At 67.8% G+C, this 57,671-nt stretch carries 30 protein-coding genes (1 of these 30 running past the window's edge); 19 read left to right on the forward strand and 11 right to left on the reverse strand.

Going from position 1 to position 57,671, the window contains the following annotated elements:
- Window positions 1-234: 234 nt before the first annotated feature.
- From ACTJI4_RS00005 to hemH, 3 genes are all read right to left on the reverse strand, one after another.
- Window positions 235-1,944 (reverse strand): methyl-accepting chemotaxis protein, encoded by a 1,710-nt coding sequence (locus tag ACTJI4_RS00005; protein ID WP_440868159.1) that lies wholly within the window; start codon window positions 1,942-1,944, stop codon window positions 235-237.
- Window positions 1,945-2,228: 284 nt separating this feature from the next.
- Window positions 2,229-3,074: an alpha/beta fold hydrolase gene (locus ACTJI4_RS00010; protein WP_440868160.1), complete on the reverse strand. Its 846-nt coding sequence runs from the start codon at window positions 3,072-3,074 to the stop codon at window positions 2,229-2,231.
- Entirely contained in the window at window positions 3,071-4,033 is a 963-nt protein-coding gene (gene hemH / locus ACTJI4_RS00015; protein ID WP_392922065.1) for a ferrochelatase, read from the reverse strand. Before hemH ends, ACTJI4_RS00010 begins: the two co-directional genes overlap by 4 nt.
- Before the next feature lie 109 nt (window positions 4,034-4,142).
- On the opposite strand from hemH, the gene ACTJI4_RS00020 reads away from it, so the two are divergent.
- The 4 genes from ACTJI4_RS00020 to tatC all read left to right on the forward strand — a co-directional run bounded on the left by ACTJI4_RS00020 (window position 4,143) and on the right by tatC (window position 6,588).
- A complete protein-coding gene (locus ACTJI4_RS00020) occupies window positions 4,143-5,030 on the forward strand; it encodes a lipid-binding SYLF domain-containing protein (RefSeq protein ID WP_440868161.1) in 888 nt (295 codons plus the stop codon).
- 77 nt (window positions 5,031-5,107) lie between these two features.
- A complete protein-coding gene (tatA, locus tag ACTJI4_RS00025; RefSeq protein WP_068847929.1) occupies window positions 5,108-5,335 on the forward strand; it encodes a Sec-independent protein translocase subunit TatA in 228 nt (75 codons plus the stop codon).
- Window positions 5,336-5,350: 15 nt separating this feature from the next.
- The gene (tatB, locus tag ACTJI4_RS00030) at window positions 5,351-5,842 is read left to right on the forward strand and encodes a Sec-independent protein translocase protein TatB (protein ID WP_440868162.1); all 492 of its coding nucleotides are present in this window, start codon (window positions 5,351-5,353) and stop codon (window positions 5,840-5,842) included.
- Window positions 5,839-6,588, forward strand: a complete 750-nt coding sequence (gene tatC, locus ACTJI4_RS00035; protein ID WP_440868163.1) for a twin-arginine translocase subunit TatC — start codon at window positions 5,839-5,841, stop codon at window positions 6,586-6,588. The genes tatB and tatC overlap by 4 nt, the downstream gene beginning before the upstream one ends.
- Window positions 6,589-6,685: 97 nt before the next feature.
- Here the strand turns inward: tatC and ACTJI4_RS00040 are convergent, their stop codons facing one another.
- The 3 genes from ACTJI4_RS00040 to ACTJI4_RS00050 all read right to left on the reverse strand — a co-directional run bounded on the left by ACTJI4_RS00040 (window position 6,686) and on the right by ACTJI4_RS00050 (window position 10,227).
- A complete protein-coding gene (locus tag ACTJI4_RS00040) occupies window positions 6,686-7,597 on the reverse strand; it encodes a BPSS1780 family membrane protein (protein ID WP_392922076.1) in 912 nt (303 codons plus the stop codon).
- Between the two features lie 103 nt (window positions 7,598-7,700).
- On the reverse strand, window positions 7,701-8,420 hold the full coding sequence (locus ACTJI4_RS00045; RefSeq protein WP_440868164.1) for a glutamine amidotransferase: 720 nt from the start codon (window positions 8,418-8,420) through the stop codon (window positions 7,701-7,703).
- Window positions 8,392-10,227: a GspE/PulE family protein gene (locus ACTJI4_RS00050; RefSeq protein WP_440868165.1), complete on the reverse strand. Its 1,836-nt coding sequence runs from the start codon at window positions 10,225-10,227 to the stop codon at window positions 8,392-8,394. Before ACTJI4_RS00050 ends, ACTJI4_RS00045 begins: the two co-directional genes overlap by 29 nt.
- A gap of 115 nt (window positions 10,228-10,342) precedes the next feature.
- On the opposite strand from ACTJI4_RS00050, the gene glyQ reads away from it, so the two are divergent.
- The 7 genes from glyQ to ACTJI4_RS00085 all read left to right on the forward strand — a co-directional run bounded on the left by glyQ (window position 10,343) and on the right by ACTJI4_RS00085 (window position 29,289).
- Window positions 10,343-11,254: a glycine--tRNA ligase subunit alpha gene (glyQ, locus tag ACTJI4_RS00055; protein ID WP_068847918.1), complete on the forward strand. Its 912-nt coding sequence runs from the start codon at window positions 10,343-10,345 to the stop codon at window positions 11,252-11,254.
- The gene (gene glyS, locus ACTJI4_RS00060; RefSeq protein ID WP_440868166.1) at window positions 11,251-13,347 is read left to right on the forward strand and encodes a glycine--tRNA ligase subunit beta; all 2,097 of its coding nucleotides are present in this window, start codon (window positions 11,251-11,253) and stop codon (window positions 13,345-13,347) included. The genes glyQ and glyS overlap by 4 nt, the downstream gene beginning before the upstream one ends.
- A 270-nt stretch (window positions 13,348-13,617) precedes the next feature.
- Window positions 13,618-20,427, forward strand: coding sequence for a hypothetical protein (locus tag ACTJI4_RS00065; RefSeq protein ID WP_440868167.1), 6,810 nt, complete (start codon window positions 13,618-13,620; stop codon window positions 20,425-20,427).
- Between the two features lie 147 nt (window positions 20,428-20,574).
- On the forward strand, window positions 20,575-21,093 hold the full coding sequence (locus ACTJI4_RS00070) for a hypothetical protein (RefSeq protein WP_392922091.1): 519 nt from the start codon (window positions 20,575-20,577) through the stop codon (window positions 21,091-21,093).
- A 55-nt stretch (window positions 21,094-21,148) separates the two neighbouring features.
- Window positions 21,149-22,933 (forward strand): autotransporter assembly complex protein TamA, encoded by a 1,785-nt coding sequence (locus tag ACTJI4_RS00075; RefSeq protein ID WP_440868168.1) that lies wholly within the window; start codon window positions 21,149-21,151, stop codon window positions 22,931-22,933.
- On the forward strand, window positions 22,930-26,772 hold the full coding sequence (locus ACTJI4_RS00080; RefSeq protein ID WP_440868169.1) for a translocation/assembly module TamB domain-containing protein: 3,843 nt from the start codon (window positions 22,930-22,932) through the stop codon (window positions 26,770-26,772). The genes ACTJI4_RS00075 and ACTJI4_RS00080 overlap by 4 nt, the downstream gene beginning before the upstream one ends.
- A gap of 369 nt (window positions 26,773-27,141) precedes the next feature.
- Complete coding sequence (locus ACTJI4_RS00085) at window positions 27,142-29,289, forward strand: S46 family peptidase (RefSeq protein ID WP_440868170.1); 2,148 nt, start codon at window positions 27,142-27,144, stop codon at window positions 29,287-29,289.
- Here ACTJI4_RS00085 and ACTJI4_RS00090 read toward each other — a convergent pair.
- Window positions 29,241-30,008 (reverse strand): hypothetical protein, encoded by a 768-nt coding sequence (locus tag ACTJI4_RS00090; protein WP_440868171.1) that lies wholly within the window; start codon window positions 30,006-30,008, stop codon window positions 29,241-29,243. The genes ACTJI4_RS00085 and ACTJI4_RS00090 overlap by 49 nt on opposite strands.
- Before the next feature lie 147 nt (window positions 30,009-30,155).
- Here ACTJI4_RS00090 and ACTJI4_RS00095 point away from each other — a divergent pair, with 147 nt between their 5' ends.
- From ACTJI4_RS00095 to ACTJI4_RS00110, 4 genes are all read left to right on the forward strand, one after another.
- Window positions 30,156-30,869, forward strand: a complete 714-nt coding sequence (locus ACTJI4_RS00095; RefSeq protein ID WP_392922106.1) for a response regulator transcription factor — start codon at window positions 30,156-30,158, stop codon at window positions 30,867-30,869.
- A gap of 206 nt (window positions 30,870-31,075) precedes the next feature.
- Window positions 31,076-40,621: an SdrD B-like domain-containing protein gene (locus ACTJI4_RS00100; RefSeq protein WP_440868172.1), complete on the forward strand. Its 9,546-nt coding sequence runs from the start codon at window positions 31,076-31,078 to the stop codon at window positions 40,619-40,621.
- Entirely contained in the window at window positions 40,618-43,971 is a 3,354-nt protein-coding gene (locus ACTJI4_RS00105; protein ID WP_440868173.1) for a hypothetical protein, read from the forward strand. The genes ACTJI4_RS00100 and ACTJI4_RS00105 overlap by 4 nt, the downstream gene beginning before the upstream one ends.
- A 10-nt stretch (window positions 43,972-43,981) precedes the next feature.
- Complete coding sequence (locus tag ACTJI4_RS00110; protein WP_440868174.1) at window positions 43,982-45,001, forward strand: OmpA family protein; 1,020 nt, start codon at window positions 43,982-43,984, stop codon at window positions 44,999-45,001.
- Here ACTJI4_RS00110 and ACTJI4_RS00115 read toward each other — a convergent pair.
- On the reverse strand, window positions 44,982-46,853 hold the full coding sequence (locus ACTJI4_RS00115; RefSeq protein WP_440868175.1) for a tetratricopeptide repeat-containing diguanylate cyclase: 1,872 nt from the start codon (window positions 46,851-46,853) through the stop codon (window positions 44,982-44,984). The genes ACTJI4_RS00110 and ACTJI4_RS00115 overlap by 20 nt on opposite strands.
- Before the next feature lie 124 nt (window positions 46,854-46,977).
- Here ACTJI4_RS00115 and ACTJI4_RS00120 point away from each other — a divergent pair, with 124 nt between their 5' ends.
- The 3 genes from ACTJI4_RS00120 (at window position 46,978) to ACTJI4_RS00130 (ending at window position 53,010) form a co-directional block, all read left to right on the forward strand.
- Complete coding sequence (locus ACTJI4_RS00120) at window positions 46,978-48,324, forward strand: sensor histidine kinase (RefSeq protein ID WP_392922122.1); 1,347 nt, start codon at window positions 46,978-46,980, stop codon at window positions 48,322-48,324.
- Between the two features lie 63 nt (window positions 48,325-48,387).
- On the forward strand, window positions 48,388-51,834 hold the full coding sequence (locus ACTJI4_RS00125) for a hybrid sensor histidine kinase/response regulator (protein ID WP_440868615.1): 3,447 nt from the start codon (window positions 48,388-48,390) through the stop codon (window positions 51,832-51,834).
- 39 nt (window positions 51,835-51,873) lie between these two features.
- Window positions 51,874-53,010 carry a hypothetical protein gene (locus tag ACTJI4_RS00130; RefSeq protein ID WP_440868176.1) on the forward strand — a complete coding sequence of 379 codons (1,137 nt, stop codon included), beginning with the start codon at window positions 51,874-51,876 and terminating at the stop codon, window positions 53,008-53,010.
- Between the two features lie 30 nt (window positions 53,011-53,040).
- Here the strand turns inward: ACTJI4_RS00130 and mntP are convergent, their stop codons facing one another.
- From mntP to acs, 3 genes are all read right to left on the reverse strand, one after another.
- Window positions 53,041-53,619 (reverse strand): manganese efflux pump MntP, encoded by a 579-nt coding sequence (gene mntP / locus ACTJI4_RS00135; protein WP_392922128.1) that lies wholly within the window; start codon window positions 53,617-53,619, stop codon window positions 53,041-53,043.
- Window positions 53,620-53,952: 333 nt separating this feature from the next.
- A complete protein-coding gene (locus ACTJI4_RS00140; protein ID WP_392922131.1) occupies window positions 53,953-54,618 on the reverse strand; it encodes a response regulator transcription factor in 666 nt (221 codons plus the stop codon).
- An 18-nt stretch (window positions 54,619-54,636) separates the two neighbouring features.
- Window positions 54,637-56,580, reverse strand: a complete 1,944-nt coding sequence (gene acs / locus ACTJI4_RS00145; protein ID WP_440868177.1) for an acetate--CoA ligase — start codon at window positions 56,578-56,580, stop codon at window positions 54,637-54,639.
- 270 nt (window positions 56,581-56,850) lie between these two features.
- On the opposite strand from acs, the gene ACTJI4_RS00150 reads away from it, so the two are divergent.
- On the forward strand, window positions 56,851-57,671 hold the 5' portion of the coding sequence (locus ACTJI4_RS00150) for a DcaP family trimeric outer membrane transporter (RefSeq protein ID WP_392922137.1). Its footprint extends 607 nt past the window's final position; only the first 821 of its 1,428 coding nucleotides appear in the window; it begins with the start codon at window positions 56,851-56,853; its stop codon lies off the right edge, out of view.

A 57,671-nucleotide genomic window follows, 5' to 3' on the forward strand; every position in this document is an offset into this window, starting at 1 on the left:
GATGGTAGTGTGGCTCAAGCCATGCGAGAGTAGGTCATCGCCAGGGTTTACACCCAAAAACCCCGCTGCTCACGCAGCGGGGTTTTTTCTTTGCATCACCGGGTGACGACCAACGGTCGGTACCCCAACGGATGCATGGAGAAGGCGCCCCGCAGGGCGCCTCTCGGGATCACGACCAATGGTCGTGATCTACCAGCCGGTAGCTATCGGCTGTCAGTCGATACGCACACCACCTCAGCGGAAGGCTGCAACCGCCTCGGTCAGGCCGGCTGCCTGCTGCTCCAACTCGCGGGCGGCGGCGCTGGCTTCTTCGACCAGTGCGGCGTTCTGCTGGGTAGCGTAGTCCATCTGGACCACCGTTTGGCTGATCTGGTCGATGCCTGCGGCCTGCTCCTGCGACGCGGCAGCAATGCTGGCCATGATCGCGCTGACGCCGGCCACGCTGCTGACGATCTCCTGCATGGTGCCGCCGGCGCTCTGCGCCAACCGGGCGCCATCGGCGACCTCGCTGGCAGATGCATCGATGAGCTGCCGGATTTCACGCGCGGCCTCCGCCGAACGTTGCGCCAGGCTGCGCACTTCGCTGGCCACCACCGCGAAACCACGCCCCTGGTCGCCGGCGCGCGCCGCTTCCACCGCCGCGTTGAGGGCCAGGATGTTGGTCTGGAAGGCAATGCCGTCAATGACGCCTGTGATCTCGCCAATCCGCTTGGACGCGGCATGGATGCTGTCCATGGTGCTGACCACGCGCCCGACCACCGCGCTGCCGCGCTCGGCCACCTCCTGCGCCCCAAGCGCAAGCGTGCTCGCGTTGCGTGCATGGTCCGCGTTCTGCCGGACAGTGGAGGTAAGCTCTTCCATCGAGGACGCCGTCTCTTCCAGATGTGCCGCCTGTCTTTCGGTGCGGGTGGATAGGTCATGGTTGCCACTGGCAATCTCCTCGGCCCCAAGCGCGATTGCGCCGGCACTGCGCCGGATGCGTTCGACCATGTTGCCCAGCTGGATCGCCGTCGCATTGGCATCGCGCTGCATGGCGGCGAACGACCCTTGGTAGTCGCCCTGCATGCGCTGGCCCAGGTCACCCTTGGCCAGGGCCGACAGCACGCGGCGAAGATCACCCACGGTGCTGCCGACCCGCTCCAGCAGTTGATTGATGCCGATGGTGAGGCCATCCATGAACGCGCTGCCGCCGGCGGCAGGTGACAGTCGGCGGTCCAGGTCGCCACGGGCGGCGGCGCCCACGATCTCGGCCACGGCCGTCTCGAGCGCCAGCTCCTGAGTCCGGTCGTGCCATTCAACGGCAAAACCGACGCGTGTTCCGACTGCGTCGAACATCGGGCTCACCACCTGGGCAAAGTGCACCGGTCCGATCTGCACGCGCCCGTGATGGGTGGCCTGCAGTGTATCCAGGATGGCCCGGATGCGATCCGGGTTGGCGTGGAAGCGATGGATGCTGGTCCCCACCAGGGCATCGGCCTCGAAATCCGGAAACGCCTCGCGCAGATTGGCCTGCTGGTTGCGCAGTAGACGTACTACCGCGGGGTTTACATAGCGGATCACGTGGGACGCGTCGGCCATCATCACCGCGGTGGGCGAGACCTCCAGGGCCAGGCGCAGCGCAGCGTCGGCCGCAGCGCCGGCATGCTCGTGGGCGCAGCGTGCCTGCAACTGACCATGGCCGTTCGTTATCCGCGCCAGCTCAGCGTGCAGCTCGGCCCTGCTGCGCCGCACCCGCGGAGCCAGCACAACCAGCGCGCCGGTCGCGATCGCGATGCCAAGCGCAGTGACGGCCGGTTGCTGCCACAGGGCGCCGGCAAGGCCGCCCACGAGCCCAGCGCAGAGCACCCCTGCAGCGGCGCGCTCCCCGCGCGGATACGGGGGCAGCGCACAGGACGGCAGCGTTGGGTCGGGTGGACGGGACGAAGGGTGGCGGATGGCAGACATGACAACTCCAGTGAGAATGCGGAACGGAACGCCCTCCGCTGAAACGCGGACAGACGGATGCGAGATCCTGCGGCCCATCGGCGAAAGACCTTGCGGAAATATGGATGCGTGGGAACGTGCTCCTTCCTGGAAGCCGGATGACACGCGGCTTCGCGACGGCGGAGCAGGTGACGGCACAGGCGATCCTTGCGGGCCTGCGTCATCGGTATCGGACATCACCGATGGAAATTGAGTGCGACCCTGTGTCGCAGGGCTCCGACCGCGTATCGACCAGCGGTCGACGCCTACCTCAGAAAGCGGGCGATGACGTCGGCCACCAGCGCCGGGTGCTCCATGTGCAGATGATGGGTGCCAGGGAACACATCGAGTCGGCCATCGCGCAGCAGCTTGATTCGCTCGCTGCGCAGCGGTTCGGGATAGTACGACTGTGCCGGCGTGGCGTAGATCACCTGGGTGGGGCATTCGATTGCCGCCAGCAGGTCGTCGATCTGCCCTTCGCTCAACCGCATCGCGGTGGGCAGCATCAGGCGCTGGTCGCTGCACCAGCTGTAGCCGCCGTCCACCGGCATCACGCCGCGCTCGACCAGCAGGCGCGCACATGGCTCGCTGAGCTGGTTGGCCATCATCCGCGCACGCACCGGTGCGGCGAGGTCGGCGAACACGCGCAGCTTCTTCGACGGCAATGCGCGCACCGCGTGTACATGCTCGCGAAGGCGCTGCGCGGTTTCATTTTCGGGTCCGCGCAGGCCACCGAGTGCCTCCATGGCGATCAGCCGCTCCACGCGCTCCGGTGCGGCAGCAGCGGTGAGGCTGGCAATGCCGGCGCCCATCGAATGGCCCAGCAGCGTAAAGCGCTCCCAGCCCAACGCATCGGCTACCTCGAGCACATGGCAGATCGCGCCCGGCGTGTTGTACTGCGTGCCCGGCGGCAGATGTGCGCTGTGGCCGTGACCGGGCAGGTCGATGGCCACCAGATCCAATCCGGGCAGCGCGGCAGCCAACGGGATGAAGCTGGCCGCGTTGTCGAGCCACCCGTGCAGGGCCAGCACACGCGTGCCCTGCGCGGCCGCCGAACGAAGCCCGGCCACGGTCGTGCCGGCCACCGGCAGTACAAACGGCTCGAGCGTCATGCCAGCGCGGCGATGCTCAGCCGCGCCAACGCCAAGGCGTGCGCGGGATCGGCGTTGAGGCAGGGGATGTAGCGCATCTGTGCGCCGCGTTCGGCAACGGTTTCTGTGAATCCCATCGCCACTTCCTCCAGCGTTTCCAGGCAGTCGGTGGCAAAGCCGGGGCAGACCACGTCAATGCGCTTCACCCCGCGCTCGGCCATCGCCCACAGCGTCGGTTCGGCGTAGGGCTGCAGCCACTTCTCGCGGCCAAAGCGCGACTGGTAGGTCAGTTTCCACTCGCTGTCGGCCAGGCCGAGTGCCTGCGCGATCGCCTGCGCACTGGCTTCGCAGCGCTGCGGATAAGGGTCGCCGGCGTCGGCCAGGCGCTGCGGAATGCCGTGGAAGGAAAACACCAGCTGCTCGCCGCGCCCATGGCGCTCCCACCACTGTCGGATGCTGCCGGCCACTGCCGCAACCCAATCCGGGTCGATGGCGTAATCGCGGATCAGGGTGACGGTAATGCCCGGGTGCCGGGGTTGCCAGTCGCGCACCTGGTCCTCGATGGAGGCGGTAGTGGTGGTCGAATACTGCGGATACAACGGCAGCACCACGATCCGTCGCATGCCCTCGGCCGCCAGCCGGTCCAGCTCGGCAGTGAGCGCAGGGGCGCCGTAACGCATGGCATGGCGCACACGCAGGTTGGGCATCAGCTGCTGCATGGCCTCGGCCAGGCGGCGGGTGTACACCATCAACGGGGAACCGTCGGCCAGCCAGACCTGCGCATACTTGGCCGCCGAGCGGCCACTGCGCAGCGGCAGGATCACTCCGTACAGCAGCGGTTTCCACAGCAGCGGCGGGATCGCCACCACGCGTGGATCGGTGAGGAACTCGGCCAGGTAGCGCCTTACCGCCGGAGCGGTGGGCGTCTCGGGTGTGCCTAGATTGACCGCCAGCACGGCGGTGTCGGGTGCGTCGAGCATGGTGGCCATTCTCGCAGGTATGCGCGATGGAGAGCACATACTCATTGCGGATTCATTGAAACCCCTCTAATTTCGGGTACTTACGTATTGCCCCCACTCTGGAGCACCCATGCGCCGCTTGAGCCTTGTACTGCTGATCTCCGCCAGCCTGCTGTCGACCCAGGCGATGGCCGGGCCGGAGGAGGACCAGCGCGCCCGCAATGCGGTACGCGTGCTGAATGACATCCAGGATATTCCCGAGCAGGGAATTCCTGACAAGTTGTTGGACGAAGGGCGTGCGATCGTGGTCATTCCAGACACGATCAAAGCAGGCCTGGTTATTGGCGGTCGCCGTGGACATGGCCTGATGTCGGTCAAGAACCCCGATGGCAGCTGGTCCAACCCGGTGTTCATGAAACTCACTGGCGGCAGCATCGGTTTCCAGGCCGGCGTCCAGTCTTCGGACGTGGTGCTGGTGTTCCGTAACGACCGCAGCCTGGACAATCTCGTCAACGGCAAATTCACCCTGGGTGCCGACGCCGGCGTCGCCGCCGGTCCGGTGGGCCGCAACGCCGCGGCGGCCACCGATGGCCAGCTGAAGGCTGAGATCTGGTCGTGGTCGCGCGCGCGCGGCTTGTTTGCCGGCGTGGCGCTGGACGGCGCGGTGCTGCAGATCGACGACGAGGCCAACCTGGACGCCTATGGCAGCAACACCACGCCGCGCATGGTGTTCGAGGGCCGTATGGGCGAGCAGCCGTCGATGGACGTGGTGGCCTTCCGTGACCGCCTGGAAGAAGCCACCTACGCGGCGCGCCAGAACCGCGGCACCGCCAGCGCCGCCCCGGCGCCTCGCCCAGCCGGCCCGGCCGCGCAGGCCGCGCCCGCTGTGGCTGAACAGGCCAATGCCGGCGCCACCACCGCGCCGCTGCAGGCCGTTCCGGCGCAGCCCGCACCCCAGCAGGGCTTCCAGCCAGTGGGTGAAGGCGAGGTGCGCACTGAATCACTGGACGGCAACTGACTTTCGTCACGCGCGCCGCCCTACCGGCGGTGCGCTATGCTCAAGTCCTTGTTACCGGTTAATGCGAGCAGAACATCATGGGCAGTATGAGCTTGTGGCATTGGGTGGTGGTACTGGTCATCGTTCTGCTGGTGTTCGGCACCAAGAAGCTGACCAGTGGCGCCAAGGACCTTGGCAGTGCCGTAAAGGAATTCAAGAAGGGCATGCGTGATGAGGACAAGCCCACCGCGCACCTGAGCGATGAGTCGCGTCCGCAGGATCCGACGACCACATCGCAGAATGAGCACGATCGCGACCGGCGCTGATCGGGGCGGCATGGCGTGTTCGACATCGGTTTCAGTGAACTGCTGGTCATCGCGGTAGTAGCGTTGGTCGTGCTGGGTCCCGAGCGTCTGCCCAAGGCAGCCCGCTTCGCGGGGCTGTGGGTGCGGCGCGCACGCAACCAGTGGGACTCGGTGAAGCAGGAGCTGGAGCGCGAGCTGCACGCCGATGAAATCAAACGCCAGTTCCGTGATGCACAGGAATCGGTGCGCGATACCGAGGCGCAGCTGCGTGCCAGTGGTGAGGCCGTTCGCCGCGAAGCCGAGCAGATGCGCAACCAGGTGCAGCGCGATGGCGATGCATCGGCCAGCACCGAGGAGCCGGTCATGACCGGGCCAGCGCCGGGTTCGCCTGCCAGCGTCGCCCAGCACGTGGTGGCACCAGAGTCGGACGCCCTGCCCGAAGAGCCACGTGATGCGATGGCCCCGCCGGGCATCGACGGTCAGGCGCCGCGCGATATGCCGCCCTCGACGACAGAGGCCCCACGATGAGTGGTAATGAGGCGCCGGAAAGCGGGTTGGTCGAGCACCTGATCGAGTTGCGCGCGCGACTGATGCGGGCGCTGATCGGGCTGGGCGTGGTGCTGCTGGGGCTGATGCCGTTTTCGCGGCAGATCTATACGTGGCTGGCGCAACCGTTGATCTCGCAGCTGCCGAATGGGCAGTCGATGATCGCCACCAACCCGGCCGGTGCGTTCTTCGCACCGCTCAAGCTGACCTTCTTCGTGGCCGTGTTCATCGCGGTGCCGTGGCTGCTGTACCAGCTGTGGGCATTCGTGGCGCCGGGCCTGTATGCGCGCGAAAAGCGCCTGGCGGTGCCATTGCTGGCAACCTCGGTGCTGCTGTTCTACATCGGCTGCGCGTTTGCGTACTTCCTGGTGCTGCCGGCGGTGTTCCACTTCCTGACCACGTTCCGCCCGGAGGTGATTGCGATCACGCCGGATGCGAATGCGTACCTGGATTTCGTGCTGGCGATCTTCTTCGCGTTCGGCAGCAGTTTCGAACTGCCGGTGGCGATGGTGATCCTGACCCTGCTGGGGTGGATCACGCCGCAGCAGTTCAAGGAAGGCCGTGGGTACGCGATCGTGGGCATCTTCGTGCTGGCGGCGGTGTTGACCCCGCCGGATGTGGTTTCCCAGCTGATGCTGGCGATTCCGATGTGCCTGCTTTATGAGCTGGGCATACATGCGTCGCGGTGGCTGGTGCCGGCCAAGGGTGACGAGCCTCAGGCGCAGTAGCGCCTTCAGAGCTTAAGAACAGCGTTTCGATTGCTACGTGCTGGGGAGGCCGACGGGCCCCAACCCGTATCAACCGAAACGCTGCAGTTGCCGTCAATCAAGCCGCGAAAATATTCCCAGGCCCATTCGACGGCGGAACCGGCGGCGGGGCGGCGCGGCCGCGGTGGGCGAACATCTGGTTCCAGGCGGCGTAAACCGCGCCCACGTACAGCGGCATGATCACCGCGGTGTTGGTCAGCTGCATCACGAACGCGGCCGCACCGGCGCCGCCGGCCATCAACGCCAGCTGCATCACGATGATCATCACGAAGTAGATGCACATCGCCGCGATCAGGCCCAGCAGCATGAACACCGCCATCGCGCCAAAATTGCGGATGCAGCCCTGCAGACTCATGCGCAGCGCGTGCATGCCACTCTGGTGGTCGAACACCACCAGTGCCGGCTGGGTGAACATCGCCATGCTCAGCGCCACGAACGTGCCGAAGGCGATCAGCAACCACAGCAGGATGCGCATCACCGGCACGCCTGCCATCAGCGCCATGGTCTGCTCATTGCTCGGCGTGGCGCCGGACTGCTGCAGCTCCTGCATCCTGCGGAACATCTCGGCCGACGCGGTCAGGCCATCGGTGCCCATCATCACGTACAGCAGCGTACCCAGCGCGATCACCGCGATCAGCTGGATCGCCAGCGGCACCAGCAGGTGGGTCACGCGACGGTCGCGGATCGGCTGCAGCAGGTGCGTTGGCAGGGCGCGGTGGCCTTGCGCCACTTCGCTCACCGCCACCAGCATGCCGCCAAACACCAGCGGGCCTACCGCCACCGACACCAGCTGCAGCAGCACGCCAAGCCAGCTCGGCAACGCCTGCGCCAGTACCAGGATCAGCGAACTGACCAGCATGCCGATCACGCCAAGCACCGCCAGTTGCAGCGGTGCGCGGCGATACAGGGTGAACGCGTCCAGCAGCCATTGGGCGCCCGCCGAGGCGGGCAGCTTGCGAATTTCGCTCATACCATTCCGGAACAGGGGGAAGGGCGCGCACGCCCCGAATCCCAACGATTATCCCTGTTTTCCGTGCCCATCACCTGAAGGAAAGGTCGCTTCCGGCGGTCTTTCAATTATTGCGTGCCTGGCGGACAAAACGGCGCAGCAGCTGGCGGGCCAGCGGGGCCGCACTGACTCCGCGTGCCAGGCTGCGCGCACAGCCGCCGTGGCGGCTGATGCACTCGGCACGGGCGCGCACGTAGCCGCGCATGTGGTGGGTGGCGAACTCCGGGTGGAACTGCACCCCCCAGGCCTGCTGGCCCCAGCGGAAGGCGTGGCAGTTGTCCTGCGCCGAGCGGGCCAGAATGGCCGCGCCCTCCGGTGCGCGCAGCACGGTCTGCAGGTGGGTGGCGTGGGCCGGGAACCGCGTGGGCAGGCCGGCGAACAGCGGGTCGTCCACCGCCGAAGGCTCCAGCGCCAGCTCGATCGTGCCCGATTCGCGCCCGGCCGGGTTGTAGGCCACCTCCCCGCCCAGGGCATGGGCCAGCAACTGGTGGCCGTAGCAGATGCCGAACACCGGGCGGTTGTCATGGGCGGCGGTGCGCAGCCATTGTGCGCTGCGTTCGCTCCAGTCGGCGCGGTCGGTCACGTACGCCGCCGAACCGCTGATGATCACCCCGGCAAAATCGCGGTGGTCGGGCAGCGTGCCGCCGTGCTCCACGTCCACCACCACCGTCTCGTCCGCATCCAGTCCCGCCGCTACCCGGATCCAATGCGGAAAACGGCCGTAGCGGCGCAGCGAGGCGACCGGTCGGCCGGTTTCAAGAATCAGGAAGGGCGAGCGGTTCATCGGGGGGAGGCAGTACGCTGAGGACTTCCTCGATTGTAGTCAGCCCTGCCGCCACCTTTTCAAGCCCCGCGCGGCGCAGGGTTCGTACGCCTTCAGCACGCGCGGCGCGGCTGAAACCGGCCAGATCCATGTCCGCCCGGATCAGCCCGCGCAGCCGCGACGTCAATGGCAGCAACTCATACAGGCCTACCCGGCCCATGTAGCCGGTGCGCCGGCAGTCGAGGCAACCGGCAGGCGCATATGGCGTGGGCGACTCTGGTAATGCTTCATCGGCATCAGCCAGCGCCGCCCATTGGACCGCGCTGAGCGGCCTGGGCACCTTGCAGTGTGGGCACAGGGTGCGCACCAGACGCTGGGCCAGCACCCCGTTGATGGTGCTGGCCAGCAGGTAATGCGGCACGCCCAGGTCGAGCAGGCGGGTGATCGCCGAGGGCGCATCGTTGGTGTGCAGCGTGGACAGGACCAGGTGGCCGGTCAGCGAGGCCTGCACGGCCATCTGGGCCGTCTCCAGGTCGCGGATTTCACCAATCATGATGATGTCCGGGTCCTGCCGCAGCAGGGTGCGTACGCCGGCCGCGAAGTCCAGGTCGATGTTGGTCTGCACCTGCATCTGGTTGAATTCCGGCGCGATCATCTCGATCGGATCTTCCACCGTGCACACGTTCACGTCCGGGGTGGCCAGCCGCTTCAGCGTGGAATACAGGGTGGTGGTCTTGCCCGATCCGGTTGGGCCGGTGACCAGCACGATGCCGTGCGGACGCTCCACCAGCGCCGTCCAGCCTGCCGCTTCCTGCGGGCTGAAGCCAAGCTGGTCAATGCTCTTGAAGGCCGCATCCGGGTCGAAGATGCGCATCACGCACTTTTCGCCGAAGGCGGTGGGCATGGTCGACAAGCGCATCTCGACCTCCCGACCGCCCGGCGAGCGGGTCTTGATGCGGCCATCCTGCGGGCGGCGGCGCTCGGCCAGGTCCATGCGGCCCAGCACCTTGATGCGGCTGACCATGGCCGTCATCACCGGCGGCGGTACCTCGAACACCTTGTGCAGCACCCCATCGATGCGGAACCGCATGCGCCCCATGTCGCGGCGTGGTTCCAGGTGGATGTCCGAGGCGCGCTGCTCGAACGCGTACTGCAGCAGCCAGTCCACGATGTGCACCACGTGCTGGTCGTCGGCGTTGACATCGCCAGAGCGGCCCAGCTCCACCAGTTGCTCGAAGCTGGGCAGGGTGCCACTGGCTTCGCTGCGCACGTCGCCGCGCGCGCCGCGCACCGACCGGGTGACCCCATAGAACTCCATCGTGTAGCGGTGCAGGTCCAGCGGATTGACCATGGCCAGCTCGATCCTGCGCCGGGCCAGGTGCTGCAGATCGAGCAGCCACTCCTGGGCCAGCGGTTCGCTGGTGGCCACCAGCAGACGCTCGGTGTCCACTGCCAGCGGCAGGAACCGATGGCGGCGCGCATACGCATGGGAGACCAGCGCGGTCACCGCCGCCACGTCCACCCGGGTCGGATCGATGCGCAGATAGCGGGTGCCGGTGCGGGTGGCCAGCCATTCGGTCAGCCGTTCCAGGCCAAGCTCACCGCCCGAGGCGGCAACCAGCTTCAGGTTGGCCAGCAGCACCAGCGGGTGGACTTCGCTGGCATTGCGGGCGCCCTGGCCGGAAAAGCGGATGCGTTCCAGATCGGACGGCGCAACCAGGCCATCGGCGACCATTGCGGCGGCGACCTGCTCGAAGACCAGCCGTCCCGGCGGCAGAGGCCCAGGGGCCGGAGCGGGGGCAAGGGTTGCCGGTGGGCGGTGTTCCATGGCGCCAGAATCCTCGGAGCGGGGCCTGCACGGCGTGATGGCAGCTTGCCTGGAATGCCGGCGGGCGGTCCGTCGCTATACTAGCGCACCCCCTGAGCAGGCAAGACTCCGCCGCATGTCCGCGACCCAGAACGTTCCGATCACTTTCCAGGGCCTGATCCAGACCCTCAACCAGTATTGGGCGCAGCAGGGCTGCGTGCTGATCCAGCCGCTGGACCTGGAGGTCGGTGCCGGCACCTTCCACCCGGCGACCTTCCTGCGCTCGATCGGTCCGGAAAGCTGGAATGCCGCGTACGTGCAGCCTTCGCGCCGCCCCACCGACGGCCGCTACGGCGAAAACCCCAACCGCCTGCAGCGCTACTACCAGTATCAGGTGGCGATGAAGCCCAGCCCGGACAACATCCAGCAGCTGTACCTGGATTCGCTGAAGGCACTGGGCATCGACCCGCTGGTGCACGACCTGCGCTTTGTCGAGGACAACTGGGAATCGCCGACCCTGGGTGCCTGGGGCCTGGGCTGGGAAGTCTGGCTCAACGGCATGGAAGTGACCCAGTTCACCTACTTCCAGCAGGCCGGTGGCCTGGAGTGCAAGCCGGTGCTGGGCGAGATCACCTACGGTCTTGAACGCCTGTGCATGTACCTGCAGAACTGCGACAACGTCTATGACCTGGTCTGGACCTACGGGCCGGACGGCACGCCGGTGACCTACGGCGATGTGTACCTGCAGAACGAAGTGGAGCAAAGCACCTACAACTTCGAATACGCCGACGTGGAAGAGCTGTTCCACCGCTTCGATGCGTGCGAGAAGGAAGCCCAGAAGCTGGTCGAGGTCGGCCTGCCGCTGCCGGCCTACGAGCAGGTGTGCAAGGCCAGCCATTCGTTCAACCTGCTGGATGCGCGCCGCGCGATCAGCGTGACCGAGCGCCAGCGCTACATCCTGCGCGTACGCGCGCTGGCCCAGGCGGTGGCGAAACTGTATGAAGCCAAGCGCCTCGAAGCCGTGGCGGCCAAGGAGGTGCAGGCATGAGCACGATGCTGCCGCTGCTGGTTGAACTGGGGACCGAAGAACTGCCCGTGAAGGCGCTGCCGGGCCTGGCCCAGGCATTCTTCGATGGCGTGGTGGACGGCCTGACCAAGCGTGGCGTGGCCGTGGAACGCGGCGACGCCAAGCCGCTGTCCACCCCGCGCCGGCTCGCGGTGCTGCTGCCCGGGGTGGCCGTGGAGCAGCCGGAACAGCGCGGTGAAGTACTGGGCCCGTACCTGAACATCGCGCTGGACGCCGACGGCCAGCCGACCAAAGCCCTGCAGGGCTTCGCGGCCAAGGCCGGGATCGACTGGACCGCGCTGGAGCGCACCAGCGACGCCAAGGGCGAGCGTTTCGTGCACCGTTCGGTGACCCCGGGCGCGCGCACCGCCGCGCTGCTGCCGGAGATCCTGGCCGAGGCGATTGCCGCCATGCCCATTCCCAAGCCGATGCGCTGGGGCAGCCACAGCTACGGCTTCGCCCGCCCGGTGCATTGGCTGGTGCTGCTGCACGGCAAGGACGTGATCGAGGCCGAGGTGCTGGGTCTGAAGTCCGACCGCATGAGCCGCGGCCATCGTTTCATGCACGACAAGACCGTGTGGCTGTCTTCGCCGGACGACTACCTCAGTTCGCTGCAGGCCGCCTACGTGCTGGTGGACGCCGATGCGCGCCGCAGCCGCATCGTGGAGGCAGTCAACGCCGAAGCCGCCGCCGCTGGTGGCCAGGCGCGCATCACCGATGACAACCTGGAGCAGGTGGTCAACCTGGTCGAATGGCCGGCACCGGTGTTGTGCAGTTTCGAGCGCGAATTCCTGGCGGTGCCGCAGGAAGCGCTGATCGAGACCATGGAAATCAACCAGAAGTTCTTCCCGGTGCTCGATAACAGCGGCAGGCTGACCGAGAAATTCATCGGCATCGCCAACATCGAATCGAAGAACGTGGCCGAAGTGGCCAAGGGCTACGAGCGGGTGATCCGCCCGCGCTTCGCCGATGCAAAGTTCTTCTTCGATGAAGACCTCAAGCAGGGCCTGGACGCGATGGGCGAGGGTCTGAAGACCGTCACCTACCAGGCCAAGCTGGGTTCGGTGGCCGACAAGGTGCAGCGCGTGGTGGCGCTGGCCGGCCTGATCGCACCGCAGGTGGGCGCCGATCCGGTGCTGGCCAAGCGTGCCGCCGTACTGGCCAAGAACGACCTGCAGTCGCGCATGGTCAATGAATTCCCGGAGCTGCAGGGCATTGCCGGCCGCCATTACGCGGTGACCGGTGGTGAATCGCCCGAGGTCGCGCTGGCCATCGACGAGGCTTACCAGCCGCGCTTCGGTGGCGACGACATCGCGCTGTCGGAGCTGGGCAAGGTGCTGGCCATCGCCGAGCGTGCCGATACCCTGGCCGGTGGTTTTGCCGCAGGCTTGAAGCCGACCGGCAACAAGGACCCGTTCGCGCTGCGCCGCAACGCGTTGGGCCTGGCCCGCACGATCATCGAATCGGGCTTCGAGCTGGACCTGCGCGCGCTGCTGGAAACGGCCTTTGCCGGCCTGCCGGCGGCGGTGCGGCCCAGTGCCGAGCGCAAGACCGACGCGCTGCCGCAGGAACTGTACGACTTCATCATCGACCGCCTGCGCGGCTACTACGCCGACAAGGGCGTGCCGGCCACGCACTTCAACGCGGTGGCCGAACTGAAGCCGGCGTCGCTGTACGACTTCGATCGCCGCATCGATGCCATCGGCATCTTCGCTGCGCTGCCGGAAGCCGAGGCGCTGGCCGCCGCCAACAAGCGCATCCGCAACATCCTGCGCAAGGCCGAAGGGGCGATTCCCGGCATGGTGGATCCGGCGTTGCTGGCCGAACCGGCCGAAAGCGAGCTGGCTGAAGCCGTCGAAGCAGCCATCGACGACAGCAATGCCAGCCTGCATCAGAAGGATTATGTCAGCGTGCTGGCGCGCCTGGCCCGCCTGCGTCCGCAGGTGGATGCGTTCTTCGATGCGGTGATGGTCAACGCAGAAGATCCTGCGCTGCGTGGCAATCGCCTGGCCCTGCTCAAGCGCCTGGGCGACCGCCTCGGCAGCGTGGCGGCGATCGAGCACCTGTCCAGCTGACGGCAACAGCCTGATCGCGTCTCACCCTTGAAAGCGCCCGACTGGTTCGGGCGCTTTCTTTTTGTGCGCATCTGCTCAAATGCGACGAAAACTGCAATCAATCTGAATATTGATTGAGCGTGCCAACCGTCAAGGTGGCAAACGATAAATTCGTGCAATCGGTATTCCCCGGCGTCGCGTGATCATCCCGCGCCGCTCGTTCCTGCGGCAACGACATGCCGCGCGCCTTCCGCGCCGGCTCGCCCCCGCTTCGCACGGAAGTACCGCTCAATGCCCAAGTTGTCGACCGCCGCTGCAGACTTTCCCACTTTCAACCGCTTCACCGCACTGGCCGGCGAATGCGCGGCCCAGGACCAGGCCATCGCACCCGAGTGTATCGGCAACAGGCCCCCGCCCCGTTCCACCAAGAACACCGCACCGACGCAGGTACTGAGTCCACGCGAGGCGGCGATACGCGAGGCGATCCTCGCCACCGGCGCGCCCGAGAGCCGGGCACTGGTACGCACGCTGGAGAAATACCTGGCTACGGCCACCACGCCCGAGGCGCGCGAGGCGGTGACGCTGCGCATGGAACAGGCGCTGGCCGCACGCGGACACGATGTGGCGGTGCTGCGCGACCTGGGCATCCATGCGCTGGACAGCGTGCTGACCCGCGTGGCGTGGACCACCTTGATGGCCGAACTGCCGGGCTGGGCCAGCAGCGCGCTGACCGCAGGGCAGCTGGCGCGCAGCGTGTTCACCGGCACCTGGAGCTGCGTGGCGACCGTGTTGCCGTCGTTGGCGGCGGCGCTGCCCACGCTGCGCACCCAGGCCGATTTCGATGCGCTGGTGCAGTCGCTGCCCGAGTCGGTTCGCGCCGGTCTGTGGACCCTGCACGAGAGCGTGGCACAGGCCGATGCGCAGCTGCGCCCCAACCTCGGCGGCGGGCACCTGCTGTCGGCATTGGCGGTGGCGGCGCTGCTGTGGCAGCTGCGGCAGGCGCTGCCGAAGCCGACGGCCCAGTTGCAGGGGATTGGCAAGTTCATCGCTGAGCTGCCGAAGCACTGGCAACAGCTTGCCGTGCTCAATGGTGTGGGCGGAGCGTTGTTCAAGCCGGTGGACGTAAACGAAGGCAGCGAACTTGCGGCGCCCAAGGTCAAGCTGACCCCCGAGGAGAAGCAGGCGCGCACCCTGCACCAGGATGCGGTGAATCGCGGCAGCGCCGTTGTACCGGCGTGGGACACCCGCGTTGACCACGTAGAACTTGCGACCGCACCCTACACACTGCAACCAGGGAGCGCCGTCGCTGAGCCGCCGGCCGAGCTGATGGAACCACGCCCTGACCTCGCCACCTCGCCGGCCAGCCGCCAGCAGGGCGGCTGGCTGGCGTGGCTCGGCGCGGGCATTGCTGCACTGGGCCAGACTGCACGCAGCGGTTTCCAGGCCGTGCCACAGGCGCCGCCTGCCGTGGAAATGACGTTGATGGGCCGCTCGGCGCTCACAGAGGTCACCTCGACCACGCCGCTGGTGCCCAGGGAAATCGGGGCAGCCACGGGAACAGCGGTAACGCGGGCGTTCCCCGGTCTGCGCAGGACGCCATTGGCCGTGGCCGCAGGGTTGGCGGTGACGGGCGTCGGCGCATTGGCGGTGGGGTTGAAGAATTACTTCTGGCCTGACACCGCGCCGCCGACACCTGCAGAACTTGCAGAGCGTCTGGCTGCGCAGGTGGCAGCACTTCCCAGCGGCCACTGGGGTACCGGCCTGGATCGGGTGCTGGGAGAACTGGAGATCACCCAGCGTGGCGCGCGCATGCGCCGCGCCGCGCCCGATGCCACGTCGACACCCTCAGGATCCTCCGTCGACGCCGGCACGCAGGTACAGGACGTCCCTGCCGATCTGCTGGACGCACTGCGGGCCGACCGCGCGCTGATGCAGCAGGTGCAGTCGATGCGCCTGTGGTCGGTGGCGGTGGCGCGTGAGATCGCCACCCACCCCGGCTGGGCATGGGTAGCGACGCTGCCCGCGTCCGAACAGGAGCTGTTGGTCAGCCAATGGCAACTGCTGCGTGAGCTTGCCCCCGCGCTCGCGCAGGTGGACGCGGCCACCGATGCAGCGATGGACGCTGCGTTGCAGAAGTCCGGTTGGCGTGGCCCCTGGCAGGATATCGAGGTGAAGCTGCCTGAAACCCAGGTGGCCGGCATCGTTGTGGACGACCGCCTGCCCCTGCTGCAGTACTGCCTGACGCGCGAGGCAGGGGAACGGCACGCCTTCCTGCGAGCAGGCGCCGAGGTATCCGCTGCCGAAAGCAAGCAGCTTGCCGCCTTCGTCAAGAGCGCCGATGCGCGCGGCCTGCGTGCGGCCATCAACGCCCGCATGGAACAGCTGCGTCCGGCGCTGAGCCAGGCGGTGCAGTCACGGCTGGTGATCGATGCGCTCAAGGCCAAGGCGCAGGGCGTACTGGGCAGTGGCAACGCGCACCGGCGAGGCGCCGATATCGTGCTCGGCTTCCTGCGCGGCACCGGCGAGGTCGAGCGCGCGACGCTGACCTATACCGATGGCGAAGTGAGGATCGAGCTGCCCAACTACCTGGTACTGCGCAGCGTCGAGCCGGACACCGAGGGCCAGGTAGTGCTGTACCGGTCGGACCTGTCCCGCTTCCAGGCATTCGGCGATGAAACCGCGTTCCGCCAGTTCCTGGATACCCAGCGCGCCCAGGTCGGCGCCTTCGCCGACGGTGACATGGGACGCACCTTGGCCGACGACATCGTGCAGTCCGCACGGCCGGAGGAGCGTGCCGAAGTAGACAGGCTGGTGAAGTCCTGGGAGGCGCGCCTGGCAGCCTTCCAGAGTGGCCAGCGCGGACCGCAGGCGTGGGACCCGTCCAAGAGTTTCACGCTGGCTTTCACCCGCGTCGACCACCCGGAAGGGGCGCGGCAACAGTGGGCCGACACGCTGATCGCGCACGGCGAGGTCCTGGCGCAGGAGCGGTTGCAGCGCAACCAGCTGCGCTGGAGCCCGCTGGGCATCGCCAACATCGCCGCCGAAACTGTGTACGGCGAGCAGCAGGAGCGCGTGCTGCAGACGCTGCGCACCCACGCGCATGCCGGCGTTACCGAGGCGATGGTCGGCGCGCTGCGCATGGCCGGTTTCCAAGGACCGCTCGATGCATTTGATCCAGATCTGGTAAGGCTGCGCGTAGGCGAGCTCGAAATGAACCTGATCGACTGGGCCACCCACGGCTGGCAGGGTCAGGGCCTGCGCCGCCCGGCGATGCCGGTCAATCTGCCGGACTGGTCCCCGGATGTCGGCGGCCTGCCCAACACGCGCCTGGAACCGGCGGCCTGGCTGGACGACGACACGCTGGATGCGATGCAGCTGGTCGCGTACAGCCGCGACGCGCAGGGCACGGTGCGCGAAGACGCGGCCCTGGGCGACCAGCTGCGGGACGCCTCCCTGCGTCGCGCGATCTGCGGCGCGCTGGAAGAATTCGCTGAGAGCAACCGCCTGGCCAATGCCTACATCAACCATTTGAAGAAGTTGCCGCACAGCGCCGATGGCCCGGTGTTCGCCAAGGCGCTGGGCGAGCAGATCCGCGCCCGTACCGCCTGGATGATCGAGGTGGCCCGGCAGGATGGCAGCCTCGACGATGCCACGTACCGCGCGCTGCAGGCCGCGCATGCCCAGCTCGATCCCCAGCGGACCCGGCCGTCGTCGTTGCAGGGCGTGACCATCAACGGCCGTCCCATCGTCGGGTTGTGGGCGATCCGCAGCAGTGCAGGGCGCCACGTGTTCCTGCCCGATACCGCGCACGGCGACCGCCTGCTGGATGAGCGTGCATTCGCTGCGTGGCTGCGCGAGCCCGAGGCGCAAGGCTATCTGGTCAAGCGTGCGCAGATCCGCTACCAGAAAACCCTGGAGAAGACGTTCGAGCACACTGCAAGCAGCCGGGGCATCCCGTTCGGGTTCACCCAGACACAGGGGCCGAAGGCGGCGGCCAGCGTGCTCTTCGATGCGCGGATGAGCGACGTGGACCAGATGACGGTGAGCCAGCTGGAGCGGCTGGGCGAGACGCTGAAGATGGTGGGGGGAATCGGCCTGGGCGCGCTCTGTTCGTTCGCCACCGGCGGCGCCGGTGTAGCGCTGTGCGTGGCGGGCACGCTGGGGCTGCTGGCCGATGACATCCGCGAGGGCATCCGACTGATGGAAAACGGCGACCGCGACGGCGCCATCCTTGCGTTGGGCGGCGGACTTCTCGGCGTGGTGGACATCGTGGAGCTCAGTGCCATTCCCGGCCTGGTCTATCAGATAGGCAAGCGCATCCGCAGCTTGCCCGACGCCATGGCCGCGCTGCGTCACTGGCAGCTGCAGGCGCGTGGTTTCACTGTCGACGGCCGGGTGAATGAAGCCTTCGAGGTCTCCCGGCAGTCGCTGGCCAGTATCGGCCTGCCGCTGCTGAAGCAGGCCGGGCCCGACGGCGCCACCGTCTATCGACAGGGCGAACGCACCTTCATCGAACAGGGCGGGTGCTACATCGAAGCAGCGCCGGGGGAGGACGGCGTGCTCCGCCTGCGCATGCCGGACGCGGCCGACGAACTGGGGCCTCCTGTGCAGTACAAGGACAACGCCTGGCAAAGGCAGCAGCAACAACCGTCGCCGCGACGCGGCACCACCACGCCCGCACCGCTGGGCAGACGCGAATGGATGAGCAGGTTGCCAGATGCAGAGAACCTTCCCCCGGAAAAGCTTGACGAGCTGGAGGCCGTGTTCGGCGTGCGTTCGCGTGCACCCTCACGCAGTGCCGATCTGCGCCATGTGATCCAGGAGCTCACCATCGACCAGCGCATCGAGCGGATTCTGAGCGAACCCGTAACGCTCGGGATGCCGGGCGACGAAGCCATCATCATGCGCGCCTGGGCCGACAGTCCTGCGTTGGGAAATGGCAAGGGCGTGGAAACCTTTATCGACACCCTTGGCGAGTGGACCCGTGGCGCACGCTTCGGTCGCGGCCCAGTGGGATTGATGGTGCGGGTCGAAGATACCCGGACCCTTCCCGGCATCGAAGCGCTGATTGACGCTTCGGATATCGATGCGCTGGCACAGCGTCTGAGCCTGTCCGCCGACAGCCCACGGGATGCGTTGGTAGCGGCCGTCCGCACCGAACTGGTGGAAACCATCAAGCTCGACCCGAAACAGAGCCGGACGACATGGCAGCGCTGGATCGCCGCGCAGCACCGCCTGCCCACCGCGGCCGACAACCTGGCCAAGCACTTCCCGGAGCTGACCAAGGCTGAGGCCGAAGAGATTGTCACTGCCGCCAGCAACAGGCAGAAGCGCGAGATGGAAGCGTGGATCTTCAATGAGCCCATCAGCGACGTTGTCGCCGACACGCTCACCAACCGCGCGCAGCGCCAGCAACGCCAGGCCGTGGTGAATGACGGCATCCGCACGCTCGCTGATGTGCAGCAGTTGGGAACGCACCTGCAGGCGGCACTGACCGGGCGCAGCATCACCGTCCTTGGAGATGGCAAGGACGGCTCTCTGCTGTTGGTCGCCTCCACCGCACCGGGTATCGATGCACGGATCGTTTTCACCCCCCGCAAGGGTGGGGCGATGGTCGTTTCGAATGCGCAGGGGAAGGTCCAGGCCAGCTGGCAGCAGGCGTTGTTCGATCAGTTGAACAAGAGCGAACAGACTGCGCTTGGCGACGCGGCCAGTCTGCGGCGAGCGGTGGTCGAGCACATGCGACAAACCCCGTTGATCCGGGCCTGCCTGCTGCCTCGCGCGCTGCCGGGGAACCGGGTAAGACGCAGTATCGACCCATGTGAGCCAGCCGCTGGCGTGTCCCTTTCTCAGGAGGAGGTTGCCGCCCGCGATGCCGTCAGCGATCGCCTTTACCAGGTGCACCAGCGTGCGGAGCGGGAGTATGCCGGCATCCGCGATCTGTTCGCCGAATCGGAAGCGCTGAAGGCCGAGAAACGTACCTTGCAGGCGCAGGGGCAGACATTGTCCGAGACAAAGCAGGCGCGCATGCGCGAGCTGGCATCGATGGACCTGATGCACGAGCGCAATTTCCGCGTCAAGAACTTCGTGGCCTACTCGCTGGGCGACCTGCGCCTGCACGGTGAGCCGGTGCCACTGGGGGAATTTCCGTTGCAGGGCGGTGCGTACAGCGGACCCCCGGTGGCATGGATGAGCGGCACGAACTACGTGGGCAATACTCCAATCCGCCGCGTGCTTGTGGCCGACGACCAGGTCGAGAAAACCTACAAGGGGAAGGGCAAACAGCGCACGGAGGTCCCGATTCCGCCCAATGACCGCTTCCGGTCCGATTACGCCATGGGCGCCGACCTGCTGACCACCAGCAGCGAGCGTGCCCGCAGTTCAGGCGTGGTGGTCCTGACCGAGGAAGATCTGCGTGCGCGGATTGGCCCGGAGGGCCCGGACGGGACGCCGGGTTGGGTCCGGCTGTCCGACCTTGACGATGCTGCGCTGGCCGGGCTGCCGCGTAGCGCACTACCAGAGACACTGCAGAAGCTGCTCGGTGATGCCCAGCTGCTGCCCTCCAACGTGCGCGAGCTCAAGCCCGGGCCCCATCGTGTGTTCGAGGTCCGCTCGTGCAGCGAGGGCAAGGTTATCGACAGATGGTTCGAGGAAATGATAGCTGCACGCCCGGAACTGGCCACGCCGCTGCGCGCCGCCGTCAACACACCGGTGGAAGCGTTGACAGGCACACTGGAGGTGGCATCGGACATGCATCCATGCGAAACCAGCTGCAACCGCCGCATGGCTGCGCTGATGAAGGTTTTGCCGAAGGTGAAGACGCGGGTGTACTACCACTTCGTCGACAACCCTGAGCGCACCGAATGGCGGCTGGGGCTGATGGTGAAGCGCGAAATGGAGCGCACCCGGTCGCAATGGGAGCCGACAGGTGAGGCCATCGACAAGGTGCGTGCCGGCATCCGCGCCGCGTTGCTGGACAAGGCCAACCCGCAGCGCCGCGAAGCGGCTGAAGCCGATTTGCTGCGCAACCCACCCCACGCCACAGACCTGCCGGTACCGCGTCTGTGGCTGCCGGAACGCGTGGAGGACGAAGGCATGTAAGCTACAGCGCAGGCAACGAAGGCGTGCACGGACACCCTCGTTGCCTGCGCGGGCGCCTTGCCAACACCCTCTTCACGCCGAGGCAGCGGGCCAACGGCGATCATTGCCCGGCCTGTGCCGTCGTGCAGATACCCCTGGAAGAAGAACATGCAGATCGAACGGAGCGGTCCCGGTGCGGTATTGAAGACGCTCGGCCCTCAGCCCCCGCGGACCCCTGCAGCTACCGCTGCCTCCCTCCTCTCCTCGGCCCAGGAGCATGCGCTGACCGCGCTGCGGGATCCTGAACTGAACTTTGAAACCTACGCACGACGCACTCTGACCGCCGAACTCGTTGGTCCTGGTGGCTACCTCACCCAAGGTTGGTTGCCGGAAGACAGTTATCGGTCCGGACCGGTGAGGCTGCTACGTGAGCAAGCCACCTCTGCGGACGGAGTGGCATGGGATGCCACCAACCTGACCCTGCAGCCGGACGTGCAGGTGATTGGCATGCGCGAGACGCAGGGCGGGGCGGACAGCTACTTCGTCTGCCAACCCGATCCGGATGATCCGCAGGCACCGCCGCGGTTCTTCACCCTGTGCATCGAATCGGGCCAGGGCACGGGCGTCTATGAAATCTTCGTGTCGCCGCCGCGCGACTGGCAGGCCTTCCTAGACCTGCTGGGGTGAGCCACTGGCTGCTCCCCTTGTTGCGCGCTCGACCCGTCCGGCTATCCTGTTGCCCATGATTTCAATGAAATACGCCCTGCCACTGATGTTCCTGTCGCTGGCCGCCGCCTCGACCGCGCACGCGCGCGGCACCATCGAGAAGGTGGACATCACCGGCCTGGACAGGAGCGACGATGCCGAGATGATCGAAAACATCGAGGTGTCCTTGTCGCTGTATGACACCATCGGCAAGGTCCAGGGCGAATCGCGGCTGGAATATCTGCTGTCGCAGGCCGAGCGCCAGACCCGGCGGGCGCTGGAGCCGTTCGGCTACTACAACCCGGTGATCAAGGTCGAAAGCCCCCGCGAAGGCGACAACCTGCGCGTGGTGATCCACGTCGACCGTGGCCCGCCGACCCTGGTGCGGCGCGAGAACATCGACATCACCGGACCGGCGCAGTTGGACCAGTACCTGCAGGAAGACCTGGAAAGCTTCCGGCCGCGCAAGGGCCAGCGCTTCGAGCATACGCTGTACGACGCAAGCCGCGTGACCATCACCCGGCGCCTGGCCGAGCGTGGCTACTTCGACGCCGATTTCACCCAGCGCCGGGTGGAGATCACCCGTGCCGAGAATGCGGCCGACATCGACCTCACCTGGGACAGCGGCCGCCGCTACAACATGGGCGACATCCGCTTCCACCAGGATTACTTCGTGGAGCGCCTGTTCGACCCGCTGGTGTACTGGGAAAAGGGCAGCTACTTCCACGAAGGCAAGCTGGACCGCCTGCGCGAATCGCTGACCAAGCTTGATTACTTCAGCGTCATCGACATCCAGCCGCAGCCGGACCAGGCCGACGGGAACGGCAACGTGCCGGTGGATGTCACCCTGACCCGGGCCAAGCGCAGCATCTACACCGCCGGTATCAGCTACGGCAGCGAGAGCGGCGCCGGTGTGCGCGGGGGACTGGAGCGGCGCTTCCTCAACAGCCGCGGGCACAAGATGAACACCCAGCTGGACTATGCGCAGAAACGCAAGAGTCTGGTCACCACCTACCGGGTACCGGCGTTCAAGTGGCTCGACGGCTGGTACGGGCTTACCGCCAGCGCCTACGACGAGCAGACCGATTACATCGACCTGCGCAACTTCAAGCTGATCGGCAGCCGCAGCGGCGAAATCAACGAAAACTGGACCGCCATCGCCTCGATCAACGCCCTGCGCGAGCGCTGGCGCTATGCGTCGGGCACCGAATTCACCGGTGCGATCTACAACACTTCCACGCTGGTGTACCCGCAGCTGGTGGCCGACTATGTAAACGTCGATGACCGGCTGGCCCCTCGCAGCGGCATCAGCGGCAGCGCCACCGTGCGCGGCGGCATTGAAGGCGCGGGCTCGGATACCAGCTTCGTGCAGGCCAGCATGATGCTGCGCTGGTTCATTCCGGTCGGTGATGCGGACCGCCTGATCCTGCGCGGCGAAGGCGGTACCACCTGGACCAGCGATCTGGTGGCGATGCCGCCGAGCCTGCGCTTCTTCGCCGGTGGCGACCGCAGCATCCGTGGCTACGCCTTCCGTGAAGTGGGCCCACGTACCCCACCACCGGACAAGTTCGCGCTGGGCGCCAAGAATCTGGTGACCGCGTCGGCCGAATACGAGCACTACTTCAAGGGCGGTCCGTGGGGCGGCGCGGTGTTCGTCGATACCGGCAGCGCGTTTGACAACACCATCGACCTGCATACCGGCGTGGGCTTCGGCGTGCGCTGGAAATCCCCGGTGGGCCCGGTGCGCGTGGATATCGCCCACGGCCTGAACAATCCCGATTCCAAGTTCCAGCTGTACCTGAGCGTGGGGGCCGACCTGTGAGCACGCCGACCTCGACCGCGCCCACCCCGCCGCCACCGCGCGTGCGTTTCTACCGCAGGCGCCGGTTCTGGGCATGGTCCGGCTTTACCGTGCTGGGCCTGGTACTGCTGGCGCTGCTGCTGCTGTACTGGCTGCTGCAGACCGTGGCCGGGCGTGATGTGCTGCTGGCCCAGGTGGTGGCGCGGCTGCCGGTGGGTGCCACGCTGACCTGGAGCAAGGTTGATGGCCCGGTGGCCGGGCCGCTGGTGCTGCACAACCTGGATTTCCGCTACGACGACATCCACTTCACCGCCGAGCGCGCCTATCTGGATCCGGATATCCGCCCGCTGCTGGGGCGCAAGCTGCAGCTGGATGCGCTGCAGATCACGAACGCCACCTTGAACCTGGCCAAGAGCGATGAACCGTTCGAGATGCCCTCGTGGCCTGGTTCGCTGCCGCAGATCGAGATGCCACTGGCGATCCAGGCCGATACCATCACCATTGACGGCTTCCGCATCACCCAGGCGCAGGAACCGCTGATCGACATCACCAGGCTGCGCGGCGGACTGGAAGTGGCCAATGGCGAATTCCGCGCGAGCCAGCTGAAGGTCGACAGCGACCTTGGCGATTTCCGCGTGGACGGCCGCTATGTGCCGCGCAACGACTATTCCACCGACATCACCATCGGCGCGGTGCTGCCGGCCCCGCGCGGGCGCACCCCGGCGCGGCTGGGCCTGGTGGCCCGGGGTAATCTGGGCCGCATGGAAATCGCGCTGGCCGGGCATGCACCCGCGCCGCTGCACGCCAGCCTGATCTTCGACGGCCGCGATGAGCCGGTGTGGAAGGCCAGTGCGCGCAGCAAGGAACTGGATCTGGCACTGCTGGTGCCGGGCAGGGATGGCAGCACCAGCACGCCGCTGTCGCTGGATTTCAATGCCAGCGGCAAGGGCGGGCAGGCCAACCTGCAGGGCCGCATCCAGCAGGGCGAGCTGGCCGTGGAGCTGGCGCCGTCCAAGGTCGGCCTCGCCGACCAGGTGCTGACCGTGTCGCCGCTGGTGGTGAAGGGCTTTGGTGGCCAGGCCCGGCTGCAGGGCACCGCCGATTTCCGTGACCGCGAAAATGCCAGCCTGCGTTTTTCGATCGTCGCCAACGACCTGACCTTCGTTCCCGAAGCCGATCCCGCCACGCCAGGCGCGGCCAAGCCGGTGCCGGTGACGCTCAACGAAGCGCGCATGGGCCTGGCCGGCACGCTCAAGAACTGGGCGGCGGTCGGCACGGCCTCTGTGGAGCGCGAACAGCAATCGGCCGACCTGACGTTCGATGTGCGCGGCAGCGACACCGCCGCCCGGATCGAGCAGCTGCAGGCCAAGACCCCCGGCGGCGCGCTCGACGTGACCGGCCAGGTGGCGTGGGCGCCGCAACTGGATTGGGACGTGGCCGCCAAGCTGGCTGCATTCGATCCCGGCTACTTCGTGCCCGGGTGGGATGGCCGCCTGTCCGGCAACGTGGCCTCCAAGGGCCGCCAGTTGCCGCCGCCGGCGGGCAGCCCGGCCGGTACCGCCGGCATCTACGAAGCCACCGTGGACGTGCCCGGCATCAACGGCATGCTGCGCAACCGCCGCGTGGATGCGCAGGGCCGCTTTGCGCTGCGCGGGCAGCAGGGCGAAGGCAACGTGCGCCTGGCGGTGGGCAACAGCCGCCTGACCGCGCGCGGCAGCGTCGGTGATCGTCTTGATGTGCAGGCCCAGCTGGAACCAGTGCAGCTGGATGACCTGATGCCCGGCAGCACCGGCACGCTGCGTGGCCAGGTGCAGGTGCGCGGGCCGCGTACCGCACCGGACATCACTGCCGACCTGGTCGGCAGTGGGCTGCGCTATGCCGATTACAGCGCTGAAGCGCTGAGCATCCGTGGCCGCCTGCCGTGGCAGGGCAGCAACGGCACGCTGGCGCTGCAGGGCACCAAGGTGCAGGCCGGCATGCTGCTGGACACGATCAACGTGAATGCACGCGGCAGCGTGTCCAACCTCCGGCTGGATGCGCAGGCCAGGAACGACCTGGGCGCGGTGGCTTTGGAGGGCGGGGTACGCCAGCAGGGCAATGTCTGGCGGGGCGATATCGCCGCGCTGCGGATCGCACCGGTCAAGGGCGATGCATGGGCCCTGCGCGCACCGGCCACCTTCGGCATCCAGGGCAGCGCCTTCACCCTGTCCGATACCTGCCTGGGCGCGGCCACCGGCGGCGCGCTGTGCGCCAGCGCCAACTGGCCGCGCGATGGGTTGAAGGTGCGCGGCGACGCGTTGCCGCTGGCGCTGGTGCAGCCGTGGCTGCCGCCGCAATCCGGGCGACGGCTGCACCTGCGCGGCGAAATCACCCTGGATGGGCAGATCCGTCCGCGCGGCAATGCCTGGGAAGGCAGCGCCAGGATCGCCTCGCTGGAAGGCGGCATCCGCCTGGGCGACAACGCGCGCGGCGAGCTGGTGCGCTACGACCAGTTCTCGGCCACGCTCGAAATGACCCCGGCGCAGATCAACGCCAAGCTCGGTGTCGGCTTCCAGGGCAACGGCTTCGTCGATGCCAAGGTGCAGACCGGCTGGGACGCCAACGCGCCGCTCAACGGTGAGCTGTACCTCAACATGTCGCGGCTGTACTGGATCGAGCTGTTCTCGCCCGACATCGTGCGCCCCACCGGCCTGATCGAGGGCCATGTCAGCCTGCGCGGTACGCGCGGCACGCCATCGCTGGGCGGCGATGCCAAGCTGAGCAACTTCAAGGGCGAGTTCCCCGCACTGGGCCTGACCTTCGACCAGGGCAGCGGCAGCTTCACCGCGCAGCCGGATGGTTCGGCGAAGATCACCGCGCAGGCGAACTCGGGCAAGGGCACGCTGTATGTCGACGGCGGGCTGTCGTGGTTCGGCGATGCACAGCCGCTGCAGCTGCATATCCACGGCGAGAACGTGCTGCTGTCCAACACGCCGGAACTGCGCATCGTGGCGAACCCCAACCTCGATTTCACCCTGGCCAAGGCCGCCATGCAGCTGCGCGGCACCGTGCATGTGCCCGAGGCGGACCTGGACCTGGAGCGGCTGGATCGCGGTACGTCGGTGTCCGAAGACGTGGTGGTGCTGGACCCGGCCGATCCAGAGGAAGGCCCGAGCCTGCCGCTGGATATGGACCTGACCGTGAGCCTGGGCGACAACGTGCGCATGGCCGGCTTCGGCCTGAAGGGCGGGCTGGGCGGCAAGATGCAGGTGTGGTCGCGGCCGGGCCGCGAGATGACCGCCAATGGCGCGCTGGAAGTGAGCGGGCGCTACAAGGCCTATGGGCAGGACCTGACCATCACCCGCGGCAACCTCAACTGGAACTTCAACGCAGTGTCCGATCCGCGCATCAACATCCGGGCCGAACGCCGGGTGGGTGATGTCACGGCGGGCATCGACGTGACCGGCCGCGCGCAATCGCCGCGGGTGGATGTGTGGTCGGAGCCGTCGATGTCGCAGTCCGAAGCGCTGGCGTTCCTGGTGCTGGGGCGCAGCCTCACCGGCGCCAGCAGCGACCAGACCCAGCAGGTGAACGCGGCCTCGGCTGCGCTGTCGGCCGGCAGCGGCCTGCTGGCCTCGCAGCTGGGTGCCAGGCTCGGGCTGGACGATGCCGGCGTCAGCCAGTCGCGCGCGCTGGGCGGTTCGGTGATCGGCGTGGGCAAGTACATCTCGCCCAAGCTGTACGTCGGCTACGGCGTCTCGCTGGTTGGCAGCGGTTCGGTACTCACGCTGAAGTACCTGCTGCGCCGTGGCTTCGACATCGAAATCGAGTCCAGCACGGTAGAAAACCGCGGCTCCCTCAACTGGCGAAAAGAAAAGTAGAGCCAGGCCCTGCCTGGCTGCCGGCCGGGCGCTCGCCCGGCACGGCCGCGGGAATGATCGACACCGGGCCTCCGCCGCCCGCGCGATAGCGGGCCCGACACCGGTAGGGTCGCATCCCAATCGACCGCCGACGCGGCGCCAGCGCACGGTGATGGCATTGCAGCAATCGGCATCGCGCCTCCGTCAGCCATGCAATTGGTCCATGCGTCAAAGAGATCGCGACCAGGGTCGGCGGTCGTTTGGGAACCGACCCTACGCCGCCGGAACACAGTCGGGGATCGGCCCCGCCCCACCCCTGACCATCGGGCGTTGCCCCACCGGCCCCCAGTAGCTAAGGTGCCCGCTCGTTCCGCCGTACTGGATGCACCCATGCCCGCACGCAAGCCCCTCAGCGCCGCCCTGGCCCTTGGCCTCACCCTCGCCGCCGGCGCCCACGCCGACGAAGGCATGTGGATGCCGACCCAGCTGCCGGACCTGGCCAAGCCGCTGAAAGCTGCAGGCTTCAAAGGCAACCCGGCCGACCTGGCCAACGTGACCGCGGCACCGCTGAGTGCCGTGGTCCGTGCGGGTGGTGGCACCGGCTCGTTCGTCTCCGAAGACGGCCTGCTGCTGACCAACCACCATGTGGCCATGGGCGTGATCCAGTACAACACCACCGCCGAGCACAACCTGATCGACGGCGGCTTCATCGCCCAGGGCCGCAGCGATGAGCGCCCGTCCAACCCGGATTTCCGCGTGCTGGTCACCACCGGCTTCGACAGGGTCACCGATGAGGTGCTGCGCGATGCGCGCGGCAAGACCGGCCGCGCGTATTTCGATGCGGTGGACCGCGCCAGCAAGCGGCTGGTGGCCGAATGCGAGCAGGAAGGCAACGTGCGCTGCAGCGTGGCCGACATGTACTACGGCACCGATTTCTACCGCATCCGCCAGCTGGAGCTGAGCGACGTGCGCCTCGTCTACGCCCCCCCGCGTGCGATCGGCAACTACGGCGATGAGATCGACAACTTCATGTGGCCACGCCACACCGGCGATTTCACCCTGCTGCGCGCCTACGTGGGCAAGGACGGCAAGCCGGCCGCCTACAGCCCGGACAACGTGCCCTACCACCCGCCGGCGCACCTGAAGATGGCGGTCGATGGGCCGAAAACCGGTGATTTTGCGATGCTGGCCGGTTACCCGGGCATCACCTACCGCCACCGCACGGCCGCCGAGTTCGCCGGCCAGATCGAGACGGTGCTGCCGCGCCGGGTGGCGGTGTTCCAGCAGATGATCGACACCATCGAAGCGGCTGCCGCCAAGGATGCGCAGGCGCGCACCCGTTACGCCGCGCAGCTGCAGTCGCTGAAGAACAACCGCAAGCGTGCTGCCGGTGAGCTGGAAGGCCTGCTGCGCAGCGATGCCAGGACCCAGCGCGCCACTGACGAAGCAGCGATGCTGAAGGCCACCGATGCGGCCTTGCAGCCGGACATCCAGGCCCTGCTGGGCTCGCTGTCGCAGGGCGCATCGATGGGCGAGCGCGATTTCGTTCTGGAACAGGCCGCCGCGCAGAGCCAGCTGCTGCGTTCGGCGCTGTTGCTGGAGCGCCTGCGCATCGAATCGGCCAAGCCCGATGCCGAGCGTGAGAGCGGCTACCAGCAGCGCGACCAGGCGCTGATCGAGGGCACTCTCAAGCAGGTCCAGCGCCGCTATGCGCCGTCCGTGGAAAAGGCGTTGCTGACCGACCTGCTGACCCGCTACCAGCAGCTGCCCGATGCGCAGCGTGTGCCCGAGTTCGACGCCGCGTTCGGCCGCACCCCGGCCGCGCTGGCCAAGGCACTGGACGCGCTCTACAGCGGCACCCGGTTGGGTGACGAAGCCGAGCGCCTGAGCCGCTTTGCCGCCGCCAAGGAGGGCAGGCCGCTGGCGCACGACCCGCTCATCGACCTGGCCGGCCCGCTGGTGACCGCGCAGCTGCGCCTGGAAGACCAGCGCAAGGAACGCGAAGGCGAACAGCTGCGCCTGCGCCCGGCCTACATGCAGGCGCTGTTTGCCTGGCGTGCCAAGCAGGGCCGCGCGGTGTACCCGGATGCCAACCGGACCCTGCGCATCAGCTACGGCAAGGTGGAAGCGCTGTCGCCGCGCGATGCGGTGCGTTTCGACCCGGTCACCACCGTGGCCGGCATCGTGGAGAAAAACACCAACGCGTACCCGTTCGATGCGCCCAAGCCGCTGTTGGCGGCGATCGCCAAGGGTGATTTCGGCAGCACCGCCGATCCCGTGCTGAAAACCCAGACGGTCAATTTCCTGACCAACCTGGACACCACCGGCGGCAACTCCGGCTCGCCGGTGCTCAATGCGCGCGGAGAGCTGATTGGGCTGAACTTCGACAGCAACTGGGAATCGGTCAGCGCCAGCTGGTGGTTCGACCCGCGCTTCAAGCGCGCGGTGCACGTGGACATGCGCTACCTGCGCTGGCTGCTGGCCAAGGTCTATCCCGCGCCGGGGCTGCTGCAGGAGATGGGCGTTCCGGCCGAATAAGGCGGAGACAATCCGATCCAGTTCATCTGCAGGGGTGCGCGCAGCAGATCCAGCTCGTTGCCAAGTGGGTTGTTCGGGTCCCAGACATTTGGATTCGCCGTGGCGGCGGGGCGCTCTGGCGGAGTGGCGCCGTTCCACGCCGCCAGGTGCAACTGCAGCCCGCCTCCGTGTTGGGCGGGCTGCGGGGGAAGCTCCTGGAACCCCACCACCCTCACTTCAGTGGGCTGGATGCCACGTTGCAGGCCGTGCACGACCATTTCGGCGCCGATTGCCAGCACGGCCAGTTCCTGCCAGGCCTGCGGCACGGGGAACGGCAACAGAAGGAACTCGCGGTGCAGCTCGCGCAGCAGGTGGGCGTGGATATGACTTTGCGGGCGTGGAATGGCGGGATCAGCGGCAGGGTCCAGCGACGGGGCTGATTCCAGTTCGTGCAGGTAATGCACCAGGTGCAACGTGCCCCGTTCCTCAGCGCTGAACGGACCCGCTGCGGCGCCTGGCCGGGGCGAGACCAGGCATTGGTACACCTTCGCCATTGCCCAGCGGCTGTCGGGATCCGATGGCGGTGCGGTATGGGTCTGTAGCGGGAAGTTCTCCACCGAACGCAGCAGCATGCTTACGTCACTGCACGTGCTCGCACGCTGCGTCGGTGGCAGCGAGATTTCCAGGCGCTGGCGCAGCAACGGGGTAAGCGGGTCCGGGCGCAGGGTAGCTTCGGGCATGGGGCATCCATGAAGGTGGTGGCCTTTCACGCTGCCTGCGGCGTCGGGCCGGGACAAGTGGCATCCACGACGTCGCGCATCACCGGATTTGGCTCACCCGCTCCACGCGGCTAGACTGCAGGCTGGACCGGGGGGATGCGACGGCGCGTGACGGCAGCACGGGAACTGGAAGGACTGCATGTCTGGGTGGTCGAAGACGACGCCGAGCTGCAGGCGCTGCTGCTGGACGAGCTGGCCTGGCGCGGGGCGACCGTGCGCGGCCTGGGCAGCGCCGAAGCGCTGTACCGCGCGCTGCTGAGCGACCGCTGCGACATCGTGGTACTCGATGTGGGCCTTCCGGGCGAGGACGGCTACGCGGTGGCCAGCCATCTGCGCGCGTCGCAGTCGATCGGCATCGTCATGCTGACCGGCCGCAGTGATGCGCGCGACATGGCACTGGGGCTGACCCAGGGCGCCGATCTCTACCTGGTCAAACCCCCGGACATGGATGTGCTGGTCGCCGGCCTGCACAGCCTTCGCCGTCGCCTGCCGCTGCTGCCCTCCGGTCCGGCAGTTGCTGCCACAGCGCCGCCGCCACGCTGGCGCCTCGCCGATGACGACTGGACCCTGCATGCACCGACCGCCGCGACGCTGGCGCTTACGGTAATGGAGCGCGGTGTGCTGCAGCGGCTGTTCCACGCCGCAGGCGCGGCGGTCACCCGCGAGCAGCTGATCGCCAACATCACCGACGCTCCCTGGGATTTCGACCCGCACCGCCTGGATGTACTGGTGCACCGCCTGCGTACACGCGTGCGCAGCGCCACCGGCGTGGAGTTGCCGATCCGCGCGCTACGCGGCCAGGGCTACCTCCTGACCGTCTGATCCGCTGCCCGGCGGGGCGGCGTGAGGCAGTGTGAGCGTGCGTGAGCCGCCGGCACTGACTTGCCTTCACCCCAACATCACAATTCGCCCCGCCCGGCACCGCCGGGATTGCTCTGACAGGGAACGTCTGGACCGGTTGCGTCGGAAAGTACGCATCGTTTGACGTTCCCTGCGAACGCTGCAACGACCGGAACAGGGGAAAACACATGTCCAGCCATAGCGATCGCGCAGCTCTCTGCGCGGCGGTGTCGTCGTTCGAGCGCGCGGCAGCGCCCTCATGGCGCGTGCGTTGCCTGCACGTCCTGGCCATCCTGCTGCTGGCCTCGCCGTTGACCGCTCTGGCGATCGACCTGCAGATCACCGACTTCTCCGATACCGGTTATGACCCGGTGCCTGCTGGCACCACGGTGATCTACAACGTCAAGGTCGAAAACGGCGCCAACGATACCGCCAGCGGCACCGTGACCCTGTTTGACCTGCCCGCCGGCACTGCGCTGGGCAACACCGCACCGGCAGGCTGCAGCAGCTCGGCCGGCGCCGCCGGAACCACCCGCGTGGTGTGCACCAACCCCGCATTGAATGCCACCACGGCGCCGTATGAGTTCAAGCTGCCGGTCACCACCCTTGCCTCGCAGCCGGCCACGATCACCGTGCGCGCCGCGATCGGCTTCGCCAGCGCACTGCCGCCGGCGACCACACCGATCAGCACGCTGCAGAACACCGACCCGTTCTTCGGCAGCGATACCAACGTTGCCAACAACCGCACCAGCCAGAACACCACCATCCAGGCCGCAGCCGACCTGGAACTGAGCAAGAGCGCTACGTCGGACCCGGTGATCGGCGGCGGCGAGATCGTCTACACCCTGACTGTGCGCAACAACGGCCCCAGCGTGACTACCGGCTTCCGCGTGGCCGACACGCTGCCGCCCAACGTCACCCTGGTCGGCACGCCGGCCGGCGCCGACTGGGCGTTCACCCAGCAGAACGGAACTTACAACGGCACGCTCGCGGTGGGCGGCACCACCAGCTATTCGTTCCGTGGCAAGGTCAATGTAGGCACCGGCAACATCGTCAATTCGGCGGTGGTCAACGCCGGCAATGTGCCCGACCCGGTGCCGGACAACAATGCCGCGCAGGTCACCACCGCAGTGACAGCCGGCGCGGACCTGCTGCTGTCCAAGTCGGTATCCCCGGCGCCGGCGGCTGCCGGTTCGGTGGTCACCTACACGCTCACCGTACGCAACGATGGCCCCAGCCCGGCCACCGGCGTCGTCGTGCGCGATCCGTTGCCGACCGGCTTTGTCATCACCGGCGGCACCGCGCCCGCCGGTTGGACCTGCAGCAGCGATACCGACAACAGCGTACGCACCTGCAGCCTGGCCGGAAACTTTGCGCCGGGCGCGCAGGCCAGCATCACCATCACCGCGCAGGTGCCGACCACCGGCACCAACAGCAGCGGCACGGTCAGCAACACCGCGCAGGTTACTGCCACCACGCCCGATCCGGTGCCGGCCAACAATGCCGGCAGCGTCGGCCTGACCGTCATCCCCGACGGCGCCGATCTGCGCATGACCAAGACCAAGGCGCCAGCGCTGGTGCCGGTCTGGAACAACACCGGCCTGCGCACGGACAGCGTGATGACCTCCGCGCTGCGCGCGCAGAACCTGGGTCCGCGCACGGTGACCGGCAACCTGCAGCTGGTCGATGCGCTGGCCGTGGGCGAAGAGTGGGTGGACGCCAACGGCCAACCGTATGCGCCGGGCACGCCGGTCACCGTGGGCGGTTTCAGCTGCATCGCCGACCGTGCATGGAACGGCACCACTGGCCAGCTGGTGACCTGTACCCAGAGCGGCGGCTACCCGGTCGCGGTCAACGGCAATTCCGCCGCGCTGACCTTGTACACGCTGGCGCGCCTGCAGGGCACGCTCAACAACACCGCCTGTACCGGCGGCAGCGGCGGGTCTGCCGAGCCGACCACTGCGGGTGGCATCGACCTGGATCCCAACACGACCAACGACTGCACCGGCGCAGGCAGCCGTGCCACGGACGCGCGTTCCGACCTGTCGATCACCAAGCGCACCAACAACGTCGGCGATGCCGACAACGTGATCCGCGAAACCGATGCCGGGGTGACTTACACGCTGCAGGTCAGCAACGGCGGCGCGACCACCACCGGGGTGGTGGTCAACGACCCGATTCCGGGCTTCGTCACCGGCGTCACCACGGTCACCAAAGACGCCGTGCCCGCTGGCTGGACCTGCGACGTGGTCGGCAGCGGCTACATCTGCCGCTCCGGCACCACCGCGCTGGCCGCCGGCGCCACTGCGACCATCGCATTCACCGTCAACCGCGGCCTGTTCGACAGCCAGAGCCAGGCCGCAGGCAGCTGCGGCGGCGTGGCACTGCAGGCCGGCCGCTTCTGCAACACCGCGGGCGTGAGCATCGACCCGACCGTAAGCGGCTCGATCGGCGAAGCCAACGCCAGCAACAACTCGGCCTCGGACTGGGTGCAGATCGATCCGGTGGCCAACATGGCCACCACCGCCAAGGACATCACCTCGGGCAGCCCCGGGCGCGCCGGCGTCAACACCACCTACCGCATCACCTACCAGAACCGTGGCCCCTCCACGGCCCGGGGCGTGGTGTACAGCGACACCTTCACCCTGCCGGCCAACGACGCCGGCTTCGTGCTGGTCTCGGCGGTGCGCACCGGCGGCGGCAACACCGCGTGCAGCGTGACCGCCAACGACGCAGCGATCAACTCGGCGCCCGCGCCGGGTGGTACCTCGTGGTTCAACACCGGCGGCACGCCGGCCACGTTGCGGCTGACCTGCGCGCCGCTGGACATGGCCAACAATTCCACGCAGACGATGACGGTGGTGATCCGCCCGAACGTCAACAGCGGCAACACCGGCCGCCGCTTCACCAACGACGGCTCCTTCTACTTCGACCCGGCCAATACCGGTACCGCCGTCCCCGCCAGCGGCGTGGATGGCAACGGGCGCAGCTACAACTACAACAGCCGCACCGACGATGACGTGCGCGCGGCCGCGCTGGACTTCACCGCCGGTGAAGTGGACCTGATCGTCAACAAGATCGACCAGAACTTTGCAGGCGCGGTGGATCCGCTGGGCTTCGATTCGCGCGCGGGCCAGGAAGCCAACAACTACATCCTGTACCAGGTGAGCGTGCGCAACGATGGCCCGTCGCTGGCCACCCGCACCGTGATCGAGGACACCATCACCCCGGCCAGCGGTGCCAACGTTGCCTTCGTCGGCAGCCGCATCGGCACCAACACCACGCCGCAGGGCGCAATCGAAGCACCGGGTACGCGCTGCACCGTGGCGCCGGGCAGCAGCAACCCGACCACTGCGGCGCAGACGCTGTCGTGCAGCATGCCCAGCGTCGGCGTAGCCACCACCGAACAGGGTGCGATCGCTGCCAACCAGACCAGTTACCTGTACCTGGTGTACCAGTACCTGAGCGCGCCGCCGGCGACCGGCGCGACCCTGCTCAACGAGGTGACCGCACGTTCGGCTGAAACCGAGCGCGACACCAGCAACAACAGCGCCGTGCAGGAAACCAGCATCCGCACCCGCTCGGACCTGGCGACGACCAAGACCAGCGTGGTGCTGGCGCCCAATGCCAACCCGGCGCAGCCGCTGCCGGCCGCCGCCACGACGATCAGCCTGCGCCAGCCGTTCTGGTACGTGCTGGACGTGGTCAACAACGGCCCCGGCCACAGCCTGTCGCGCGACCGCAGTGGCGACAACCCGCTGCGCGGCGATGGCGTGGTGGTCACCGATACGCTTCCGGTGGGGCTGGAAGTGATCGGCGGCGGTGAGGGCACCAGTTGGCAGAAGGCCGGCACCACCGCCGATCCCGGTGTGGTCACCAACGGCACCGGCACCTGCGCGGTGAATGGCCGCAACCTCATCTGCCGGATGGGCGACCTGGCGCTGGATGGCCGCACCCGCGTGCTGGTGCCCGCGCGCTGGACCACGCTGCCGGCCAATGGCGCCGGCATCAACACCGCGCGTGCCACCAGCGACCAGCTCGACCCGACCCCGGGCAATGACGAAGGCACCAGCACCCACACCGTGGTGCGCTCGTCGCTGGCCGGCGTTGTGTTCCAGGACCGTGACCGCACCGGTGCCGACGGCGGCACGCCGCAGCCCGGCGAGCCGGCCATCTCCGGTATCGAGATCCGCCTCACCGGCACCGATGCCTACGGCAACGCGGTGGCACTGACCACCACCACCGACAGTAACGGCGCCTACCGTTTCGACAACCTCGCGCCCGCCGGCACGGACGGCTACAGCGTGACCCAGGTCCAGCCGGCCGCCTACGTCAACGGCCCGGTGGCCCCTCCCGGCACGGGCGGCCTGGCGCCCTCGGCCGGCGGCACCTTCGCCGTGGTGGATCCTGCGCCCAGCGCCAACTCGGTCTACACCACCATCGCACTCGGCGCAGGCGTGGATGCAGTGCGCTACAACTTCCCGGAAGTTCGCCGCCCGGCGCTGTCCGGCTTCGTCTACGTCGACAGCAACTACAGCAACACCCGCAACGCCGGTGATGCGCCGATCGCCAATGCCACCGTGGAGCTGCTCGATGCGGCCGGCACGGTGGTGGCCAGCACCACCACCGCCGCCGATGGCAGTTACAGTTTCAATGCGCTGGATCCGTTGCTGGTCTACACGCTGCGCGAAGTGCTGCCGACCGGCAGCTACCGCAACCGCGCCAGCGCGATCAACCCGGGCCTGGTCGGCACCGGCGCCTGTGTGGGCTGCACCGTGGCCACTGGCGCGGCCGGCGATGCGGCAACTACTGACCGGATCGGCAACATCGACCTGTCGCGCGGCGAAGACGCTACCGCGTTCAACTTCGGCGAGGATGCCATCACCGCCATCTCCGGGCATGTGTACCTGGACCGCAACGGCAACGGCGATTTCGACGCCGGTGATGCCGGCTCCCGCAACTCGCAGGCCAACGGCGGCCTGCAGGGCGTCACCGTCACCCTGACCGGTGCGGGTGCGGACGGCATCTTCGGCAACGCCGACGACCTGGCGCCGGTGGTAGTGCAGACCGATGCGCAGGGCCGCTACGACTTCGACAACCTGGTCGTCGGGCAGAACTACCGCATTACCGAAGCGCAGCCGCAGGGCTATGCGAACGCCGCAGAGAACGCGGCCAACGTCATCACGCTCACTGCGCTCGCGCTTACCGGCTCGAGCGGAAACGACTTCGGCGAGACGCTCGGTTCGCTCAGCGGCGCGGTCTATGAAGACTTCTCCAACGTAGCGGCCAACAACAACAACGGCAGCCGCGACCCCGGTGAGAATCCGATCGCCAACGTCACCGTGACGCTGACCGGTACCGACTTGCTCGGCAACCCGGTGGCCTTCACCGCCACCACCGATGGCACCGGCAATTATCGTTTCAGCGACCTGCTGCCGCCGCAGGCGGGCACCGGCTATACGCTCACCGAAACCCAGCCGGCCGGCTACCTGGACGGCAGGCACACCGCCGGCAACGCCACCACGCCGGGCAGCACCACCGTGGCCAACGTGATTTCCGCCATTGCCATCAGCGCCGGCCAGGATGCCAGCGGCTACCTGTTCGGCGAACTGGCCAATGCACCGATCAGTGGCACGGTATACCTGGACCGAAACGATGACGGCGACCACGACGTCGGCGACATCGGCATTCCGGGCGTGACCATCACCATCGTGGGTGCCGGGAATGACGGGCTCTTCGGCACGCCCGATGACACCACCGTGAGCCTGGTCACCAACGCCGATGGCCAGTACAGCTATCCCGGCGCGATCGCAGGCCAGGACTACCGCATCACCGAGACCCAGCCGACCGGGCTGGGCGAAGGCCGCGAGCAGCCGGGCAACCTCATCACCCTCGACAACCTGCCGGCGGCCGGCGCCAGTGGCAACGACTTCGGCGAACGCGCTGCGTCGCTGTCCGGGACGGTGTTCCTGGACCGCAATAACAACGGCGTGCAGGACGCCGGCGAACCCGGGCTGCCCGGCGTGCAGCTGCAGCTGCCGGCCGGCAGCGTGGATGCCCTGGGCAACCCGGTAGCCGCTGCGGGCACTGACGCCGATGGCCGCTACCGCTTCGAGCATCTGCTGGCGGGGACCTACACGGTGGCCGAGCAGGCGGCGCAGCCGACCTTCAACGGCGGCCCGACCCTCAACGGCATCACCCGTGCCGGCACGGTGGATGGCGCCGCTGCGGGCGTGGCCACCCCGGTCGCCACCGTGCCCAGCGCGATCAGCGCGATCGTGCTGCCGGCCGGCAAGGCATCGATCGAACAGAACTTCGCCGAACTGCTGCCGGTGGCGATTTCCGGCGCGGTGTTCTTCGACGTCGACAACGACGGCCTGCGCAATGGTGCGGCGGAAACCGGCATCGAGGCGGTGACCGTGCTGGTCAGCGGCACCGACGATACCGGCGCCAGTGTCAGCCTCAGCGTGCAGACCGATGCCGATGGCCGCTTCACGTTCGAAAACCTGCGCCCGGGCACCTACACCCTGACCGAGCCGCAGCAGCCGGCCGGTACCAGCAACGGCATCACCACTGCCGGCACCGTAGGTGGCACGCCCCGTGGCACTGCCACACCGATCACCACCGTGCCCAGCCGGATCAGCACCATCGACCTGACTGCGCCGGGCAGCGCCTCGGTGGACAACCTGTTCGGCGAGATTCCGCTCAACAGCGGGATCAGCGGCAAGGTCTGGACCGACCGCAACAATGACGGCGTGGTGGATCCGGGCGAAACCGGCCTGGCCAACGTACGCATCACGCTGACCGGCACCGACCTGGCCGGCAACCCGATCAGCCGCGACACCGTGACCGATGCCGACGGCAGCTACAGCTTCGCTGAGCTGCCGCCGGGCACCTATGCGCTGACCGAACCGGAGCAGCCGACCGGCACCCGCGATGGCCGCACCGTGGCCGGCAGCACCGGCGGCAGCGTGGCTGCGCCGGGTACCGCGCCCTCGCAGATCAACGCGGTGGTGCTGGGCGTGAATCAGCAGTCGGTGAACAACAACTTCGGCGAGATTCCGACCGCCAGCATTGCTGGCCGCGTCTACAACGACAGCAACGACAACGGCAGCGTCGACAGCGGCGAAGGCGGCATTGCCGGGGTCAGCGTGGTGCTGACCGGCACCGATGATCTCGGCCAGCCGGTGTCGCTCACGTCGAACACCGACGCCGAAGGCCGCTACCGCTTCGAAGGCCTGCGCCCGGGCACCTACACCGTCACCGAGCCGACCCAGCCGCCGCAGACGCTCAACGGCATCACCAGCGCCGGCACCGTCAACGCCGCCGTCGTCGGCGTGGCCAGCGACCGCGCCAGCGTGCCGTCGGCGATCAGCCAGATCGTGCTGCCGCTGGGCGTGGATGCGCTGGACTACAACTTCGGTGAGATCGGCGATTCGCCCGACCTGATGGTCACCAAGGCGTCCACCAGCACCCGCTTCACGGTCAACAACCTGGCCGGTTACACGATCCAGGTACGCAACGCCGGCCAGCAGCCGAGCCGAGGCGAGTACACCGTGCACGACCGCCTGCCGGCGGGCCTGAGCCTGGACAGCCTGCCGGTGGGGACCGGCTGGAGCTGTTCCGGCGAACCTGGCGCGGTGCGTTTCAGCTGCACCAGCCAGCGGGTGCTGGCCGCCGGCGCGGTATCGCCGGACAGCATCGCCGTGGCGGTGCGCGTGGCCGCAGCAGCAGCCGAGGCCGGCACGGTCAACAATGCCGTGCTGGTGGAGGGCGGCGGCGAGAACCCGTTCCGCGCGCCGACCGCGACCGAACGTGCTGCGTTCGAGGGCGAGGTGGGCAACCTGCCGGCATGCGTGGACAGCATCATCCACAATGCCTGCCGCGTGCCCAACAGCGTGCAGCTGGCCGCATCGGTCGGCGGCACCGTCTGGTTCGACGTGGGCAGTGACGACCAGCTGCTGGATGGCGGCGACAGTCGCCTCCCGGCCTGGATCGTGGAGCTGGTGGACCCGGCCAACGGCCAGGTGGCGAAGACCACCGTGACCGCGGCCGATGGCAGCTACCGTTTTGCTGACGTGGTGCCGGGCGTGAAGTGGAACATCCGCTTCCGCGACCCGCGCTCGACCGTGCTGTGGCCGTTCCCGGTCACCCGCGAAAGCGCCGGCGGAGTGCAGGAAGCCTGCGACGCCGACGCAGCGATCGCGCGCGGTGGGGTCAGCGCCTGCCGCACCACCGACAACGGCACCAGCCAGCTGGAAGTGGTGCTGCGCGCCGGTGACCACCTGCCGCAGCAGAGCCTGCCGGTGGACCCGTCGGGCGTGGTGTATGACGCCACCACCCGCGACCCGGTACCGGGTTCGGTAGTGAGCCTGGCGCCGGTGGGCATGTGCAGCGGGTATGACCCGCGTACCGGCGTGCTCAACGCCGCCGGTGGCGGTTACCGCATCGAAGGCAACACCATTGCGATGACGGTGGGCAGCGAAGGTTTCTACCAGTTCGCCTTCGCCCCGGCCGCCCCGGCCCGCTGCGAATTCCAGCTGACCGTCACCCCGCCAGGCGGCTACACGTTCGTGTCGACGATGATCCCGCCGCAGGCCGGTGCGCTGTCGCCGGCCGGCAGCGCCGGTGCCAACCACGTGGTGCAGCCCAACACCCAGGCGCCGACCGGCGCGGTGGGCACGGCCACCCAGTACTACCTCACGCTGTTCGCCGGTTCGGCCACGGCGGCGATCGTGCACAACCACCTGCCGCTGGATACCGCGGTGGCCACGGGCCTGGCGATCACCAAGACCGGTGACCGCCAGACTGCCGAGATCGGCGACACCGTGCAGTACACCATCACCGTGCGCCAGACCGCCGGCAGTGCGCTGGCCGCGTTGAACGTGATCGACCGCCTGCCGCGCGGCTTCACCTACATCGACGGCACCGCGCGTGCCGACGGCCGCGCAGTGGCCGACCCGGCCGGCAAACCTGGCCCGCAACTGGGCTTCGCACTGGGGCCGATCAACGTCGGCGGCCAGATCGTGCTGACCTACCGGGTCCGCGTGGGCGTGGGCGCGCAGCAGGGCGATGGCATCAACCGTGCACAGGCCCATGGCTGCTCCATCACCGGCGGCTGCATCGATCCGGTGGCGATCACACCGCTGCCCGGTTCGCTGGCCTCCAACCGTGCCGAGTACCGCGTGCGCGTCACCGGTGGCGTGTTCACCGAACAGGCCTGCGTGCTTGGCAAGGTGTTCATGGACTGCAACAACAACCACCTGCAGGACCGCGAGGAGCTCGGCATCCCGGGCGTGCGCCTGTACTTCTCGGACGGCACCTGGGTGATCAGCGATTCGGAAGGCAAGTACAGCTTCTGCGGCCTGCCGCCGCAGAGCCATACGCTGAAGGTGGACGCAAGCACGCTGCCGGTCGGTGCGCGCCTGACCACCAGCAGCAACCGCAACCTTGGCGATGCCGACAGCCTGCTGCTGGATCTCAAGAACGGTGAGCTGCACCGCGCCGACTTCATCGAAGGCAGCTGTGCAAACCCGGTGCTGGAGCAGGTCAAGGCCCGCCGCACCCAGGGCGAGGTGCGGGCGCCGGAGACCGAACCCGGCCAGGCACCGCTGCGTTTTGAAAGCAAACCCGCACGGGCGCCGCAGCAGGCGACCGACACGGCCAACCAGAGACCGATCGTGCATCCCAGAGCCACACCGCCCGCTGCCGCAGTGACGGAGGGCCAGCCATGAGCCATGCCTCCGTAGTGCGCCAACTGCCGCGCCTGAGCCTGTTGGCCTGTGCGCTGGCGACCCTGCCGGCGATGGCCCAGAGCGTGGGCACGCCGGGCCGCTTCACTCCGGTGCTGGGGGATGCCAGCACGCTGTACCCGCGCAGCCCGGCCAGCGTGGACGCCACGCCGGTGGCGGTGCGTGCCGCCGCCGGCGCCCTGGACCGCATCGTGGTCGCACTGGACCGCGATGGCGTGCCGGCCGATGGCCAGAGCCCGGTGCATGTGCGCGTGCAGCTGCTCGACCCCAGCGGCCTTGCGGTGGCCGGTACCACCTACGCGACGATTGAAAACAGCGGCGGCCGGATCCGTCTGCCGGACTCGCGTACCGATGAGCTCGGTCCGGGTGCGCTGGACGCCGACAAGGTCACCCCCGGCGTGCAGCTGCAGGTGGTCGATGGCGTGGCCGAGTTCGACCTGATCGCCCCGCATGAGCCGCAGGATGTCCTGTTGCGCATCACCGCCGGCGCCGAAACCGCGCAGGGCAGCATCGGCTTCGTGCCGGAGATGCGCGAGATGATCGCCACCGGCCTGATCGAAGGCGTGGTCAACTTCCGTCGTAATGGCAATGGCGGGCTGGTCTCGCCGGTGGAGCACAACGACGCGTTCGACCGCGACATCCGCCGTTGGGAACGCCAGTTCAACAACGGCAAGGCCAACGTTGCCGCGCGCACCGCGTTTTTTGTAAAGGGCCGGATCAAGGGCGATGCCCTGCTGACCGCCGCCTACGATTCGGACAAGGACACCCGTGGCCGCCTGCTGCGCGACATCCAGCCCGAAGAGTTCTACCCGGTCTACGGCGACTCGTCGCTGCGCGGTTTCGACGCGCGCTCGGCCGAACGCCTGTACGTGCGAATCGACAACCAGCGCAGCTACCTGCTGTACGGCGATTTCCAGACCGGTGACGGCCTGGCCACGGCCACCGGCCTCGGCGGCAGCGGTCCCATCCCGCAGCGCAGCCTGGGTACCTACAACCGCACCGCCACCGGGTTGGGCTGGCATTTCGAAAGCGAACGCGTGCGCAGCAATGTGTTTGCCATCGAAGACTCCCTGCGCCAGGTGATCGAAGAGTTCCGCAGCCAGGGCAGTGGCCCGTATGCGCTGCGCAACAATGCGGTGCTGGAAGGCAGCGAGCGCGTGGAAGTCATCTCACGTGACCGCAACCAGCCCACCCGCATCGTCTCGGTGCGGCCGCTGGCGCGGCTGGTGGACTACAGCTTCGAGCCCTTCTCCGGGCGCATCCTGCTCAACCAGTTCCTGCCAGCGTTCGACAGCGACCTCAACCCGGTCTCGCTGCGCATCACCTATGAGCTGGACCAGGACACGGAAAAGTTCTGGGTGGTGGGCGCCGATGCGCAGGTCAAGCTGACCGACCGGCTGGAAGTCGGCGCGGCGGCAGTAGATGACCGCAACCCGTATGCGCAGTTCCGCATGGGCAGCGCCAACGCCAGCTACCGCTTCGGCGAGAATACCCTGCTGGTGGCCGAGTTCGCACGCACCCAGAGCGAGGTCAACACCAACAGCATCAACCAGATCACCTCGCAGGGACTGAAGGACGTCACCGGCGAGGTGGAAGGCGATGCCTGGCGCGTGGAGTTCGCGCACCAGGCCGGAAACCTGGAAGCGCGCCTGTTCGCCGCCCGCACCGATCCTGCCTTCAACAACCCGGCCGCGCCTCTGTACGGTGGCCGCGGTGAATACAACGCCCGCGTCGCCTACCAGCTTGGGCCGCGCCTGGAGCTTTACGTGGAAGGGCTGCGCAGCGAAGACCGCAACCCCGACGGTGGCGAGCGCGATGCCGGCGGCGCCGGGGTGCGCATTGGCGCCACGGAGCGTCTGACCGTGGACCTGGGCGTGCGCAGCATCCGCGAGACCATCGGCGTGACCTCGCCGTGGTCGTCGGGGGTGCCGTTCGGCAACGCCGGCGGGCTGACCGGCGGCTTCGCCACCGGTGCCGGTGGCGGCGCACTCGGCTATGGCCAGCAGGCGCTGGATCCGGCGACCGGGTTGATGGTGATCAACGGCAACAGCACCGGCAGCCCGATCACCAGCGACCTGCCGGTGGGCACCGAGCTGGAGTCGGACAGCGCCCGCTTCGGCATGGGCTACCGGCTGAGCGACACGCTCAGCAGTGGTGTCGAAATCGAGCACAGCGTGAGCGGCGAAGACCGCCGCCGCCTGGCCGCCGGCCTGGATTACCAGGTGTTTGAACGCAGCCGCCTGTATGGCCGCTACGAAAAGCAGACCGGCCTGACCAGCGCCTACGGCATCACCACTACCGACCGCGAGGCCGATGCGCTGGTGTTCGGTATCGACAGCAGCTACCTGCGCGATACCCAGACCTTCAGCGAGTACCGCCTGCGCGATGCGATCAGTGGCCGCGATGTGCAGGCTGCCTCGGGCATCCGCAACAACTGGGACATCGCCGAGGGCCTGCGTCTGTCCAGCTCGGCCGAGCACGTGAAGGTGATCGACGGCAGCACCGGTGACAGTACCGGCCTGGCGCTGGCGCTGGACTACGGCGCCAACCCGCTGTGGCGCGGTGCGATCCGGGCCGAACACCGCATCTCCGACGACGTGCCGGACACCGACACCAACGAGGCGTTCAACACCACGCTGCTGCAGTTCATGCTGGCCCGCAAGCTCAGCCGCGACTGGACGTTGCTGGCCCGCAACTATCTGCTGAGCACCCGCTACGACGCGCGCGGCGACGTGCTGCAGGATCGCTTCCAGCTGGGCGTGGCCTACCGCGATACCGACCGCAACCGGATCAACGCGCTGGCTCGTTATGAGTACAAGCTCGAGCGCGACGAAAGCGGGCTGACCCTGGTCGATGGCAGCACGGTGGATGGCAGCAGCCAGGATGTACGCACCCGCGCGCACATTGTCTCTGCCCATGCCGATTGGCATCCGTCGCGGCCGTGGTGGTTCACCGGCCGCGTGGCCGGCAAGTGGCAGCAGGACCAGTTCGCTTACGCCGATGGTGGCCGGGTCAACAGCGACTTCCGTGCCACGCTGCTGTCGGCGCGCGTGGTCTACGACATCACCGAAAACTGGGACATCGGCGTGCTCGGCTCAACGTTCCGCGGCCAGAGCGGCGCCAACCAGTACGCCTACGGCATGGAGGTCGGCCGCCTGCTGCGGCAGAACCTGTGGCTGTCGGCCGGCTACAACTGGACCGGCTTTGCCGGCGACCGCGACCTGAACGGCTATGAGTACACCCAGCAGGGCGTGTTCGTGCGCCTGCGCTTCAAGTTCGACGAAGACCTTTTCCGGCCGGACCCCGTCCGCTACCGCGACCCGGCACGCTGAGGATGCCCTGATGAACAACGCCAACCCGACCTTCCGTTTCGCGCGCCCGCTGCTGGGCGCGGCCATCCTCGCCGCCCTTGCCGGTCCCGCACATGCGCAGACGGCACAGCTGCTGCCGCAGCAGCAGCGCATCACCGACGAGGCGATTCACGCCGACCATTCGACCTATGAGGCAACCCAGGGTCGCATCCAGGCGCTCAATGACGGTGGCCGGCCGATCCGGGACTACCACCTGTCCAAGGCGCAGTGCTGGCTGGACGTGTCGTTCCACGAATACAGCCGCAACGACCGCAGTGATTTCCCACAGGCCGCACTGGCTGAATCCGAGCGGTTGATCATCGGCATGGAGCAGGGCGCCCGCCCGCTGCCGACCGATACGCCGCTGGTCAACAATGCGAAGTACCTGCGCGATGACCTGTGGCAGCGCCTGCGCGTGCTGCATGCCGCGCCGGGTTTTGCCTGCGCCGCGCAGCAGGTGGCCTGCGGCGAGGTCGAGCTGGTGCACGCCGGCAACGAATTCAACCAGCAGCAGTGGCGGCATTCCAAGCCGTACATCCAGATCGCCGAGGAGCTGGTCAACGACGCCGAGGCACTGGCCCGCCAGTGCGACGTGGCACCGGCGGTGGTGGCGGCACCGGCCCCGCTGGTGGCAAACGTGCTGTTCGAGTTCGACCGGGACGGATACCGCGACATCCGCACCTACTCGCTGGAGAGCATCGACCGCGCGCTGGGCAGCATTGCCAGCGAGAAACTGCGGCTGATGGACGTGGTGCTGGTCGGCCATGCCGACCGCCTGCAGGGGCGCGGCTTCGATGCCAACCAGGCGCTGTCCGAGCGGCGTGCGCGTACCGTGCGCGAGCTGTTGATCGGACGCGGGCTGGACCCGGCGACGATCCGCTACGAGTACCGGGGCGACACCCAGCAGGTTCAGCAGTGCGACGGCGTGCGCCCGCGCGCGGCGCTGCTGGAATGCCTGCTGCCAAACCGCCGGGTCGAAGTGCGGTTCGAGGTTACGCGTCCCAACGAATAGGCCGGCTGCTACTGAGGCGTATCCACCCCTTCGACATTGCGTCCTCCGGATTCCCCAGCACCGCATACAGATGCGGTGCCTGGCTTCCGTCTTCGCCCCACACCCCCGCCCATGCGTTGCGCCCGCTCTGCCGTGCGCCCTGCAGTGCGCGATCGGCGGCGCGCAGGCTGTCATCCAGCACCGCCGGTGCATCGGCGAACAGCGGCAACGGCGCCACGCCCACGCTGGCGGTCAGGGTCAGGTGCTGGCCGGGTTCGATATCCACCACCAGCCGTTCGATCGCCAGCCGCAGGTGCCCGGCCAGTGCCTGCGCCGCTTCCGCGCGGGTGTCATGGCGGGCCACCAGGAACGCCGCGCCGCCCCAGCGCGCCAGCAGGTCGTGGCGGTCGCAGGCCGTGCGCAGGCAGTCGGCCACGCTGCGCAGCACGCTGTCGCCGGCCGCCTGGCCGTGGCGGTCGTTCAACGCCTTGAAGTCATCCAGTTCCAGCAGCAGCAATGCGCTGCGCTCCGACGCAGCGCTGCGTGCGGCGCGTTCGTCCAGCCGCCGCTCGGCCTCGCGCCGGTTGAGCAGCCCGGTCACGCTGTCGGTACGGCTGAGCAGGGTGAGCTGACGGCGCTGGTGGCGCAGCCGCAGCACCACCAGCGTGGCGATCACCCATACCGCCAGCAGGGCGATCACGGCAGTATTGCGCAGCACCCGTACGCGGCCCAGGTCCTGCTCCGCATTGACCTGCGCCGGGGCGATGCTGCGTTCGGCCGACGCCTGCAGCCGGGCCAGCTGGCCCAGCGTCTCGCCCTTGCTGCGGGCCTGGTCCAACGCGCGGCCCTGACGCATGTACTCCAAGGCCTGTTCGCGGTGGCCGAGCAGAATGTGGATGTCGCCGAGCAGGTCCAGCCCATTGCGGACTTCTTCAACGAAACGCCCGCGTTCGGCCAAGCCCTGCGCCTGCGTGGCGAGCGGCAGCGCTGCATCGGCCTGGCGACGGTCCAAGGCCACGCGTGCCAGCCGTTGCAGCGTCACGACCTGGCCTTGCGGGTCCTGCTGGGCCTGCCAAGCCAGCCCGGCGCGCAAGCCGGCCTCGGCCGCATCAAGCAGGCCGCCCCTGCGCTGGATCTCCGCACGATGGCTGGCGATGCGGTGCAGGAACACGTCCTGCCCGCTCAGACGCGTGCCAATGGCCTCGGCACGTTTGAAGGCGGCAGCCGCCTCGCCATTGCGCTGCAGCATCAACAGTGCATAGCCGTAGTTGTAATACAGGATCAGGTCACCTGGATTGGGGGGCCGGTGCAGGTGATCGCTGAGCTGGGTCGCCTTGTGCAGGTAGGTGAGCGCGCCTTCAGCGTCGCCCATCGCATCGCCGCGGATCATCGCGATCTGCATCAGCGCGCCGATCTGGCCGTGTACATCGCGCTGGCGGACGGCCTCGTCGAGCAGGCTGCCGGTCAATGCCAGGGCACGGCTGTGGTCACCGCGCCACAGCAGCAGGTGAGCGGCCATGGTCTGCGCACGCAGCCGGTCGTCCGTGCTGGCGTCGGTGCGGGCGGCCGCCGTGAGCAGGCGGTCGGGCAGCTCGGTGGTCTGGTCGAGCCGGCCCAGGGCCCGCAGGGCGACGCCGAGGCAGCCCACTGCCCCGATTTCCATGGAGGTGGATAGCGACGGCCGGGACAGCAGCGATTGGGCGATCTGCAGCGATGCCTGCGGCTCGCTGGTCAGCAGCGCGTGGCACTGTTCGACCTGCGCCATCTGCGGCGCCCCATCTACCGGGCGCTGGGCCGCTGCGGGCAACGCGGCCAGCACCAGCAGGACGGCAAGCGCAGTGTGTCCGCGCCGGACTAGCGACAACTTAGGCATGACGACAGCGACTTCCCCGGTCGAGTGCAGACAGACAACCGCATGCCGGCCCCTGCGGCACGCGCTGCTAATATAGCGCCGTTGCCGCCGCGTGCCGGCGCCGCCCGCCGATCCCGCTTCCCGCATGCCCGAGACGCCGACTTCCGCCCGCGCCGCCGCCCTTGATCGCCCGCCGGGGCTGGGCCGGCGTACCGACGCCATGCTGCGTGGCCTGCTGGTCATGGTGGGGCTGTACCACCCGGTGCTGGCGGCCTGGATGGCCGTACGCCTGGGCGCGGGCCTGGACATGATGGTGCCGGCCATGGCCGCTTCCCACGTGCTGCTGTGCCTGCTCTGCCTGATCGAACACCGCGCCGGCCGCAGCCTGCATGCGGCCGCGACTTTCCTGATCGGCGAACTGCTGCTGCTGGTGCTGGCCTATGGCTACTGGGGGCTGGCTGCGCAGCTGCGGGTGCAGCTGGTACAGCTGGTGCCGGCGTTGCTGGTGGCCGCAGTGCTGGGGAGCCGTCCGCTGGCCTGGACCACGGCCTGGCTGTGCGGGCTGATGGCGCTGGGTGCGTGGGTCGACGCGGCCGGGGCGCTGTTCCGGCCGGACCGGGTAGTGCACGCCGCCACCGATCTGGCGGTGTCCGCTTGTGGCGCGCTGATGAGCGCCTGGCTGCTGCACCACAGTGTCACCGGGCTGCGTGAAAGCCTGCAGGAGGCCCGCCAGCGCAGCAAGGAACTGGCGCGCAAGCGCGACGAACTGCAGGTGCAGATGCAGGAGCGCGAACGCTCGCGCGACCAGCTGGTGCACGCCATGAAGATGGACAACGTGGGCCGCCTGGCCAGCGGCATCGCGCATGACTTCAACCATCTGCTGGCGCTCATCCAGGGCTACGTGGCCAAGGCGCGGCGCAGCGAGGGCGAGGCGCTGCAGGGGGCGCTGCAGGGCGCCGATTCGGCAACCCGCCGGGCCAGCGCGGTCAGCCGCCGTCTGCTCGACTTCAGCCGGCTGGAGCCCGGCCGGCCGCAGTTGCTGGACGCGGCCGCCACCCTGGTTGCGTTGGCGCCCACGCTGGAGCAGGTGTTCGATGCGGGAGTGCGCTGTGAGGTGGATACCGGCGGCGTGCAGCGGCTGATCCATTTCGACCCGGCCCAGCTCGAATCGATCCTGCTCAGCCTGGCAGTCAATGCCAACCAGGCCATGCCTGGCGGCGGCGCGTTCACCCTGCGCCTGCAGCCCCCCACCGCCGACGGCGAGCTGGTGCTGCAGCTGCAGGACACCGGCCAGGGCATGAGTGAAGCGGTGCGCCAGCGCTGCCTGGAGCCGTTCTTCACCACCAAGCCCGTGGGCCAGGGCACCGGGCTGGGGCTGTCGGTGACGGCCAGCCTGATGGCCGCCGCCGGCGGCTCGGTGCGGGTGCACAGCCAGCCGGGTCAAGGCACGCGGATCGACCTGCACCTGCCCTCCCGGCCACTGGCCGCGTGAGGATGGGGCCGGCGACGCCGATCCAGCGGCTACACTGCCGGTTACGCTCGCGGAAACATGCCCGTGGTTTCTAGCTGGATCCTGCTGCTGGTGTCGGTGGCCTATGCCGCCCTGTTGTTCGGCGTAGCCTGGTGGGGCGACCGCCGGCCGATGTACCCCGACCGCCCGTGGCTGCGCCCGGTGGTCTACAGCCTGGCGCTGGCGGTGTACTGCTCGTCGTGGACCTTCTACGGCGCGGTCGGCACGGCGGTGCGCAACGGTATCGGCTACCTTCCGATCTACCTGGGCCCGCTGCTGCTGCTGCTGTTTGGCTGGCGCATCATCGAGCGGCTGGCGCTGATCGCACGCAGCCAGAACGTGGTGTCCATCGCCGATTTCATCTCGTCGCGGTTTGGCCGCTCGCGACGGCTGGCGGCGCTGGTGGCGGTGATCGCGCTGATCGGCATCGTTCCCTACCTGGCGCTGCAGTACAAAGCTGTGGCGATGAGCCTGCAGGTGCTGACCGGCAGCTCCGGTCCCACCGGCTACTTCAGTGATCCGGCGTTGTACGTGGCGCTGCTGATGGCGCTGTTCGCCACGCTGTTCGGCACGCGTCAGGTGGATGCCACCGAACACCACCACGGCATGATGCTGGCCATCGCGCTGGAATCGATGATCAAGCTGATCGCGATGGTGGCGCTGGGCCTGTTCGCCTACCTGTGGCTGGCCGACCGTGGCGAAACCGTGGTGCGCAGCGCGCGCACGCTGTTCACCGGGCTGCCGCCGGTGGGCTTCATTTCGCAGACCCTGCTCAGTTTCCTGGCCATCGTATGCCTGCCGCGCCAGTTCCACGTGGCCGTGGTCGAATGTGGTGACGTGCGCGATGTGCGGCGCGCGCGCTGGATGTTCGGCGGCTACCTGATCGTCATTTCGGCAATGGTGATACCGATCGCCACCGCCGGCGTGACCCTGTTCGGCACTGGCGGCAGCATCGCCGACGACAGCATGGTGCTGGCGCTGCCGTTGGCCGAAGGGCGCAAGTTCCTGGCGCTGGTGGCCTACGTAGGCGGCTTCTCGGCCGCCACCGGCATGGTCATCGTGTCATCCATCGCGCTGGCCACCATGGTCAGCAACGATCTGGTGATGCCGGTGCTGCTGCGCCGCAGTGGCGACCACCAGGAAGCCGCCGACGTGGCATCGCGGGTCCTGTGGATCCGCCGCATGGCCATCCTGTTGCTGGCGCTGGCCGCCTACAGCTACTACCGCGGGAGCAGCAACGACAGCACGCTTGCCTCGTATGGCCTGATGGCGTTCGCCGCGGTGGCGCAGTTCGCGCCGGGCCTGATCGGTGGCCTGTACTGGCGTGGTGCCAGCCGCAAGGGCGTGGAGGCCGGCATCCTGCTGGGCTTCGGCACCTGGATCTACACCCTGCTGTTGCCGGCATTGACCCACGCGGGCTGGATGGACGCCAGCTGGCTGAGCGAAGGCCCGTTCGGCATTTCCTGGCTGCAGCCGCAGCGCCTGTTCGGCATGACCGGCTGGGATCCACTCACCCACGGCACGTTCTGGTCGCTGCTGGTCAATGCGGCGGCGATGCTGCTGGTGTCGGTGCGTTGGCGGCCCGGCGTGGACGAACGCCTGCGCGCCGCCCCGTTCCTGGACCCGTACGCCGAGCGCCCCTCCGTGGCCGGTGCGTGGCCGGGCCACGTGCATGTGGGCGACCTGCTGGCGCTGGCCTCGCGCGTGGTCGGCGATCGCCACGCGCGCCGTTCGTTCTTCGAACAGGCGCAGTCGCTGGGTCGCGAACTGCAGGCTTCGGCGCCGGCTGACCGGGCCTGGGTACAGTTCACCGAACGCCTGCTGGCCGCCTCCATCGGCGCTGCGTCCGCGCGCCTGCTGCTGACCAGCCTCCTGCGCGGCTCGGGTATGGACCTGGGCGAAGTGGTGGCCGTGCTCGACGAGGCCGGCCAGGAACTGCGCTTCAATCGCGAGATCCTGTCCACCACCCTGGAAAACATCAGCGCCGGGGTCAGCGTGGTCGATCCGGACATGCGCCTGACCGCCTGGAACCGCCGGTACCAGCAGATGTTCGGCTACCCCGACGGGATGCTGTACGTGGGCCGCCCGGTGGCCGATCTGATCCGCTACAACGCCGAGCGCGGCGAACTGGGCGAGGGCGACATCGACGTCCAGATCAACCGCCGCATCGGCTACATGCGCGCCGGTTCGCCGCACATCTTCGAACGTACCCGCAGCGATGGCCGCGTGATCGAGATGCGCGGGCAGGCACTGCCCGGCGGCGGCTATGTCACCAGCTACAACGACATCACCGATTACAAGCACGCGGAAACCGCACTGCTGGAAGCCAATGAAACGCTGGAACAGCGCGTGGCGGAGCGGTCGCACGAAGCCGAAGTGGCGCAGCAGTCCAAGACCCGGTTCCTGGCGGCGATCAGCCATGACGTGCTGCAGCCACTGAACGCGGCGCGCCTGTTCGCCTCCGCATTGCGCGACAGCCACCACAACAATGACGAACAGCGTCACCTGGCCGAGCGCGTGGACGCTTCACTGCGCGCTGCCGAAGAGCTGCTCGACGGACTGCTGGACGTGTCGCGGCTGGATGCCGGCGGCCTGCACCCGGTGATCGGCGATTTCGACGTGAGCCTGCTGATGCGCGAACTGGCCGCGCAGTATTCGCCGGTCGCGGCCGGTCGAGGCCTGCGCCTGGACCTGTTCGCACGCCCTGCCTGGGTGCGCAGCGACCGCCGCCTGCTGCGCCGGGTGCTGCAGAATTTCCTGGCCAACGCGCTGCGTTACACCCGCCAGGGCCGCATCGTGCTGGCCGTGCGACATAGGCGCGACGAGATCGAACTGCAGGTGTGGGATACCGGGCCGGGTATTCCCGAGCACCACATGCAGCAGATCTTCAACGAATTCCATCGCTACCAGCAGCCGTTCGACTGGGGCGAGCAGGGGCTGGGCCTGGGCCTGTCGATCTGCCAGCGCATCTCGCGCCTGCTCAACCACCGCCTCAATGCACGCAGCCAGGTCGGCAGCGGCAGCATGTTCTCGATCCTGCTGCCGCGCGCACCGGTGCCCGACCTGCCCGCAAGCGACGTTGCGCCTGCGCCGCCCGAACGCAGCACGCGTACCGATTCGCTGGCCGGCATGCGCGTGCTGTGCGTCGATAACGACCAGGAGATCCTCGATGGCATGCGCGCGCTGCTGGGGCGCTGGCAGGTCCAGGTGATCACCGCCAGCACCGTGGACCAGGCGCTGGAGGCCGTGCAGGCGCAGCCGGACGTGATGTTGGTGGACTACCACCTGCATGATCGCCTGGATGGGCTGGATACGCTGGTGGCGCTGCGCGGGCGCGCCGGGCGCGACATCCCCGGTGCACTGCTCACCGCCGATGGCCGCGACGAGCTCAAGCGCATGGCGCGCGAGCGGGGGTACCGTCTGCTGACCAAGCCGATCAAGCCGGCCTCGCTGCGCGCCTACCTGGCGGCGCACTCGACCTTGAGCAGTTGAACCCGACACGCGGGCTACAGCCACGCCATCGTGTTGTCTATGCTGCGCAGCCCACTACCCGGCTGCGGAGGTCCCGTGCTTCCTTCCCCGTTGCAATCCATCCTGGGCACCCCGCTGCATTCGCCGTGGGCGGTTCCGCTGGGTTGCGTTGTGGGCGCCGCGGTGGGCGGCGCAGTCTCGGTGGCCTTCCGCGGTTGCAGCAACCTTGTGACAGACGTGCTGCTCGGCGGCTGGCTCGGAATCGGCGGGACCAACGTGCAGCGCTACCTGGACACGGTCAGGACCACCGCGCGGCTGCAGCCGCATGAGCGTGCGCTGGTCGACTACCCGGCCGTGCAGAAACGTCTGGCCGAGGTGGGCACCACGGTGGATGACGTGGATGCGCTGAAATCGCTGTCCGACCAGCTTGAAATCCAGTTCGGCCGGATGGTCACCCAGTTCAACGACTACTGCCGCAGCCGTGCGGTGCCGCCGAATCCGCTCATGGCCGGTGTCATCCGCCACTTCTACCTCACCCACTGTGGCGAGCGCGGCATCATGCTGCTGAGCAGGCGCAACCAGACCGCCTGCTACCTGGTGGCGGCGCGCGCAGCGCAGAGCAGCAGGATTGCCGACGCCCTCAACCAGGAGGGCGTACTGGCCGGCACCGTGCTGCGGCGACTGCGCTGCCCGTACCTGCGCGTGGACCTGGCCAATGAACACCTGCGCGGTGCGCGGGCGTTCATCACCCGGGAACTCGATGGCGAAATGCAGGTGCATCCGAAGGAGACGCCCTTCGAGATTGGACCGCTGGTAGAGATAACCCACCGCAGGTCAACCGGCTCGTCCGGCCCGTCGCGAGCGTCGGCTTCCCCACCGCTGGTGGAAGAAGCCGCCATCCGATGTCGCCATCGGGTTTCGGTGATCCGGGGTCCGCGCCTGCGCAAACGACTTGCCGAACTCGCGCTGCCGGCCGACAGCCGCACCTGGCGGGAGCTCAACAAGATCGAAGCAGATCTTGCCGCGCAACGACCGTGTGGACACCCCGTCTCCCACAAGGGCAAGGACTACATGTCCTGCGACATCCATCTGGGCGGCTGGGCAGCAGGCCGGAACAGGTGGCGCCTGCTCTATCGCCGCATCCCGGACGGATTCCTGCTGGAAGACATTGACGACACGCACGGGCCGCGTCCCTAGTGCGGGTGCTGGCCCCTGGCCGGCAACCCATCAGCCGGCCGCGCCGCTCAGGTGCTCGTACAGGATCGCGCTGCCCACCAGGATCAGAATGACGCCGCCGGCGATCTCCGCACGCTTGCCGATCATGTCGCCCAGCACCCGCCCGAGCATGATGCCGGTGGTGACCATTACCAGCGTGCACAGCCCGATCACCGCGGCCATCACGCCGATGTGCACGTCCAGGAACGCCAGGCCCACGCCCACCGCCATCGCATCGATGCTGGTGGCGAATCCGGTCACCGCCAGATGCCAGAAACCGTGGTGCTTGTCCGGGTCTTCGTGCGCGTCGTCGGTGTCGGGCCTCACTCCGTTGATGATCATGTGCACGCCCAGCGCGCCAAGCAGCACGAAAGCGATCCAGTGGTCGAACGCCTCCACGTAGGACGAGGCGGCCCGGCCGAGCAGCCAACCGATTACGGGAGTGATGCCTTCGATCACGCCAAAAATCAGGCCGGCACGCAGCGCATCTGGAAAGCGGGGCCTGCGCATGGCAGCGCCCTTGCCGATCGCCGCAGCGAAGGCATCGGTGGACATGGCAAAGCCGATCAACAGAATGGAGATGGGAGACATCAGGCGACAGTGCAGGTTGGGCGATGACGGACAACGGTCCACGTTCGCGCCCAACCTGTCGTTGCGCACGCGGACCGCTGGTCTCGCCAACCATCACTGGCTGCCCGCACCACGGCGCACTGGCCGAGCATGTTGATACGGGCGTTTCCTTTCAGCAGGAAACAGGCTACTCCCCAAGGGGACGCGAAGCTTAGCACCGCGCACGCGGTTTACCGCCCGAATCCGTGAATTGCGCAGGGGATGCTGGAATGTATAGCTGCGGCTATAACGCCGCAGGCGTGATGGCCGCAGCGGGTAGCGCCGGCCGTTGGCCGGCATCCAGGCGATGCCGGATCAATCTTCTTCCGGCGGCAGCACCAACGGCTCGTCATCCAGCGTCAGCTTACCGGCCATCAACACCGCCTGCGTCCGGTTGGTCACCCCCAGCTTGCGCAGGATCGCGGTCACATGCGCCTTGATGGTCGCCTCGGACACATTGAGGTCATATGCGATCTGCTTGTTGAGCCGACCGGCGCCCAGCATCTGCAGCACCCGGAACTGCTGCGGCGTGAGTTCGCGCAGGCGCTGGCCCACCTCACGCTCCTCACGCCCGGTCGGTGGCAGGTTGTGCGCCTCTGGCGGCGCCCAGGTTTCGCCATCCAGGATCGTGCCGAGCGCATGGCCGATGGTGTCCGAGTCGGCCGACTTGGGAATGAAGCCGAAGGCGCCGTGGTCCAGCGCCCGGCGCATCACCGTGGGTTCTTCGCGCGCCGACACCACCACCACCGGCAACTGCGGGTGCAGTGCCCGCATGTGCACCAGCGCATTGAAGCCTTGTGCGCCGGGCATGTTGAGGTCCATCAGGACCAGGTCGGCGTCGGGATGCTGGTCAGCGAGCTGGTACAGCGCTTCGACGCTGTCGGCCTCGTACAGCAGCACCCCCGGCATCACCCGCTGCACCGCGCCGCGCAGGGCTTCACGGAACAGCGGGTGGTCATCGGCAATCAGCAGGGTAGGCATGGGGGACGTGGGGACCAATTACTTGACCTTGCGCTCTTCCACCAGCGACGCCACCACCGACGGGTCGGCCAGGGTGGAGGTATCGCCAAGCTGGTCGGGGGCGTTCTCGGCGATCTTGCGCAGGATGCGGCGCATGATCTTGCCCGAGCGCGTCTTCGGCAGCCCTGGAGCCCACTGCAGATGGTCGGGCGAGGCGATCGGCCCGATCTCCTTGCGTACCCACGCCACCAGCTCCTTGTGCAGTTCCTCGGTCGGGGCTTCGTCGGCCACCAGGGTCACGTAGGCGTAGATGCCCTGGCCCTTGATGTCGTGCGGGAAACCAACCACGGCCGCCTCGGCGACCTTCGGGTGGGAGACCAGCGCGCTTTCCACCTCGGCGGTACCGATGCGGTGGCCGGAGACGTTGATCACATCGTCGACGCGCCCGGTGATCCAGTAGTAGCCATCTTCATCGCGACGGCAGCCGTCGCCGGTGAAGTAGCTGCCCGGGTAAGTACGGAAGTAGGTATCGATGAAGCGCTGGTGGTCGCCGTAGACGGTCCGCATCTGGCCCGGCCAGGAATCGCGGATGATCAGGTTGCCTTCGGTGGCGCCGTCCTTGATCTCGCCATCAGCATTGACCAGCGCCGGCTGCACGCCGAAGAAGGGCAGGGTGGCCGACCCTGGCTTGAGGTCGATCGCGCCGGGCAGCGGCGAAATCAGGATGCCGCCGGTTTCGGTCTGCCACCAGGTATCCACGATGGGGCAGCGGCCATCGCCGACCACGTCGTAGTACCAGCGCCAGGCTTCCGGGTTGATCGGCTCGCCGACGCTGCCGAGCAGGCGCAGCGAGGCGCGCGAGGTGCGCTTGACCGGCGCTTCGCCTTCGCGCATCAACGCGCGGATGGCGGTGGGCGCGGTGTAGAAGATGCTGACCTGGTGTTTGTCGATCACCTGCCAGAATCGCGAGGTGTCGGGGTAGTTCGGCACGCCTTCGAACATCAGCGAGGTGGCGCCGTTGGCCAGCGGCCCGTACACGATGTAGCTGTGCCCGGTAACCCAGCCCACATCTGCGGTGCACCAGTAGATGTCCTCTTCGCGCAGGTCGAACACCGCCTCATGGGTGTAGGCCGCGTACAGCAGGTACCCACCGGTGGTATGCAGCACGCCCTTGGGCTTGCCGGTGGAACCGGACGTGTAGAGGATGAACAGCGGATCTTCGGCGTTCATCCGTTCCGGTTCGCACTGCGCCGGCTGCGGGTCCACCACATCGTGGAACCAGCGGTCGCGCGGGGCCTGCATGTCCACCGCACCGCCGGTATGGCGTACCACCAGCACGGTTTCCACCGTGGTGGTGCCGGGCAGCTTCAATGCGGCATCGACGTTGGCCTTCAGCGGAATCTTCCGGCCGCCGCGCAGGCCTTCGTCGGCGGTGATGATCAGCTTGCTGCCGCAGTCGATCACGCGGTCGGCAATGGAGTTCGGGGCAAAGCCACCGAACACCACCGAATGGATCGCACCGATGCGCGCGCAGGCCAGCATGGCCACGGCGGCGTCAACGATCATCGGCAGGTAGATGGTGACCCGGTCGCCCTTCTTGACGCCCAGGTTGCGCAGTGCATTGCCGAGGCGGCAGGTGCGCTCGTACAGCTCGCGGTAGGTCACGCCCTGCGACGGCGCATCCGGGCTGTCCGGTTCGAACAGCAGGGCGACCTTGTCGCCGCGCTTGTCCAGCTGGCGGTCCAGGCAGTTGACGCTGGCGTTGAGTTCGCCATCCTCGAACCAGCGGATGCGGAAGTCGTCGAGCTGGTAGCTGACGTTGCGGATCGTGGATGGCTTCCTGTACCAGTCAAGCCGCTCGGCGGCCTTGCCCCAGAACGCGTCGGGGTTGTCCACCGACTCGCGGTAGAGCTGCTGGTAAGTGTTCTTGTCAATGCGCGCCTTGGCGGCAACGTCCGCCTTGACGGGGTAAATATCGGCCATGGCACCCTCACTTGCACTAGGACTGGGTTGTGCGATCGCAGCATAACCCGCGATTCATCCCGCTCAGTTTGCCGCATCCACCGCGCCGCGAGGTAGGGGAAGGGTTAGACCATGGTCGTACCAATCCAAGGGCGGTAGGTCACGACCGTTGGTCGTGACGACGGGGTTCGACCAATTGCCAATAGCCGGGGTGCGTCAACCGGCCGCACGCTCGGCTCGACCGTGACCCCACACGCGGCGATCACTTTGCCACCCGGGAGAGAGGGCAACATGAGTACCCGTATGTTGAAGACCATGCGCAGACCGTTGGCGAGCTGCCTGTTGTTAGCGCTGGTGGCGCCTGGCATGGCGTTCGCTGAAACCGCCAAGGAGAAGCAGCTGGAAGCGCGCGTTGCCGAACTGGAACGCCAGGTGCAGCTGTTGCTGTCCACCACCCAGCAGCAACAGACCCAGATCAGCCAGGCGCAGACAGACGTCACTGCAGTCAAGACGGTCCAGGCGCAACAACCTGCCGGCGCCACCGTGCCGGCAGGCAAGCAGCCGATCCAGGTCACCACCATCACCCCGGGCGCCGCGCCGGGCACCACGGTCAAGATCGGCGGTTTCATCAAGGCCGACTTCCTGGCCACCCAGACCGGCGATGGGCAGCTGGCCGACGACGCAACGGGTCGAGCCCTGTACCTGCCGGGCCAGACCCCGGTCGCCGGTGCTGGCGGCAGCGGCGAGCGTTCGGACGTGGACTTCAATGCGCACGCCAAGTTCTCGCGCTTCAACCTGGGCATCGACAACGTCTCGGACAAGGGCAACAAGTCCGGTGCGTTCTTCGAGATGGACTTCTTCGGCAACTCACTGGGCAACCAGACCGCCACCAATACGTACGGCGTGACCCTGCGCCACGCCTATATGTACTGGAACAACTGGATGGCCGGCCAGACCTGGTCGAACTTCATGGATGCGGCTTCGCTGCCGGAAGCGGCCGACTTCGTCGGTCCCACCGACGGCGTGCTGTTCGTGCGCCAGGCGCAGATCCGCTACACCCAGGGCGGCTTCAGCGTCGCGCTGGAAAACCCGGAAACCACCGTACTCACCGG

Origin of the sequence: Stenotrophomonas sp. 22385 (assembly GCF_052045085.1) — a bacterium.
In the GTDB taxonomy this organism is placed as follows: Bacteria; Pseudomonadota; Gammaproteobacteria; order Xanthomonadales; family Xanthomonadaceae; genus Stenotrophomonas.

Coding starts and splice junctions, on each gene's coding strand:
- ACTJI4_RS00005 (WP_440868159.1), bottom strand. CDS start 1,944: ATGTCTGCCATCCGCCACCCTTCGTCCCGTCCACCCGACCCAACGCTG.
- ACTJI4_RS00010 (WP_440868160.1), bottom strand. CDS start 3,074: ATGACGCTCGAGCCGTTTGTACTGCCGGTGGCCGGCACGACCGTGGCC.
- hemH (WP_392922065.1), bottom strand. CDS start 4,033: ATGCTCGACGCACCCGACACCGCCGTGCTGGCGGTCAATCTAGGCACA.
- ACTJI4_RS00020 (WP_440868161.1), top strand. CDS start 4,143: ATGCGCCGCTTGAGCCTTGTACTGCTGATCTCCGCCAGCCTGCTGTCG.
- tatA (WP_068847929.1), top strand. CDS start 5,108: ATGGGCAGTATGAGCTTGTGGCATTGGGTGGTGGTACTGGTCATCGTT.
- tatC (WP_440868163.1), top strand. CDS start 5,839: ATGAGTGGTAATGAGGCGCCGGAAAGCGGGTTGGTCGAGCACCTGATC.
- ACTJI4_RS00040 (WP_392922076.1), bottom strand. CDS start 7,597: ATGAGCGAAATTCGCAAGCTGCCCGCCTCGGCGGGCGCCCAATGGCTG.
- ACTJI4_RS00045 (WP_440868164.1), bottom strand. CDS start 8,420: ATGAACCGCTCGCCCTTCCTGATTCTTGAAACCGGCCGACCGGTCGCC.
- ACTJI4_RS00050 (WP_440868165.1), bottom strand. CDS start 10,227: ATGGAACACCGCCCACCGGCAACCCTTGCCCCCGCTCCGGCCCCTGGG.
- glyQ (WP_068847918.1), top strand. CDS start 10,343: ATGTCCGCGACCCAGAACGTTCCGATCACTTTCCAGGGCCTGATCCAG.
- glyS (WP_440868166.1), top strand. CDS start 11,251: ATGAGCACGATGCTGCCGCTGCTGGTTGAACTGGGGACCGAAGAACTG.
- ACTJI4_RS00065 (WP_440868167.1), top strand. CDS start 13,618: ATGCCCAAGTTGTCGACCGCCGCTGCAGACTTTCCCACTTTCAACCGC.
- ACTJI4_RS00070 (WP_392922091.1), top strand. CDS start 20,575: ATGCAGATCGAACGGAGCGGTCCCGGTGCGGTATTGAAGACGCTCGGC.
- ACTJI4_RS00075 (WP_440868168.1), top strand. CDS start 21,149: ATGATTTCAATGAAATACGCCCTGCCACTGATGTTCCTGTCGCTGGCC.
- ACTJI4_RS00085 (WP_440868170.1), top strand. CDS start 27,142: ATGCCCGCACGCAAGCCCCTCAGCGCCGCCCTGGCCCTTGGCCTCACC.
- ACTJI4_RS00090 (WP_440868171.1), bottom strand. CDS start 30,008: ATGCCCGAAGCTACCCTGCGCCCGGACCCGCTTACCCCGTTGCTGCGC.
- ACTJI4_RS00100 (WP_440868172.1), top strand. CDS start 31,076: ATGTCCAGCCATAGCGATCGCGCAGCTCTCTGCGCGGCGGTGTCGTCG.
- ACTJI4_RS00105 (WP_440868173.1), top strand. CDS start 40,618: ATGAGCCATGCCTCCGTAGTGCGCCAACTGCCGCGCCTGAGCCTGTTG.
- ACTJI4_RS00110 (WP_440868174.1), top strand. CDS start 43,982: ATGAACAACGCCAACCCGACCTTCCGTTTCGCGCGCCCGCTGCTGGGC.
- ACTJI4_RS00115 (WP_440868175.1), bottom strand. CDS start 46,853: ATGCCTAAGTTGTCGCTAGTCCGGCGCGGACACACTGCGCTTGCCGTC.
- ACTJI4_RS00120 (WP_392922122.1), top strand. CDS start 46,978: ATGCCCGAGACGCCGACTTCCGCCCGCGCCGCCGCCCTTGATCGCCCG.
- ACTJI4_RS00130 (WP_440868176.1), top strand. CDS start 51,874: ATGCTGCGCAGCCCACTACCCGGCTGCGGAGGTCCCGTGCTTCCTTCC.
- mntP (WP_392922128.1), bottom strand. CDS start 53,619: ATGTCTCCCATCTCCATTCTGTTGATCGGCTTTGCCATGTCCACCGAT.
- ACTJI4_RS00140 (WP_392922131.1), bottom strand. CDS start 54,618: ATGCCTACCCTGCTGATTGCCGATGACCACCCGCTGTTCCGTGAAGCC.
- acs (WP_440868177.1), bottom strand. CDS start 56,580: ATGGCCGATATTTACCCCGTCAAGGCGGACGTTGCCGCCAAGGCGCGC.